Consider the following 56,446-nt stretch of genomic DNA (forward strand, 5'->3'; position numbering starts at 1 on the left):
ATCGCTTATATGTAGTGCTGGATGTCGAAACCACCGGTGGTAAGGCAGGCAGTGACAGGGTTATCGAAATTGGTGCGGTAAAAGTACAGGCCGGCGAGGTGCTAGATACCTTTAGCACCTTAATTAACCCGCAGCGCTATATTCCGTCGTTTATCACCCGCCTAACTGGCATTAACAGCGCAATGGTTGCCAACGCGCCAACTTTTGCTGATATTGCCGCTAAGTTAAGTGAATTCCTGCAAGCTGCAGTATTTGTCGCTCATAATAGCAAGTTCGATTACGGCTTTATCCGCGCCGAGTTCACCCGGCTGGATATACCGTTCGCCATGCCGCAGCTATGCACCGTAGTTAATATGCGCCGCTACTACCCAGGGCTGGAGTCCTATAGTTTAGGCAAGCTCTGCCAGCACTTCGACATTAAACTCAGCAACCACCACCGCGCCCTGGATGATGCCACCGCCACAGTTGAGTTGCTGAAGATGATTAATGCCCGACGACAACTGAGCTAGTGCCAAAGCGTGTGCAAGAATCAGGGCAAACAATGCTAATATCGACGGCAAATGGGTTGTGCGACATGGTATTGTCGAACTAACTGACCGCAGCACAATTAGCAACAGAGCAAAAGGAGAGCGTGTGGACCCGGATTTCTGGCAGGAAAAGTGGCAAAAAAGAGAAATAGCCTTTCATCAGGCAGCGGCTAACCCATTACTGGTAAGCTGTTTCGATCAGCTGGCGATAGCGCCTGAAGCCCGGGTTTTTCTGCCACTCTGTGGTAAAAGTGTGGACAGTCACTGGCTATTAGCGCGCGGTTATCGGGTAGTTGGCGCGGAATTAAGTGAAGTTGCGGTAACAGAGCTGTTTGCTGAGCTGGGGCTGACACCGACCGTTAGTACTGTGGGTAAATTACAGCATTACAGTGCTGATAAGCTTGAGGTATTTGTCGGTGATATTTTTGATTTGTCGCAAGTTAGCTTGGGCCCGGTTGCCGCCATATATGACCGGGCAGCGTTGGTAGCACTGCCAGACTCTATGCGCAAACGCTACGCAGAGCACCTGGTAACTATCAGCCAGGGCGCGCCGCAACTGGTTATTTGCTTTGAATATGATCAGGCGATGCTGGCCGGGCCGCCTTTTTCGGTTGATAGCGCAGAAATCGATACACTGTACAGCGCTGTTTATCATCTTAACTGTCTGGCAGAACTTGAGGTACCGGGCGGCTTAAAGAAAAAGTGTCAGGCCACTGAACGCGCCTGGCTTTTAAGCAAGCAATAACCTTTTCTGCAACTTTCTTTCATTTGGACGTCCAGATGTATAGATTGACATGTTGTCAGGGCTATGCTTTGATAAAAGGCTATTTATTCCGGAGGATTGGCGATGAAACGAGAAACCATAGCACTACATCATGGCTACCAGCCCGATAATCAGCATTCGGTGGCAGTACCTATTCACCAAACCAGTTCGTTTAGCTTTGACAGTGCCCAGCACGCGGCAGACTTGTTTGATTTAAAAGTGACCGGCAATATTTATTCCCGCATTATGAACCCTACTTGCGAGGTACTGGAGCAGCGCATAGCGGCTCTGGAAGGCGGTATTGGTGCACTGGCAGTGGCATCCGGCATGGCGGCTATTACCTATGCCATTCAAACTATTGCAGAAACCGGCGATAATATTATTTCAATTAATGAGCTTTATGGTGGCACTTACAACTTATTCGCTCATACATTTCCTCGCCAGGGCATTGAGGTGCGCTTTGCCAATAAAGACGACTACCATGCTATAGAACAGCTGATTGATGCGCGCACCAGAGCCGTATACTGCGAAAGCATTGGTAACCCCTCTGGCAGTCTTGTTGATATTGAAAAACTGGCGGAACTGGCACACCGCCATGGTTTGCCTTTAATTGTTGATAACACTGTTGCTACGCCATTTTTGTGGCGGCCTATTGAACATGGGGCCGACATAGTGGTGCATTCGGCGACCAAATACATTGGCGGCCATGGTACTACTATAGGTGGCCTGATTGTCGACTCCGGTAAGTTTCCCTGGGCACAGCATGCCAAACGTTTTCCGTTATTAAACGAGCCGGATATTTCTTACCATGGTGTTAGTTACACCCGCGATGTTGGCGATGCTGCCTTTATTGCCCGCGCCCGGGTAGTGCCGCTGCGCAATATGGGAGCGGCGTTAAGTGCGCAGGCTGCCTGGAACTTATTGCAGGGTCTGGAAACACTGGCTTTGCGTATTGAGCGCGTTAATCAAAACACTCTGGCGGTGGCCAGCTGGCTTGAGCAGCAACCCCAAATTGGCTGGGTGAAATATGCTGCTTTGCCGCAGCATAAAGACCATGCTTTAGCCCAAAAATACATGCAGGGGCAGGCATCGGGTATTCTTAGTTTTGGCATTAATGGCGGTCGGGAAGCAGCAGCCCGCTTTTACGATGCATTGCAGCTTATCCTGCGGCTGGTCAATATTGGTGATGCTAAAAGTTGTGCTGCTATTCCTGCTGCAACAACCCATCGCCAGCTAAACGATACAGAATTGGCTGCGGCAGGGGTATCGGCCGATATGGTGCGTTTATCCATTGGCATTGAGCATATTGATGACTTACTGGCTGATTTACAGCAAGCGTTAATTGCTGTATCTGCCTGATAACGCCAGTTGAAGTGGTAACTTGTTTTGCCACTGCCCTTGAGTTGTTAATGCCAGGCCCATGTAACCGCGACGCCCTTAATTTAACGCCCTACCTGCGCCAGCGAGTAGAGTAGGTTGAACGGCAAAAGCAACAACTCGGGGCTGGCTATCTCAACCCTATTCTGAATTAAAACCTGCAGCTAATTTACCCATTACTATTCCCTTTAGAAAATAACCCCTCGTTAGAGTTGCGGGTTGCGCAACTTGCTATTACTATAGACGGATATCCGACAAACAGTCGCATAAGGAGGTGACTATTGCTGGTGACGTTAAAGCCGGGCACGGAGGCCAGCACCCAAGCGGCGTTGGCTGAGCTGTCAGCAATAGCCAGAGACGAAGTGTCAGATGTTATTCAGGTGCTGGAAATGGCCGAATCACTGCAGGAAGCCAAGCAAGCTTTAGTGGACGACATGCTGATTGATGGCAGCTGTTTCAGTGTATCTATTCGGGAGAATTTTCAGTTTGTTGTCGCTGGTGTGCTCGGACAAAGTGCTGACGATGAAGTACTGATGATAGAGGTAAAGCTGTACCTGTAGTTTTTAGCAAATTCAGCGTACAAAATTGAGTAAAGAAGTAAGCCAAGAGGTTATTAACCTGGGAAGATATACAATGAAAAACACAACTGAATTAATGACCACCGAAGAGCTGCGTTCAGCTGGCCTTATTGGTGCGCCTAAAGCTGCCGGTGCCCATGTTAAACGATTTTTGCAGCGCAAAGGTCTTACAGCAGCCGATGCTGCGCGGGATTTAAATGTGGCTAAGTCTACTGTTACCCGGTTAATTAACGGCGAAAGTGAACTGAGTATTGAGCTGGCTACCAAAATGAAGCGGGTTTACAACGCACCGGTTGAGCTGTTCTTTCGTATAGATGCCCAATATAAAGCCTATTTAGTAGCGCAAAATCTAAGCAAGTCTGTAGCCTGAGTTTAGCAGTGTACTGAGTAAATAGGTTGCAACCGCAGCTTAAGCTTAGCCACAAACTTTGCCAAACTGCGCCGGTTTTACATGCTTTTGAAGTAAGGACGACCTCACCGCGCTATTTACATAGAGAGCTCTATCGGGGACGGCCCCAACATCAGATAGGTAGGTCTATATACGGGTTACTGTTACTTATCGCTGGCGGCTGCCTGCTCTGCGGCAAGTCCAGGCCGACCCACAGGTAATGGCCAAGTATGATCAATGCTATTCCCAGCAGCATAATTAGTTTAAGCCAGAGTAATCTGGGTGGTTTCATTGTGCTGTTGTCAGCAGCCTGCGGTTCAGGGGGGGATGTCATCAGTATTTACCGGTAAATGCTGCCTGTCAGCAGATTAATAGTAAAACTGTAGAGCATTCATTAAACACACTTTTGATCTGCAACAAACATCTGGATAGTTTACGTGCAGGGAAACAACGAGAGCCTAAATAAGCAGGTTGTAAGTTACTAAAACATCATTAAATTATAATTTATAAACAATAACTTAACCTGGCATGGTTGTTTCAGGAAATTTTCAGTGCTTTTTTGAATATCCTGATACTCTTTGCTAAGGTAAATCAATCTGAAGGCTGGCGTGAAGCCGTAATGAAAATACCTGTAGCGTTGCTGATCATTGGTCTGTTGTGTTTTGATGCCATGGCTGCAAGCTATCAGTTGGCAGCCGATGAATTGCATGTGCGGCGCTTGACGGTGCGTGATGGTCTGCCATCTGCGTATATAAATAAGGTACTACAACGTCAGGATGGTTTTATCTGGCTTGGCAGTAAAGGCGGTTTAAGCCGCTTTGATGGCGCAAACTTCAGTAATTTTCAGATTAGCACCGATAGCGGCATGATTAGCAACGATGTAATTAGCTTGCTGGAAGATCAGCAGCAACGGCTGTGGGTTGGTACCGCCCGCGGCCTGTTCTTATTTAATGACGACACAAAGCAATTCCGGCATATACCGCTCAGCGAGCGACCTCCTACTATCTTAAGTTTATTTCAGGACCCGTTGCAGCAGCTTTGGGTGGGCACTGATCAGGGGGCGTTTAAGTTGTCAGCAGATGGCCAGGATATCGTGCAATATGCGCCTGAGCTGGAAGTGAAAGTGATGTTTGGCCATCAGGGCCATTTGTGGCTGGGCAGCAAGCAGGGCCTGTTTAAGGTTGATGAGACGGCTGCTGCTGTTAGCGAAATGTCACTGCGGGGTAATCCTGAGATTGATATTCGTGATCAGCGGATATTTGATGCAATAGTAATTGAAAATAAGTTTTATCTGGCTACTGACCGCGACGGCTTACTGTTGTTTGACCCTGACACTCGTCAGGTTGTCCGGCAGTGGTTGCAGGCTGACCAACTGAGTAGCAACAGTCTGTGGTCGTTAGTTAAACAAGCTGACCAGCTATGGCTGGGCTATTTTTATGATGGCATCAGCAGCTTATCGCTTGAAGATGGCAAGATTGCCCATTATCGATACCATCCGCAGATCCAGTATAGTCTGCCGCACGATAACATCAGCCAGTTATATGTTGATCAGCAGCAACAGCTTTGGATAGCGACCACCAATGGCCTGGCAGTTACCAATCTGGCTGATCAGGCTATCCGCCATCTTGGCGAATACCAGCAAATTACTAATAAGCATATCTGGTCGCTGGCTCTGGATGAGGATCAACTGTGGTTTGGCAGTGAGGATGGGCTTAATCGCTATGATTTGCAGCAACATCAGCTAACAGTGTACCCCAGTGGTGATGCTACCGGGCAATTGCCGCGCACGGTAATTTGGGGCATGCAGCCGCTGGCAGATGAGTTGCTGCTGGCTACTAATCTTGGTTTGCTGGCTTTTGCGCCCACGACGGGTAAGGTGCGCAGCTGGCCAGTGCCACCCTGGCAGCAGCCTGGCAGAGTAACTGAAGTGTACAGTCTGCGGCTGCATCAGCAGCTACTGTTGTTAGGGTATTATCGCGGCCATTTTGCGGTTTACGATGTAGTTGGCGAACAGTATATATCGCACACTCAGATTACAGCTGCCGGCTATATTACTGACATGTTGCCACAACCCCAAGGCTATTTGCTGGCAACGGATAACGGTTTGTTTCAGCTTATCGACCAACAGCTAACGCCGCTTGCAGAGTTAATACCCGCACTGGCAACCCAAACATTGCACATTACCAGCTTATTGCAGGTGGGTAAGCAGGTGTGGGCCAGTACTCAGGACCATGGTTTGTTAATTCTGGAATTGCAGCAGGGGCAGTGGCAGTTGAATCGGCAACTGCGGCAGGAGGATGGTCTGGCAGAAAATCAATTACGGGCCTTAGCCCTGGCATCCGACGGCCAGGTTTGGTTAACCGGAATGAAAACGCTGAGCCAGATAAACCCTGCCACCCTGACTGTCAGACGTTTATCCCGTTACTTACACTGGTTGGATATGGAGTTTCATGCTAATGCCAGTCTGAGACAAGCGGGCAGTATTCAGGCTTTTGGCGGTAATCAGGGGTTAGTGTTTTTTAAAGATGACGCGCTGCCCGAGCATACCGATTTTCCCGCATTGCATTTAACCGAAGTGCAGCTGATGACTGAGCAGGTTAATGTTAACAAAGCACGGCTGACGGTGCCGCCAGATGCCAGCTATTACGCGTTTCAGTTTGCTGCGCTGGATTATTTCAGTCCCGAGCGTATCAAGTATCAATATCAGCTGCAGCCAATACTAAACAACTGGCAGCCCATGCTGAATAATCAGCTCAGCCTGAGCGGTTTACCTTATGGTGATTACCAGCTAAAAGTGCGGTCGAGTAATGCCGAGGGTATGTGGAATGAGCAAAGTACAGATATCACGCTACTGCTGACCGCGCCATGGTATCTGAGTACCACAGCCAAATGGCTGTATGCATTTGGCAGTTTGCTGCTATTGTTGCTGGTGCTGGCCTGGTTACTGGCACGCTTCAGCAATCTGAAGAAGGTTGCAAACCATGATGCCTTAACCGGCTTGCCCAATCGACGCTATTTCAAACACGAATTACAGCAGCGGTTGCAGCAATGTCGCAACGGCCAACAGCAACTGGCGCTACTGTTCTTCGATCTGAACCATTTTAAGCAACTAAACGATAATTGCGGCCATGAGGCGGGTGACCAGTTGCTGATTCAGGTAGCGGCAAGATTAACTCAGGCCATTCGCAATACAGACTTTGCCGCACGCCTGGCTGGTGATGAGTTTGTGGTTATTTTATCGCATATCCAACATCAGCAAGAGCTGGAAAACACGGTTCAGCGCATTAGCAGCAGCCTGTGTCAACAATACCAATTGGGACAACTGACTGATCTTAGCCTTAGTTGCAGTATTGGTATCACTGTGTTTAATAGTCAGAATCAGGTTAATGCCGATTTGCTGTTGCAGCAGGCAGACCAGGCTATGTATCGCAGTAAACAGCAACAGCTTGCCTGGTGCTACCATCAGGCCTGAGCTGAATTATTGCCACTATGCCCTGGTGGTCAGGGCAGTAGCGGCTTTCCAGGTAACTTTGGTTTAAGCAACAATACTTTTATTTTAGCAAAGGGCGTTAATACCAGCGCATTTCCGGCCAGCACCAGCGCAAAACCGGCGAAGGTATAACCGGTCCAGACAAAATCTTCAAACAAGGTGCTTAGCACTACCGCCACCAACGGGAACAATACTATTACGTAGCTGGCTTTTTCCGGGCCCATTCGTTTCAGTAGCGCAAAGTAGCTGGCAAAGGCGATAACCGAGCCAAATACTGCTAAATATAGCAAAGACAGTATAAAAGATGGCGATGTGCTAAAGCTAAAAGGCTTACCGCTTAACCAGACCAGCAGCGCCAGAGCAATACTGCCATACAGCATACCCCAGGCGTTTACCTGCATAATCGGCAGGCCGGCCCGCGAGTTGCGCACACTGACCATATTGCCCAGGGAGGCACTTAGCGCACTGCCCAGTACCAGCAATAAACCCAGCAGGCTGGCGTTAGTCAGGTCAAGCCCGTCTAAGTCGGGGTAAAACAATACCACAATGCCGGCAATGCCCATCAAAGCACCAAAGTAGATACGCTTGGCAACCGGTTTGCCGAAAAACAGCCGGGTGTTAATAATGTTCATCAGCAGCATAGTGGTAAAGGCAATGGCGGCCATTGCCGAGGTCAGATGCTGTTGCGCCTGATAAATCAGCAGATAATTCAGAGCAAAATTAAGAATCGCCAGTAAGGCGATAAAACCGTGATCGGTCGGACTAAAGCGCATTGGTAAGCGGCGCCACCAGCAAAACAACCACATCAATACTGCCGACAAAGCAAAGCGATAAAACAGCGATGCCTCTATCGCAACGTCACCAAGCTGAAACTCGATAGCAATCCAGGTGGAGCCCCAGATCAGCACAGTAACAAGATAAAGCAGGGTGTTTTGCATAGCAGCATCGGTAACCTAATTTGGATGGCAGATGATACGGCGAACCCACTATTTCAGCCAGTGGCAAATGCTAACATTTGCTGTTTTTGCGACTAATGTCACAATCGCGGGACCGGCTGCGGCGGCTGCGCCTGTTACACTAAAATCGCCGTTTAAGCACCTTGCTGCTTTAGCAACGATCAGCCAGAATAGCGCCAGCTTGCAGTAGAGGTTGCTATGGTTAATCTGGCCCTGATGGGTGCGTTTATTCCGACATTTTTATTTGTCTCGGTTACCCCGGGCATGTGTATGACCCTGGCAATGACGTTAGGCATGAGCCAGGGTGTACGTCGCACCTTCTGGATGATGTGGGGCGAAATGCTGGGAGTGGCACTGGTTGCAATGCTGGCGGTGTTGGGTGTGGCGGCGATAATGCTGCAGTTTCCCAGCGTGTTTCAATGGTTTAAAATTTTAGGTGCCGGTTATCTGGCATTTATTGGCCTGCAAATGTGGCGCGCTAAAGGCAAGCTGGCCATCCCGGCGGCGGGCTTGTTGCCGCAGTTACTGCCAAGGCGTACCCTGTTTAGCCAGGGCTTTATTACCGCGGTATCTAACCCGAAAGGCTGGGCCTTTCATATGGCGCTGTTACCGCCTTTTATCGACAGCCAGCTGGCCTTCTGGCCGCAGTTAGTTATCTTAATCAGCATTATTTTACTTTTAGAGTTTTTGTCGATGCTGCTGTATGCCAGCGGCGGCAAAGCGCTGGCATTATTTTTAACCCGCTCTAACCGGGTGCAGTATTTAAACCGCATCGGCGCCAGCCTGATGTTTGGCGTAGCGCTATGGATGGTGCTGGGGTAAAACCACTACTTCACCAGCGCCTCGGGCTCTGAAAAGGCCCGATACACCCGCTCTGGCGTGGCTTCGAAAGGAGCAAGGGAATTTTTTATGGCAATATTTTGCATTTGATATAAGTGCAATTATACTTGCACTTATACGCTTGGGTGGAGGTGGTTATGGCACAAATTACTATTTATCTTGATGACGAGCTAATCCAGCAGGTAAAGCAATCTGCGGCACAAGCGAAGGTATCGCAAAGCCAGTGGATCGCTGACCTTATCCGCCAGAATTTTCATAATGACTGGCCATTAGCTGTGCGAGAAATGGCTGGCAGCTGGCAGGTATTTCCGCAGCAGGCGGAAATCCGTGTCGAACAGGGTAAAGACATCCCGCGAGAGCCGCTATGAAATATGCGCTTGATACCAACACCCTGATTTATTTTTTTAAAGGTATGGGTAGTGTGGAGCAAAAGCTGTTAGCAAAAATACCAGGTGATATTTTATTACCAGCGGTGGTGTTGTACGAGCTGGAAACAGGTATTGCTAAATCGCAGGCTCCGGCTAAAAGGCGTGATCAGCTCAATGAGCTATTGAAGGTTATTCAGGTTATTCCATTTGATGCCAAAGCCGTACGTATTGCCGCAGATGTCCGGGCCGATCTGGAGCAACAAGGCCTTATGATTGGCCCATTGGATAACCTTATAGCGGCCAGTGCTAAAGCAGCTGGGGCCATACTGGTAACCCGTAATGTCAGTGAGTTTTCCAGAATTGCTGGGTTGAACGTAGAAAATTGGTTTGAATAAGAGCTATATACCCACCGGCATTTCAATTGCGCATGCAATAAAGACAAGAATGGGGACTGATTACTTCGGATTATTCCCGCCTTATTTCGGTTTGCTCCTAACTTAGGTAATGCTTATTTCTGGCATTGTTACAACCAGCCAGAATAGCGCTATAACTGCAAAAAAAGGGCTTGACCCTGACGTGGCGTAATAGCGCAGGCTGGTGCTCGCGGGTTTAGCTTAACAATATAAGGCAGGTATCAGGGTGGCAACACACAACACTTTCTCGGTTAGTCAGGTAAGTCAGATGGCTGGTGTCAGTATCCGTACTTTACATCATTACGACAATATCGGTTTGCTGTCACCAATACGACGGCAAGATAACGGTTATCGTGAATACACGGAGCAGCATCTTGCCAGATTGCATCAGATTTTGGTGTACAAGCAACTGGAATTCAGTCTGGATAAAATAAGAGACGTGATGTGCAGTCAGCATTTTGATGCCTACAGCGCACTGGCAGAGCAGCGCGATGTACTGTTACGCAAACTCGACAAAACTCAGTTAATTATCAACCATATCGAGGTGGCTATGAGCATTGCGCAAGGTGAAAAAAATCTGGACATACTGTTTACTGGGTTACCAGCGGAAAAAACGGCACGCTGGAAAAGCCAGTTTGCCGAAATGGCGTCAGACCAAAGTGACTACAAAGATGTAATGCAGTCGTTGGGTAATTTAACGCAGCAGGAGTCTGAACAATTTCAGCAGGTGCTGGAGCATTGGCTGCAGGAGTACTTGCAGGTTCTGTCGCTACCGGTTCATGCGGAAGACGTACAGCAATTGGTGTTAGAGCATTTAAAACTGCAAAATCGGTTTTTGCGTCAAATGTGTAAAGGTGAAGAATTTTCGGGTATTGGTTATCAGGGCTATCTGACGTTGGCCGATGCTATAATTCAAGAACCGTTAGCTTATGAATTGTTTGCGCACTATGCACCGTCACTGCCGGAGCATCTGCATGAAGCAATGATGTATTTTGCCGAGCATAAGTTTAAAGGTAATATTGATAAGTACCGGCAAGTGGCTGTTGGCTCTTTATCTTCTGAGTAATACCTCAGGGCCGGTCGGCGTTCTAGCCTCGGTGAGTAGCATCGGGGCTTTTCGCTTTCTGGCGACGTAAATTTTATTGTTCAACGATACTGCGCCAGCTCTTCCTGAATTTGCATAAACTCCTGGCGGGTGTCGGGTTGCAGTTCGCTTAGTGATCTGGCGATATTTACCTGCATGGTTACCTGAGCCACTTCGCTGATCTCGGCCGCTACAACTTTGTTTTGCTGTTTGCTAAACCAGCTAAGCACTTTGGCCAAATGCCAGATACTGGTGCTGCCGCTGTGCAGCGGAGCGGGAAAGCTTTGGCTATGGTTGAGCATAAGCTTTCGCATATTTTGCCGGCTAAAGCCGAGTAAGTCGGCAATATATGTTAAGCCAACCAAATCCGGAGTAGCTTCAATAAGGGCGGCGCGTGGAATGGCAGCTTTAACATCTTTAATGGCTGAGGTTATTGCAGCGAAAGCACTGTTGGCTTCACGGCTAAATTGCAGTGCAATGCGGCCTGGTTGGCCAATACCAATAAGGGCATCGTCGCAGCCAGATTGCGCCAGTGCCGCAACATAATTTTCGGCATTATGGTCACCATCAGGCAGGTTGAACTTTAAGGTAAACTCATATAATTTCATCGGCTTACTCCTTAAAGTTATGGTTTCGTTGAGCGGTGCAGTTATCAACCACCCGCTTAACTTGCCGGGCATGGTTGGCTGGGCTTTTTGGTGTACTCCAGATACTGGCAATACAAAATTCACCGCAGCGGCAGCTATTATCGTTATAGGGGCAATACATTCTCCCCCAGGCATGGCTGCCGCCTACTTCAATAACCCAGCCGTGCTGCTCGGCATATTGCAAAGCATCTTCAATGTCTTTTTAGGATGCTTTTTCCTTGGCATGCAATGAAATCCTTGTCGATCCTAGTTGTAAATATTAAGGTTGTCAAATGACAACTTTAATGGGTCGAAAGTGAATTAGGCGCTACATAGCCGCTGTAGCTTAGAGGTATCAATTTTCTGCCTGGCATGCCATAGATCATAAGCATCCTGCATGCCCATCCAGACTCGCTCGGAACTGCCGATTACTGCTGAGAGACGAATAGCCATTTCCGGTGAAATATCAGACTTACCGCTGATCAGCCTTTGCACAGTCGAAGGGGCCACATTCAGTGCTAATGCCAGTTTGCGGGCACTGACCCCCAGAGCCTCCATGGTTTCTTTAATCAGTTCGCCTGGATGAGGCGGGTTATACATGGTAACCATTAGTGGTAATCCTCATAATTTACGATGTACACATCGCCATCAGTAAGCTCAAAAGTAATCCGCCAGTTGCCAGTGACGGCTATCGACCATTGGCCTTTGCGATCCCCGGTTAACGGATGCAGAGAAAAACCAGGCAGATCTATATCGTTAATTTCTTTGGCCAAATCTAGTACGCTAAGGCGGGTACTGATTTTCTTTGCTTGTTTTGGGTCGATGCCGACCGTAGATCCGGTTTCAAAGTACTTTTTTAACCCTTTGTGCTTAAAGCTTTTAATCATAGAGTCTATAGTATTATTTGGTGTTGCGTTATACGCAGCATAGCAGTGTGGTGCGTGTAACGCAACAGTGCAGCAGCGTTCAGTAAAGATAGTTCTGGCATTGGCGTTTATCAGCTATGCCAATCGCAGCACCGTATCAATCCCCAACTGTTCAATAAAATACTGATCATGGCTGACGACCACAAAACCTGCCGGGTATTGCGATAGCGCTGTTGCCAGCAGTTGTTTGGCGTCCAGATCCAGGTGGTTGTCAGGTTCGTCCATATGGTAACGGCTAGAGTCGTGTTACCAGCCTTTACCCGGTGCTTTAGTGTTCCCCAGGCCACCACTTAATACCAGTTGCAACGCCTCGGCAGGTTTCATCTCAATGTTTCTGGTACAGCTTCGGGGAATGATAATGGTATAACCGCCAACGTTATAAGCCATGGGAATAAATACTGCCAATTGCTCTTCCTGCATCAATGACGACATGCGGTCATGCGGTTGGCCGCCGTGCTTAGTGACAATGCCAATTAATTCAATTTCAGACGAAGGTAACTTAACCATAACTACCGAGCCATCGGTAAAGTTTTTACCAGACATCAGGTCGATAATGTCCTGCAGCATGCCATATACCTGTTTGGTACCCGGAAGCTTCATTAACACCTTGCCTGGCAATTGCCAAAACCAGTTAAAGTTCGGCCATTTTGAACTGTAACCTACTGCAATACATACCAGAATAAAGGCCAGAATTGCCATGCCGGGTAAATACCATCTCTCTGGCAGCACCAACTGCAATACGGGTGTTAGCACAGTTTCAACCGTATGCAGCAGCCAGCGCAGCAACTCAAGGGTGATAACCAGTGGCAGAATAATAGCCAGGCCTTTTAATAAGCTTTTAACAATAATCTTCATGGGGGATCTTTATATATGGGGCAAACAAACGGAAGAGCTCAAGCATAACAGTTATGCAAGGTAATGCACTAGCTACTTGCGAAAGCTGGCTTTGTATTTTTAACGTGCGCAGCATGGCAATGACCACGCTTTCTGTCTACCTTTAACTGTGGCTAGTTAACGGGAAAGCAAAGCGATGGCAAACTCTATTCAGCCAGGTGTTTATCGACAGAACTCAACCATTATTGGTAAGCCGGTAACGGCGGCTACCACAGCCACAGTAGCGTTTGTCGGTAATGCTGCGTGGGGGCCGGTAGCCGAGCCTGTGTTAATTAGCAGCTTTGCTGAATACCAACAGCAGTTTCAGCACCCGGAGCAACAACCTGGCCAGTCTGATACTGATGCCCCGGATGAGATGACCCGGGCCGTAATGGCTTATTATGGCAATGGTGGTAGAAGTGCTTATATCTGCCGGGTAACAGATGATGACTATCCGTCGTTTTTTCAGAATGTACTAAGCAGCTGCCATGATGTCAGCCTGTTGGTGCTGCCTGGTCATTATTGGGGGGCCATGGCCAGCAACGCTGCTTTTAGCAGCGCTCTGGCATTTTGTCAGCAGGTGCGTCGTTGTATGTTATTGCTGGATATTGCACCTGACCAGCAGCTTAACAACGCGGCCAGTGTTACCGCATTAAATTTGCCAGTCTCAAGTTATGCCGCGCTGTATTATCCCTGGTTAATAATGGCAAATCCGCTATACCACGCCACCACTAACCCGCTGGTAGCCAAAACGCTGACAATAGCACCTTCGGCGGTCGCGGCGGCGGTGTATGCCCGAACCGACACTAGCCACGGTGTCTGGAAAGCGCCAGCTGGAGTATCTGCAAAAGTTTTGGGGGTAACGGGTTTACAGTTTACGGTTGAGAACACCAGCCAGCAGCAGTTAAATCCACTGGGGGTAAACTGTATCCGCAGCTTGCCCAGAGTGGGCACTGTGTTATGGGGTGCTCGTACCCTGGCAGCCCAGACTGATCCTGAGTGGCGCTACATCTCAGTGCGCCGCACTGCCATATTTCTGGAGCAAAGTATATGCCAAAGCCTGCAGTGGACGGCTTCTGAGCCCAATGCCCAGCCGCTCTGGCAAGCGGTGCGTCGTAATGTCAGTAACTTTTTAAGTACGCTGTATCGCGCTGGCGCTATGCAGGGGGCCTCGCCAAAAGAGGCGTTTTTTGTGCGCTGTGACTGGGGTGATACTATGACGCAGCACGATATTGACCAACAGCAGCTGGTAATTCTGCTGGGCTTTGCTCCGGTTAAACCGGCAGAGTTTGTGTTGATACGTATCGTTTATAAACTCAGCCCGCCCTGACACCCTGGCAGCACTTCTTTACATTACCAACTGGCAGCGTCGCCATTCGCCGGAGCGGCGCTCAACTCTGCGTGCCGCTTATGCTAAACTGGCACAAATTTTCTGCGTAGTTAACCCATTTTTCAGGAGTATTTGTGGCTGCTTTAAGTACTTTATATCCGCAACCATTATGGCAATGGTTTGAACAAATTTGTGCCATTCCTCACCCATCAAAACACGAACAGGCGTTAAGTCAGCATATTCAGCAGTGGGCCCGCAGGCAGGGTTTAAATGTAGTTGAGGACAAGGTAGGCAATCTTATTATCAAGAAACCGGCCACGCCGGGTATGGAAAACCGTAAACCTGTGGTTATTCAGGCGCATTTAGATATGGTGCCGCAGAAAAATGCCGACAAAGTACACGACTTCAGCAAAGATCCTATCGAGGCCTATGTTGATGGTGACTGGGTAACAGCCAATGGCACTACCCTGGGTGCCGATAATGGCATTGGCATGGCCTCAGCGCTGGCGATTTTAGGCAGCCCGGATGTTAAACATGGTCCGTTAGAGGTGCTGTTAACCATTGACGAAGAAGCCGGTATGACCGGCGCCTTTGGCCTGGAACCTGGCGTGTTGGAAGCTGAAATACTCATTAATACCGATTCTGAGCAGGAAGGTGAAATTTATATGGGGTGTGCCGGCGGGGTAGATGCTGAATTCAGCGTACCTGTCAGCTGGCAGGATGCACCGGCAGGCAGCGAAGCCGTTACCCTCAGTTTAAGCGGCTTAAAAGGCGGCCATTCCGGGGTCAATATTCATTTAGGCCGGGGTAATGCCAACAAATTGCTGGCCCGCTTTTTAGTGGCTGAAGCGCGTGAGCTGGAACTGCAGCTAAGCGACTTATCTGGTGGTTCGCTCCGCAATGCCATTCCACGGGAAGCTTCTGTAAGCTTGTGTTTGCCGGCGGCGAAGCTGGATTTGCTGCAGCAGAAAATCACTATTTTTGAGCAGCTAGTACAGCAGGAACTGGCCGCAGTAGAGCCCGCAATTAAATTCAGCCTGCGCCAAACCAGCCTGCCACAGCGGGTGATGACTCTCGCCAGCCAGCTAGCACTGTTAAACCTGTTACACGCCTGTCCTAATGGCGTAATGCGCATGAGCGATGATATTCCCGGAGTTACCGAAACGTCGCTCAATATGGGGGTAATTCACACTGCAGCTGATCAGGTGCAGGTGCTGTGTTTAATTCGTTCGCTGATTGATTCAGGCCGGGAGCAGGTTGAAACCATGTTGGCTTCGCTGGCAGAACTGGCCGGGGCTGAAGTGAGTTTCAGTGGGGCTTATCCGGGCTGGAAGCCTGAGCCTGAATCGGCAGTGATGAAAATCGTAAACGATACCTACCAGGATATTTACCACAAACAACCGGTAATTATGGTGATCCACGCTGGTTTGGAATGCGGCTTATTTAAAAAGCCTTACCCGGATATGGACATGGTTTCGATTGGCCCGACTATTCGTTACCCACATGGCCCGGACGAAATGGTCAATATTGAAACGGTTGGTCAGTACTGGCAATTGCTGTTGGCCGTGCTGGAACGGATCCCCGTGAAAGCCTGAGGAATAATGCAGCAGGAACGTTCTGGCCATTTACCTGACGGTAAATGGCCAGACTCAGCAAAGGTTAAGTTTATTACGAACATACTGAGCTCATTCTGTTTAACCAGGGAGTGATTAATGTCAGCACCAGCCGACAACACGCACAATACAGATATAACAGATGATCCTTTAGCTACTCACCACACCCCCGCCAATATATCTGATCGCATAGCTTTTCGTCTGACCAGGATGCTGCGCTTTTGCGCTGATACTTTTTTTGCCAAACGTTATGGCCACCGGGCCGTCATCCTGGAGACTGTCGCAGGTGTGCCGGGCATGGTAGCAGGAATGCTGCGCCATATGCGCAGTTTGCGGCGCATGGAACAAGACAATGGCTGGATCCGTACCTTGCTGGATGAAGCAGAAAATGAGCGGATGCACCTGATGACTTTTATTGAAATTGCCAAACCAAACTGGTTTGAGCGGTTTCTGATCCTGCTGGCCCAGGGGCTGTTTTTTACCGGTTTCCTGTTGCTGTATATTATTTCGGCAAAAACCGCTCACCGCCTGGTAGGCTATTTTGAAGAAGAAGCAGTGTACAGCTATAGCTGTTACCTGCAGGAAGTAGACAATGGCGCTATCGATAATATACCCGCGCCAAAGGTTGCGATTGATTACTGGAACTTAGCAGCTGATGCCCGTTTACGTGAGGTTATTATTGCGGTACGGGCTGATGAAGCAAATCATCGCGACGTGAATCACGATTTTGCTAACCAGCTGGCGACTGAGCAGAGCTAGGGCAGAGGTTTTAGCGACAATTTGCTTAACTTATTGCGCAGCTGGTTCATAAAGGCGATATCCGGGTCGTTCTTTTCGGTAAAATAATTGGCATCGGTTTCCCTCCACCAACTGGTATCTCTGAATCTGTGGCACTCGCTGTGGCCCAGCACATACTCTATCGGATACTTTTTTGCTAAATAAGTAATCAGTCTGGTATTGGCGTCTAACTGTGCTTCAGTCATTGGTAAGGTGTCGCCATCAGCAATATTTTCAATACCGATAGCGGTGTAATTCAGGCCGATGGTATGGCGTGCCATGGTCGTTTCGGGCATCAGCTGATAAATGGTGCCATCTCTGTCTATTACAAACTGGCTGGAGACATTTAAATCGCCGCCAGCTCTGATGCCAGCGCGGGCTGCCGGCAATTGTGGCGGGTTAAAGGCGGCAAAGGTTTGCGCAAAAGTCGGGATCACTGTCCAGTGCACCACCACCATCCGCGGTTCTATGGTGGGTTCATCCTGCAGCATACCGTAGCGCTGCTGCATATATTGCAGGGTCAGTGCTTTACGCGTCTCATCAAAAATAATCGGCTTTTGAATAATCACCACATCGTCGGGCGTCGGCTCGGTGGCATACAAAGGCGAGCTTAGTCCCAGCAGACATAACAGTAGTTTTTTCATAAGAACTCCTTATTGCCAGCGCTGTAAATATTACCGTTTTTTGTAAAACGTACTGGTGATTATGACCTGATCTTGATGCTGCTGGTTAACCAGAACAGCCTAATGATGCCTGATTATGGCGCCGCAGACCAGGGGGGTATCAATTATGCATAGATGAGGATGAGCTTGCAGAAGAGAGCAGGTTTAAGCAAAGCGTTTCCCTGAGCGGCCGTTATATAAGGAGTAAAAATGAACACATGGGCTACTACACCTTTTGAACCGTGGGCTGGTTTGGCTGGCGGCATATTAATAGGCACGGCAGTGGTGCTGTTACAGCTAACTATTGGCCGTATTGCCGGCATTTCCGGGATAACCGCCGGGGCATTCACTAAACGTCGCTTCGGCCAGCATTGGCGACTCGCCTTTTTAGCCGGCTTGCTGCTGGCCTCGCCACTTTACCTGCTGTTCGCAGGTCCGTTTCCGGTGCAAACGCAGGTTAGTTCTTTATGGATGAGGGTTGCAGGTTTAATGGTGGGGTTTGGTACCCGTCTGGGTAGCGGCTGTACTTCTGGCCATGGCGTAGCAGGAATAGCACGTTTCTCACCCCGGTCACTGGTCGCCACTTTGGTATTTTTCGGTGCGGCAGTAATAACGACCAATACGATCCGCTATTTCTAATAACAGGCAAGGGAGTTTGCTTATGAAAAAAATTACTATTTCTTTGTTCTGCGGCGTGATATTCGGCCTGGGTTTAATTGTGTCCGGGATGAGTAATCCTGCCCGGGTTTTAAACTTCCTCGACTGGGGCCAGCGCTGGGATGCAACGCTGGCCCTGGTAATGGGCGGCGCTATCGCCGTGGCAATACCTGGTTTTTATTGGGTGCGCAAACGTAGCAGCCCCCTTTTAACTGACAAATTCGATACTCCATCAAACAAAACGATTGACCCGAAATTGGTTATTGGCGCCAGCATTTTTGGTATTGGCTGGGGGGTTGCTGGTTTTTGCCCCGGGCCTGGCATTGTTGCTGTGACCACGCTCCAGCCGGATGTGTTGCTGTTTGTCGTGGCAATGATTATTGGCATGTTGGCGCAGCATTGGCTTAGCGCTAAAGCTAAGGCCACAGACGGCTGACAACAGGACTACCGAACTAACGCAGAATTGATAGCGAACTGGCTTACAAGGGAGATGAAATTATGGAACTTCGACGTATTGAAACACCGGGCATTGCCCACTACGCCTGGCTGCTGGCAGATGGAGATCAAGCCATGCTGGTTGACCCCAGCCGGCATGTGCAGCAATACCTGGATACCGCCCGGACATGGCAACCCGGATTACTCACATTGTAGAGACCCACCGCCATGAAGATTTTGTAATGGGGACGGCATGGTTAGCAAAGCGCAGCGGCGCCAGAATTTACAATGGCAAGCATGAGACCTTTGGTCATGGTGATTGCAGGCTTGAAGACGGCGATACGTTTTATGTCGGCAAGCTGTTGGTTCGTGCATTCCATACGCCTGGTCATACACCTGAGAGTATGTGCTACGCCGTTTATAAAGATGACGATGCAAAGGCCGCCTGGGCGATATTCAGCGGAGATACCTTATTTTTTGGTGACACCGGCCGTTCGGATTTGCCGGATGAACATAAATCTGTAGAAAATGCCGGCCGTATTTATGATTCAGTGCATAACAAGCTGGCTGGCCTGGGTGATACCGCACTGATACTTCCTGCTCATGGCCCGGGCTCGGTCTGCGGTAGTGGCATGGCCGAGCGCTCCTGGTCAACGCTTGGCGATGAGAAAACCTATAATGACGTATTTACGCTGTCGCGCGAACAGTTTGCCCGGAAGAAAGGAGGCGAGCGCCTGCCCCGGCCTCCTTATTTCCGGCATATGGAGCAGGTTAATTTGCAGGGTGGTTTAGCCCCTGCATTAAGAAATGGTGACGTGGCTTTACTTAAAGCAGAAGATTTTGCCAAAGAGTCTGAAAACGAACGCATTTACGATACCCGTTTGCCCGAGGCGTTTGCCGGCGGCCATATCCCAGACAGTTACAGTATCTGGCATGGCGGCTTACCGGTATTTGGTGGATGGATGGGCAATGCCGATAGCCCTATCTATTTGGTGACAGATCGCGATGACGATATAGATCCCGCGGTACGTTATTTAAGTATTATTGGTCTGGATAAGGTGCGTGCTGCTCTGGCCGGTGGCTTTGAAGCGTGGCGGGACGCCGGACAGGAATTGCAGCATAGTGGCGCGATCACCCCCGGGGCATTAAAAGAAATGGCTAATATGCCGCAAGTACTGGATGTGCGCGAGATTGACGAATTCGACAGTGGTCACATCCGGGGGGCGGTGCATTGTTATGTGGGTGTGTTGTCTGAGCGGCTCAGTGAGCTGGCTCTGGATAACCAACGGCCAGTGGTAGTGACCTGTGGAGTCGGGCACAGAGCCGGTTTGGGCGTCAGTATTTTGCTAAGAGCGGGCTTTTCGGATGTCAGAAATCTGTTAGGTGGCATGAAAGCCTGGCAAGCGCTCGGGTTTCCCGTTGAGTAAAATCGGCAAGAGGGAATAGTCCGCTGAGGGCTAACATGAGAGCGAAGCTTGAAATGGTGGCCCCAGCTGGGTGAAACGAGCGTAGTAACAAAGCATTGCTTTGGGCGAGTTGAACGCGTAGCAACTTTAGTTGCAAGAGGGAATAGTCCGCTGAGGGTCAACATGGGGGCGAAGCTTGAAATGGTGGCCCCAGCTGGACTCGAACCAGCGACCGATCGATTATGAGTCGAGCGCTCTAACCAACTGAGCTATGGGGCCAAGTTAAACTTTCTACTGAGGTGTCAGGGTACATCCTGTAGCCTCGTTCCGGCTCGACCATCCACGGTCTCGCCTTCGTGTCTTTCGGCGTGACGTTAAGTCACCCCTCATCGCCTTATGGCGACCACCCCTCAGCCAACTGAGCTATGGGGCCATTCACAGTTTCCTATTGATACCTAAATAGGAAGCGGCGTGCAGTATAAGAAGTTTTACTGGCTTTGTCATCTTGCTTATCAGTATGCAGCGGTTCAACTGCTTAATTTTTGGCCGTTAAAACAAAAAGGCGCCGTTTGGCGCCTTTATCTGTATAGCTGATGCAGCCGGTACTTACTCGTCCAGGAAGCTTTTTAATACTTCTGAGCGGGACGGGTGACGCAACTTGCGCAGGGCCTTGGCTTCAATTTGGCGGATCCGCTCACGGGTTACGTCAAATTGTTTGCCTACCTCTTCCAGGGTGTGGTCGGTATTCATATCAATACCAAACCGCATCCGCAGTACTTTGGCTTCGCGGGCAGTTAAGCCGGCCAGTACTTCGTTAGTGGCGTTTTTCAGGCTTTCCATGGTGGCCGAGTCGAGTGGTGATTCACCGCCGGCATCTTCAATAAAGTCGCCTAAGTGCGAATCTTCATCATCGCCAATCGGGGTTTCCATGGAGATAGGCTCTTTTGCTATTTTTAACACTTTACGAATTTTGTCTTCCGGCATTTGCATCCGCTCTGACAATTCTTCCGGTGTTGGCTCGCGCCCCATTTCCTGCAGCATCTGGCGGGAAATCCGGTTCAGCTTGTTGATGGTTTCAATCATATGCACCGGGATCCGGATGGTGCGGGCCTGGTCAGCAATAGACCGGGTAATCGCCTGACGGATCCACCAGGTGGCATAGGTTGAAAACTTATAACCACGACGGTATTCAAATTTATCAACGGCTTTCATCAAGCCGATGTTGCCTTCCTGAATTAAATCAAGGAATTGTAAGCCGCGGTTGGTGTACTTTTTGGCGATAGAAATAACCAGACGTAAGTTGGCCTCGACCATTTCTTTCTTGGCGCGACGGGCTTTGGCTTCGCCTATCGACATCCGGCGGTTAATGTCTTTAATCTTAAAGATGCTTAAGCCGGTTTCTTCTTCAACTTTTTTCAGTTTTTCCACGCTACGAACTAAATCTTCGCGCATTTCCTCTAAGCGAACTGAATAGCCTTTGCCTGCTTTAATTTCAGCATCGATCCAGGCGCTGGAGGTTTCATGGCCGGTAAAGGCTTTAACGAATGTTTTCTTCGGCATTTTGGCGTATTCAACGCAATGCTTCATTAACAGCCGTTCTTGCACCCGCACCCGGTCCATCATTTCGCGCATGTTTTTAACCAGGCGGTCGAATTGCTTAGGCACCAGACGGAAGCAACGGAATACTTCGCTTAATTTCTCAATTTCTGCTTTGGTGGTGGCGTGTTCGCGGCCATTTTGTTCGATGGAGTTGCGGGTAACGTCATACTGGCTTCGCAACTCACCAAACTTGATCCGGGCTTCTTCCGGATCCGGGCCAGTGTCGGCTTCAGCATCGTCGTCACTGTCGTCGTCATCGTTGTCGTCGCTGTCATCATCCTGTTTATCTGCCGGCACATCAGAGCCAATATGGCTGGCAATGACTGGCGCTTCATCAATCTCGTTCGGGTCGATAAAGGCAGAAACAATGTCGCTTAAGCGAATTTCTTCAGCTTCAAATTTGTCCCATTGCTCCAACAGGTAGGTAATCGCTTCCGGATATTCAGCTACCGAGGTTTGCACCTGGTTAATACCGTCTTCAATCCGTTTCGCAATGTCAATTTCACCCTCGCGGGTTAACAGCTCGACGGTACCCATCTCCCGCATGTACATCCGTACCGGGTCTGTAGTGCGGCCAAGCTCTTTGTCGACACTGACCAGCGCCTGGGCGGCTTCTTCCGCGGCATCTTCATCTGTAGATGCATCGGCCATTATCAAATCATCGGCATCAGGGGCGTTTTCAAACACCTGAATACCCATATCATTGATCATTCGAATAATATCTTCGATTTGATCAGAGTCGATAATGTCTTGTGGAAGGTGATCGTTAACTTCGGCAAAAGTAAGATACCCTTGCTCTTTACCTTTAATGATCAGGAGTTTTAACTGCGACTGAGGACTTTGCTCCATAGAGACTTATCTTCCACCAATGTTGATTAATATAAAAATGCGAACTAGCGATTATAACAAACCGAAGCTTTTCTAGCCAGTCGGAGTTAGCTTGCTGGTCGCGGTTTTTTGCTTTTCAGTGCTTTTAGCAACAGCACATATTCATGTTGTTCGGCCTGGGACAGCTGTTTTAGTTTATCTTTTCGTTCCAGGGCTTCCAGCCGTTGTTGCAGGTATTGGTCTTCAATAGAGTGGAACGTATCCAGAAATTCGGCTGACAACTGCTCTGGTTCAATCTGATGTTGCCAGGCTGCCAGTTTCAAAAGGATGGCATGCTCTGGCAGATCCCGCCAGTATTCCAGCAGTTGTGCTGTGGTAAGCCCGGGCTTATCCAGTAAATGCTGCTGTACAGCCAGCAACAGATTAATGCCTGGGATCTCAGCACTGGCTAATTCGGGTGCGTATGGCATCACATTAACCAGTTCTGGTGTTTGCAGTAGCAAAGCAATAGCCCGGCGCATTGGCGTCATTTTAATGCTGGCTGGCGCTGGCCTTGCTTGCGACCGGTTAGTTACCGGTTTTAGCCGCTCACTAGGGCGGCCCAGTAAATTATCCAGTTTTTGCTGCAGGGTTTCCTGATAAAAGCTACTGGGGATCTGTTTGATTAGCTCACTGCCTTTGGCCATTAATGCCGATTTGCCACCGTCACTATTGGCATCAAACTCCTGCAATAAGTGCTCAAATAAATACTGGCTTAGCGGTAGCGCTTGCTCTAAGCGCGCCATAAAGGCAGCTTTGCCTTCTTTTTGTACTAGTGAATCCGGGTCTTCGCCGTCAGGTAAAAATACAAAATTAAGTTCTACTCCGTCTTTTAACTGCGGCAGGGCGTTTTGTAAAGCCCGCCAGGCGGCATCGCGGCCAGCACGGTCGCCATCATAACAGCAAATTACTTTCGGGCTGTAGCGGAACAGGGTATGCATTTGATCAGAGGTAGTAGCAGTACCTAGGCACGCCACGGCAAAGCGAATATCATGCTCGGCCAGTGCTACTACATCCATATACCCTTCAACCACCAGCAGTTGTTTCAGATGACCAGGTTGCTGGCGCACCTGATACAGGCCGTAAAGTTCGCGACCTTTGTGAAATAGCCGGGTTTCCGGCGAGTTCAGGTATTTTGGCTGGCCATCATTTAAAATACGGCCACCAAAGGCGATAACCCGGCCACGTTTATCGTGAATAGGAAACATCAGCCGGTCGCGGAAAAAGTCATACTCGCGGCCGTTATCGTTACGGTTAACCAGCTTCAGCTCAATTAACTGCTCCCGTACCGCTTTGGGTTTGCCATTGCTAAGTTGCTTTAACACACCGTCCCAACCATCCGGGGCATAACCCAGCTGAAAGTCGCTGATGGTTTGCGGTGACAGGCCCCGTTTTTGCAAATATTGCTGCACATTTGGGCCATTGGCATGTTGCTGCAGTTGCTGCTGGTAAAAATCAGCAGCTTGTTGCATCAGGCTGTAATCGTCGGCCTGGGCAGCCGGGCGGGCCGGGCCTTTACCTTGCTCGCGGGGCACGTCCATATGCAGCTGTTTGGCCAGCTCTTCAATGGCTTCGACAAATTCCAGTTGCTCAAATTCCATCATAAAGCTGATGGCGTTGCCGTGTGCGCCACAACCAAAACAGTGATAAAACTGTTTATCCGGGCTGACAGTAAACGACGGGCTTTTTTCGTTATGGAACGGGCAACAGGCAGAGTAGTTTTTACTACCTGCTTTTTTAAGCGGTACACGTTGGTCGATCAGTTCGACGATATCTGTTCTGGCGAGCAGATCATCAATAAACTGACGGGGTATTTGTCCTGCCACTGATGTCCTTTATATGATTTCCAGAAAAAGACAAACCGTGCTCAAAGAACACGGTGTGCAGATATCGGCCTGACGCCTGAGTGCGAACCTGCTTGCTGGAACCGCTATTGTGCGGTTGAGCAGGTTTACGCCGGTTGACTGTAACTTAGTACAGGCGGATCCGACGTGCATTCTCGCGAGAAAGCTTTTTAGCGTGGCGTTTTACCGCTGCTGCTTTCTTGCGCTTACGAACCCAGGTAGGCTTCTCGTAAAATTCTTTTGCGCGTACATCAGCTAATACGCCAGCTTTTTCACAAGAGCGCTTAAAACGACGTAATGCAACGTCAAAGGGTTCGTTTTCTTTTACTTTAACAACAGGCATTAAATTCTCACCTCGGTCAAACTTGGTTATCAGTAACCAATTACGATTAAAAATGGTGCGGCATTTTACGCAAAAACCCCCACCAATGTAAAGCGAATAAGTGATCTTAAATCAGATCTTCTGGCTCTGACAGGGGGAAGTCGTTACAATGCGCGCGTTAAAGGCCGGCAAGTGTACCTGAAGTTCCCGGCCAGATCCTACTATTTGCTGATTATTTAACACGATTTTTAGGAAAGCGATGCGCGTATTAGGTATAGAAACATCTTGTGATGAAACCGCAATTGCTGTCTATGATGGCGAAAAAGGCTTATTAAGCCATGTTTTGTACAGCCAAATTCCGCTGCATGCCGATTACGGTGGCGTGGTGCCTGAGCTGGCATCGCGCGATCATGTTAAAAAAACCCTGCCGTTAATAAAGCAAGCGCTGCAGCAGGCTGGCCTTAATGCCAGCGATATCGACGGCGTTGCCTATACCGCCGGGCCCGGTTTAGCCGGTGCGTTGTTAGTGGGGGCCACGATAGGCCGCAGTCTGGCTTATGCCTGGCAAAAACCGGCTTTGGCAGTGCACCATATGGAAGGCCACCTACTGGCACCGATGCTGGAAGATAACCCGCCACCCTTTCCGTTTTTAGCGCTGCTGGTATCTGGTGGTCATACCCAGCTGGTGGGGGTAGAGGGAATTGGCCGTTATCAGTTGCTGGGCGAATCGATAGATGATGCGGCCGGTGAGGCTTTTGATAAAACCGCAAAACTGATGGGTCTGGATTACCCCGGTGGCCCGCTGCTGGCTAAGCTGGCGTTAAAGGGGGACAGTAAAAAATATAAGTTTCCGCGGCCGATGACCGACCGGCCCGGGCTCGACTTCAGTTTTAGCGGCCTGAAAACCTCTGCTGCCAATGTTATTGCCAAAGAAGGCAACAGTGAGCAGGTGCAGGCTGACATTGCTGCGTCATTTCAGCAGGCAGTGGTTGATACCTTAGTAATTAAATGCGAGCGGGCACTGGAGCAAACCGGTTATCAGCGTTTGGTTATTGCCGGCGGGGTAAGCGCTAATATTTCGCTGCGCGAGCAACTGGCGGTGCTGTTAAAGCAGCGCGGTGGCGAGGTGTATTATCCGCGCAAAGAGTTTTGTACAGATAATGGCGCAATGATTGCCTATGCCGGCTATCAGCGGTTACAAGCCGGTCAGCAACAAGACCTGACCATCGGGGTAACGCCGCGCTGGCCAATGCAGGATTTAGCGCCGGTCTGAATAGAGAAAGAGCTATTAAAATAGGGGGGGTGGCTTCGGTTGCAACTCCCGCTTTGGCTCGCCACAGCAACTCGCTCGCGCTGGCGCACTCACTCAGACACTCTGTGGCGCCCAAATCGGGATTCCAACCTTGCTTTAATAGATTTGTGTAGGGCTACTTAAAATCACTCTCGAATGCGTTTGGACTTATCCCATACTTTGCTTTCTTTGCCCTGATACAGCCGGACAATATTCTGGCGGTGGCGGGCGATAATCAGAATGCTTAGCATCAGTACCGGCACGGTATATAAAGGTTTAATCCACCAGGTAAACAACGGCGCCAGCGCTACGGTAATAATAGCGGCTAACGATGAGTAACCACTTAACGCCACTAACAGCACCCAGCTGGCAATCAGCAAGCCGGCTAAATCCAGGCCAATTGGCATCATGGCACCAAAGGCGGTAGCAACCGCTTTGCCACCTTTAAAACCAAAAAATACCGGGTATATATGACCTAGACAGGCACAGATGGCGATAGCACCCAGCCAGAGGGGCTCGATTTGCAGAAAATACGAGCCCCAAACCGGAATAGTGCCTTTTAAAATATCGAACAGTAATACCAGTACGGCCGGGAAAGCACCGCCAAGGCGCAGCACATTGGTGGCGCCGGGGTTACCCGAGCCATGAAAACGCGGGTCGGGCAGGCGAAATAACTGACAAACCAGTACTGCTGATGACACCGAGCCTAATAAATAGGCGGCGAACATCATAATAACAATCAGCAGGGTCATTTCGACGGTTCCTCAGCACCAGTTTTTGCGATAAGATTGCGGCTCGCTATACGGCAGCAGAATAAAGGCTTGGTGGCTTTTTACCTATCCGACCAGCCTACCTGAAACGAAAAATAACGCAATCCGGATTTAACTGAATGGACATAGTTTTTATAAAACAGCTACAAGTCGATACCGTTATTGGGGTATACGACTGGGAGAAATCCATTCAGCAGCGGTTGTTGCTTGATTTGGCCCTTACCGCAGACCAACGCGTTGCTGCAGCCAGAGATGATATCAGCCTTACTCTGGATTACGCCGTAATTGCAGAAAAAGTAACAGCGCTGATTACTGCCCAGCCGATAGAACTGATTGAAACCGTTGCTGAAAAGGTGGCTACTATGTTGTTGACTGAATTTGCTACCAGCAAAGTGGAGGTGACAGTCAGCAAGCCCGGTGCGGTCGCGCAGGCGCAAACGGTCGGGGTACATATTGTCCGCAGTGCGCCAGTGGCACCCGCTGCAACAGACTCGCAGGGACCCGCCTGATGGCCCGTATTTTTATCAGTATTGGCAGTAATACTGAGCGTGATCACTATATCAGGGCCGGTGTATTGTCGTTGCAGCAGTATTTTGGTGAAGTGCAACTCTCTTCAGTATATGAAAGCGAAGCCGTCGGCTTTAATGGTGATGCTTTTTATAATCTGGTAGCCGCCACTGACACCGAATTAACTATTGCTGATTGTGTACAAGTGCTAAAACAAATTGAAGACAGCAACGGCCGCATTCGTGGTGCTGAGAAATTCTGTGGCCGCACTCTCGATTTAGATTTGCTGACCTACGATCAAGTGGTGTGTCAGCAACCTGTTATCCTGCCGCGTGGTGAAATTACCGAAAATGCCTTTGTATTATGGCCAATGGCTGAACTGGCGCCGCACGCCATTCATCCGTTAACCAAACTAAGCTATGCCGAGATGTGGCAGGCTTACCCCAAAACAAAACAAAAAATCTGGCCAGTGCCTTTTCCATGGAGTGAATAACGTTGAGTACAGTGGAAGTTATTATTTTAGCGATAATTCAGGGTATTACAGAGTTTTTACCTATTTCGTCTTCTGCGCACCTTATTTTGCCGTCAGCCATTTTTGGCTGGCAGGATCAGGGTATTGCATTTGATGTGGCAGTGCATGTTGGCACCTTACTGGCCGTGATGCTGTACTTCCGGCAGGATATAGGCCGTTTAACCGTGGGCTGGTTGCAAAGCCTTGGCGGCAGGCACAGCACCGACAGCAAACTGGCCTGGTGGGTTATTCTGGCGACGATACCCGCCGGTTTGGCGGGTCTGCTGGCGGCAGATTATATTGAAACTTACTTACGTTCACCCTGGGTGCTGGCTGCAACCACCATCATATTCGGTCTGGCGCTATGGTGGGCCGATGCTACCGCAAAACAACAACAAAGTATGGAGCAGCTAAGCTGGCAGCAGTCACTGTTTATCGGGGTTGCGCAGGCTATCTCTTTGATCCCCGGCACCTCACGTTCCGGCATTACCATGACTGCGGCTATGTTACTTGGGTTGGATAAAGTCAGCGCCGCCCGTTTCTCGTTTTTATTGTCGATTCCAATTATCGTGTTAAGTGGCGGCTATCAGGCCAGCAAATTGCTGGCGGAGCCTGAGCGCTTTGACATCGCCGGTATTTTGCTGGGGATGGGTCTGGCCTTTATCAGTGCCATAATTTGTATTCACTTCTTTTTGAAAATTATCAGCCGGATGGGCATGCTGCCCTTTGTTATTTACCGGCTGTTGTTAGGGATAGGGCTGATAATTTTCCTAAGCTGGTATCCCGTTTAAGGTACTACCCGCTGTGAGCATCCTGCCAGGCCCGTTTTGCTGTGCTGATAGCAGCTAAACGGGCCTTTTGTAATTCAGCGCCAATGGCTTCGCCCTGCAGGCCCTTGGCGACTATTTCCCGGACATTAACCGCCAGTGCAGCTGTCGCCAGTTGTTGCAGGTAATCCGCTTGTGGATACTGTGCTTGTTCAAAGCCGGTGCGGCCGCGCAAGTCTGCTGTGCAGCATAACAACATATCATCTAACCGCTGTGGTTTGCGCCACAGATCAATACCATTAAACAGTTTTAATACGGTTGCCGGTTTTAATTCACGGGCTTTATGCACCAGCTGATGATACTCGCAGACTAACAGTGCCAATTCTTTGCAATCGTTGGGTACCCGCAGCCGCTGACACAGCTGGTTAATTAACGCCAGGCCAGTATATTCGTGGCCATGATGCGACGGTAATAGTTCAGCTTTGGTTACCCCTTTACCTAAGTCATGCACCAGCGCAGCAAAGCGGATGTCCAGTCTTTCAGACAGCGCGGCTGCCTGCTTAAGCACCAGCAGGGTATGAATGCCGGTATCAATTTCCGGATGCCATTTTTCTGGTTGCGGTACGCCCCACAGCGCAGCCAGTTCGGGCATTAAAGCTTTGAGCGCACCGCAGTCATATAACAGCTTAAAATAAGCAGTGGGGCTTTGGCTGCTAAGTGCTTTGGCGGTTTCCTGCCACACCCGCTCCGGGCTTAAGGTATTAAGCTCGCCGCTATCACTTAGCTTAGCCATCAACGCCAGGGTTTCATCTGCCACGCTAAAACCTAAATGGGCATAACGGGCATAAAAGCGGGCAACCCGCAGTACCCTGAGCGGATCTTCAGCAAAGGCGTCTGAGACATGGCGCAAAATTTTCTGCTGTATATCCGCCCGGCCGTTATAAGGGTCGATGAAGTTGCCATTGCTGTCCTTAGCGATAGCATTAATGGTTAAATCACGCCGTTGTAAATCCTGCTCCAGCGTAACATCCGGTGCGGCATAGACGCTAAAGCCGGTATAGCCTTTACCATTTTTGCGCTCGGTACGGGCCAGTGCATGTTCTTCTTTGGTTTTTGGGTGCAGGAATACCGGAAAGTCTTTACCCACCTGCTGATAGCCTGCGGCCAGCATTTGCTCTGGGGTAGCACCTGTTACTACCCAGTCCCGTTCATGAAATGGATAGCCTAACAGCTCGTCCCTTACGGCACCGCCCACAAGATATATCTGCACATGCTTTCCTGATTGCTTATTTTTTGCCATTATAGCGCCGTCAGTCTAATTTGCAGCGCTATTAACGCAGGATGCTTTGATGTATACCGGTTTTTTCGGTTTAACCAGCCCCCCTTTTTCCATTGCCCCGAATCCGGACTTTATGTATCTGGGCGCGCGGCATACCGAGGCATTGGCGCATTTACGCTATGGTTTGGGCGATGCAGGAGGCTTTGTGCTGCTTACCGGCGAAGTGGGTACCGGCAAAACCACGGTGTCCCGCTCGTTGTTGCAAGAGCTGGATACTGATACTGATGTGGCTTTTATTCTTAACCCGACCTTATCTGAGTTGGAGCTGCTGGCCGCCATTTGTGATGAACTGAAAATTCGCTATAAAAAAGCCGATGCCAGTTTAAAGTTGCTGGGCGATAAAATTACCCAACGCTTACAAAAGAATCATCAGGCGGGTAAAAAAACCATTTTAATTATTGATGAAGCGCAGCACCTGCAACCGGCAGTACTGGAGCAGCTCAGGCTGTTAACTAATCTGGAAACCAATACCAAGAAGTTACTGCAGGTAATTTTAATTGGCCAGCCAGAACTGCAGCAGCTGCTGCAGCGCAATGACCTGCGCCAGTTAGCACAGCGGATCACTGCCCGTTATCATCTGCTACCGCTGGATTTAAACGAAGTGCAGCACTATTTAAAATATCGCCTGCAGGTAGCGGGCTGCAGCCGGCCAGTGTTCAGCAGTAAAGCGGTTACTGCGCTGTATCAGCATAGCGGCGGCATCCCCAGATTACTGAATTTACTGGCTGACCGCGCCATGCTGGCCGCCTACAGCCAGCAAAAGCCAATGGTAGAAGTGGCTCAGGTACAACGCGCGGCTACTGAAGTGTTGCCACTGAACCAGCAAGCTGCCAGTGGTGTCGGCCGTCTTGCCGTACCCGGTTGGTTTTGGCCGTTGCTGGCAGGCACCGGTATTGTCGTTGGGTTTTTGCTGGCAATGGTACTACTGCCAATAATCAGAGGTTAACAGTGTCAATTTTAATGGATGCATTGAAACAACAGGTAGAGCCAAACGCTGGCATAGTGGCTGCACCTGCGGCTAAAGGTTGGCGCAATCTGGCGTTATTGCTGGGGTTTATGCTGGCGCTGGTGCTGGGCTTTGTGTTGGCCAGTTGGTGGCAAAGCGTCGCTGTGCCAAAGGCCAGCACGTTGCCAACGGCCAGTGTACAGCCTGCACCTGAACTTGCTGATAGCAGCACTATTGTCGCGGCACTGGTCAGCGCCGAACCAGAACCCGAATCTGTAGCAAAAATTACCTTACAGCGACCTGTACAGGAACAGTTGCAACCGCAACCCAGGGTTGTCAGCGTTACCGCGCCGGCAGCAGAACAAGCATCTCATCAAGTTACAGCACAACCTGCTGCGACAACACAGCCCGAGGTTGAGGTGTCCGATGAGTTGCGTCAGCGTTTTGCCTCTGCGATGGCTGCCAGCGAGATTGACAGGCGCCAGCCACAGCCAGCACTGCGCGCAATGGGTGCCCCGGCCAAAGATATCAGTGAGCTGCCACCAACATTGCAACGGCAAATTCCGCCACTGCGCTTTGAAGCCCATGTGTATGCGACCCAAAGCTCACAGCGCTGGATTAAGGTTAATGGTAAAAGCTTACAGGAAGGGCAGTGGGTAACTGCGGATATCCGGTTAAAGGAAATAACTCCTCAATTCGTGTTGCTGGAAATGGGCTCTGAACTGTTCAGCATGCCGGCGCTAACCGACTACAACTGATTAGTCGTCCTTACTAAACCGGTTATAAATAGTTACGGACATCCAGGCCATATTTCTTAAGATCGACACAGCCTTCGATATGTTCTTCCTGTTGGCGTGATAAATCCATAACCTTCGGGGTGATATGGTGTTGGTGGACACTGTGGTAAAACAATTTCACCTTGGGCAGAGTGGGTTTTTTCGGGTTATTTTCCAGCACCAGCGCTAACTTGCCAGTAGTAAGTTTAACCACGGTACCCGGTGGGTAGACGCCAATACATTTAATAAACAACTGCAGCAACTCTGGGTCCAGTTGCATTGGCGTAAGGCTTAACAGGTGGCGTGATGCTGCTAATGGGCTTTGATTACTGTTAGCCGGGTTAGTCAGCTTTTCATACTGGTTAACGATCCCCAGCATCTGGCTGCCTTTAGCGATTTGGTTACCTTTAATTGGGGGCGAACCACTGCCGTCGAGTAAGGCACAGTGCTGACTTATCCACAGCGATACCTGACCAGCTAAATCTTTATTGCGTTGCAATGCCGCCAGACTGGCACTAATGGCGGCGGCATCGGGCTGGTTCAGTAGTTCCGGCTTCAGTGCTTTGCCGACATCATGCAGTAAGGCAGCGGTGATCAGAGTTTTACACCGATCGCTGGGTAAATTAATAAATTTAGCAAAAGCAGCGATGTAAACTGCGCAGTTTACGCTGTGCTGTAACAGACTGTCGCTTTGCTCTGCAATGCGGGTTAAACACAGTAAAACATCCTGGTTACGACTGACCGAGTCAGATAAACCAGCGCTAACTTCATGTACCAACATTAAATCGATGGGTTGCTGGCTGCGGGTGGCTTCTAACACCAACTGCTGCACCCGCTGGCTTTGTAACAGGGCTTTTTCGGCCCGTGGCCATTCGTCAGCGAATAAATGGCGTGCCGTAGTGTCGGGTTCGGCGGTAACAGTTGTGGTTTTTTCAGGTGCCGGCGCCTCGCTGGTGTCTTCGCCACTTAAAAATCTGGCGGGATCAACCAGAACGGTCAGCACCCCTTTGGCTTGCAATTGGCCAATAGCCTGCTGACTGCGAACCCAGCCGGCATGCTTAACGATAATACCACCGCGTTGCTCTAATACTTCAACAACATAGCTGCCTGGTTGCAGCTCAGTGACTGAGACCTTTTGATATGCCATCCAATTGCCAGCTTAAACCTATGCCAAGAAAAAAGTATTGTAATTATACGCTAAACTACTTAACCGGACGTTAACGCTTCGATTAAAAGTCCTTATTATGCGGTTAAGTGCGCAGATTAAACGATGTATATATTGTGTACTAAAGCATAGCAAAAGCTGGTAGCTTTGTTGTTTTAGTTTGTTATTGACCGGCGGCAGGCCTGAAAGGTTATTTTTGACAATTATCGGTATATAATCAGCCGATGAGTTCCTGAGCCTGACAGCCTTTACCATGACATTACCTTTAAAACCAAAAAGCCTGGATCGGATTGATCTTAATATTCTTGATTCGCTGCAAAAAGAAGGGCGGATTGCTAATGTCGATCTGGCAAAAAAAGTGAATTTAAGCGCCAGCCCTTGCATCGACAGGGTGAAACGACTGGAAAAGAGTGGGTATATTGAGGGTTATGGTGCCCGCTTAAACGCCGCTATGTTGGGGTTTGGTACTACTGTATTTATTGAGATAACGCTGGATAACACCACCAGTGCAGTGTTTGATCGCTTTAAGGACGAGGTATTAAAAGTACCCCATGTGGTGGAGTGCCATATGGTCGCCGGTGGTTTTGACTACCTGTTAAAATTGCGGCTGCCAAATATGGATGCATACCGGATTATTCTGGAGCAAATTGTTGATTTACCGGGGGTAGTTAAAAATCACACTTACGTAGTGATAGAGCAGGTAAAACGCGATACCGGGCTGCCGCTGAAAGCCAACGACAGCCTGGGCTGATTTACATCCAGCGCTCGCTTTCACGGCGTTTCGGCCACAAGGCCGGTAGCACTAAGCCAAAAATAAGGCCGATTAACAAGATGGCTGAGCCGATAACCATCGGATTTTGCCAGATACTGGTTTGGGTTGCTTCCAGTTGTGTTTTAAGCTGCTCATATGAGCGGTTTGCCTGGGCTAACTGCTCCTGCGCGTTTTCCCGTTCTGCAATAGCGGTGTTAAGCTTGTCACTTAAGTCATCACGCTGCTGCCCCAATTGCTGTAGCTGATCGCGCTGACTGTTAAATTTCTCAGTCAGGGTTTCCAGCTGCGTTACCAGACCAGGAGTGTAACTAACATATTCTTTTGGTAACCAGCCGGTTTTATTGCCTTCATATCTAATTTGCGCATAACCACTGTCGCTGTCTTCGCTAAGAAAAGTCACGTCCTGACCTGCGTTAATAGTGCCAACTATCCGGTATTGATTACCCGGTCCGGAATGCAGATAAACAAAGAGGGCATCACTGATAAATGCTGGTTTCTCTGCAGCAGATTGCTGAGCCAGCACTGGCCAGCCAAGGGTTATTAATATGAACGGCAGGAAAAATATCCGGGAAACAGAGCTGCGAAATAATCTAAACATAGGTATCCTAATTCATTCTAAGCAAGGGTTACGCTTGTGCAGTGGTTAACACGATACTCCGGATGATAGGGAGTTGTCAGCAAATTGACAAGTGTAAAAGTTGGCTGGGCGGGCCGCACCTTAACACAGAGGATAGCCTAATATGAGTATGGAGCTGGAATTAAAGTATTTATTGGCCTCGCCTGACAGCAATCAGTTGCCAGAGCTGTTAGCTACCTTAGGCTCAGTTACTGACAAGGGGCCGGCGGCCTTATTGAATGCTTACTATGACACACCAGACAATTGGTTTCGCCGTCATAATATGGGGCTGAGAACCCGCCAGAAAAATGGCCGCTTTGAACAAACTCTTAAACTGGCCGGACAGCAACATGGTGCGCTGCAGGCGCGGCCGGAATTTAACGTGCCGGCGGCAGATATCGTCCCGGTATTAGCGGATTTTCCTGGGGATGTCTGGCCTGCCAATACTGATATTGCCAATTTACAACAACAACTCACTGAGATCTTTCGCACCGATTTTATCCGTCAGAGCTGGCAGCTTACCTGCGAAGGCACCCTGCTGGATGTAGTATATGACAGTGGCGAAGTGATAGCGGGCGATAAAACTGAGTTAATTGCCGAACTCGAGCTGGAGCTGCTTAGTGGCAGTGTTAATCCGCTATTTGGTGTGGCCGGGTATTTAATTGGTAAACTGCCGCTGCGCACGGGCTGGCTTAGTAAAGCGGCGCGTGGATACTTATTGGCAGAAAAGCAACAACTGCAGATGCCGCTGGCTGAACAACAGGGGGTGATTGCCAACCTGAAAGCACTGCAGTGTGCAGAAGCCTTATATTACCGGGCTGCTGGGAATACAGCTAATCAGCTGGCGCAGTTGCCAGTACTGGAGCAGGCCGGTCATTACCTGCAGGCGCTGAGTGCTGAGCTCGCTGCACTGCAATATGGCGGATACAGTGAACAAAGCGTAGCCTTGGCCCGGCAGCTAGAGCAAGGGGTTGTGGTGTTTGCACATCCTGCTTACAACCAGTTGCTGCTCGACCTGACGGTATTATTGTTGCAGCAAAGTAACCCGTTAACAATAAGTGGCGCAGTAACTGATGCAACTGCCAGGCAGGAACGGTCATGAGCGACACTGATAACTACTGGCAGGATACCTACCAGCAACTTGGTGGCGCTGAGCTGACTGCCGGGCAGCAACAGCAACTCGTTAGCTTGCTAAAAGCCAGTTTATTTTTAGGTCGCACATTAATTCAGCAGCCGGAGCTGGTAAGCCTGTTGCTGGATAAAAACGCGGTGGCGCAACAAATTAGCCAGCAGTGGGGTGATCCGCTTACTGCGGTTGAGTCAACAGATGAGGCAACGGTATTCAGCTGTTTACGGCGCTACCGCAACCGGGCGCTGGTGTTGCTGCTGACAGCCGATATTTATCAGCTGCAGACTACTGAGCAGGGGCTTACCAGGGTGTCCAGTCTGGCAGATTGCCTGATTAACAGTGCCTACCGCTGGGCGTATCAGCTGCAACAGCAACAAAACGGTACGCCATTTGATGAGCATGAAGAACCCATGCCAATGCTCATTCTGGGAATGGGTAAATTGGGCGGTAAAGAGCTTAACTTCTCATCTGATATTGATCTGATTTTCACCTACCCCGGCCATGGGGAAACCCTCGGTGGTCGTCGCTCACTGGAGCATCAGCAATTTTTCACCAAAGTCGGTCAGAAACTTATTGCCGCCTTACATCAGGCAACGGCCGATGGTTTTGTTTATCGGGTAGACATGCGGTTACGGCCGTTTGGCGACAGTGGCCCCCTGGTACTGAGCTTTGCTGCGCTGGAAGATTATTATCAGGAGCAGGGGCGCGACTGGGAACGCTATGCGTTGTTAAAGGCCAGAGTATTAAACCCCGACCAGCGTCATGCAGAGGAACTGCAAAAATTATTAAAACCTTTTATTTACCGGCGTTATATCGATTTTTCAGCCATTGAGTCGCTGCGGCGAATGAAACAGTTGATAGAGCAGGAAAACCGGCGGCGTAACCGGGTAGATAATATTAAGCTGGGCGCAGGTGGTATTCGCGAAGTGGAGTTTGTGGTGCAGACATTGCAGTTAATCCGCGGCGGGCGCATACCACAATTACAGCAACAAAGCCTGTTAACAGCGCTGGAGGGGTTGGTGCAGCATGAGATGTTGACAGCCAGCCAGGCCGCAGAATTAAAAAACGATTACTTATTATTACGCCGGGTTGAGCAAGCGCTGCAGGGGATTGATGATAAACAAACCCAAACGCTGCCAGCGGATAACACCGGACGCAGACAATTGCTGGCGTGTCTGAATATTGCTGACTGGCCAAGCCTGCTGCAACAGGTAACTGATGCGATGAGCAGGGTGCATCAGCAATTTAAGCTGGTAATTGATCATGAAGACAGCCCGGAGCAGGAAGAATTAGGTGTCGGGCGTTTACTTTGGGGCAGCCAGTTACCAGCTGTGGAGCTGGCCGAACAACTGGACTGGCTGGACACCGAGGCTGCTATTGCCATGATTGAGCATATACAGGCGTTCCGCCAGGATTGTCAGAAGCGCAGTGTCGGGCCGCGCGGCCATGACTTTTTAAGTAAGCTGATGCCGATTTTGCTGCATTTATTGCAAACTGAACAGGCTGACAGTTTAGTGCTAAGCCGGGTATTGGGCGTGTTCCGGCAAATTATGACCAGAACCGCCTACCTGGAACTGCTGTTTGAAAACCCCGCAGCACTGCAACAATTGGTGCTGCTGTGTACCCAGAGTGGCTGGCTGGCCGAGCAACTGGCGCGCTATCCAATGCTGCTTGACGAGCTGATTGACCCGGAGCAGCTCTATCGGGTGGCCGATAAGGCCGATTATCAGGACCGGTTGCGCCAGTACTTATTGCGGGTGCCGGAACATGACTTAGAGCTGCTGATGGAAACGTTGCGCCAGTATAAACAGGCACAACAACTGCGGATAGCGGCGGCTGATATCAGCGGTGCCTTACCATTAATGCAGGTCAGTGACCATTTAACCTGGTTAGCAGAAGTGGTGATGGAGCAAGTGGTTGCCCTGGCCTGGCAACAAATGACTGCGCGTTATGGCCTGCCAGAGGGGGCAACTGACACTGATCGCGGTTTCGCCGTTATTGCCTATGGCAAAATGGGGGGGCTGGAGCTGGGTTATGGCTCTGATCTTGATCTGGTGTTTTTACACCACTGCGACAGCCTGGCCAGTACCAGTGGCGATAAGGCAATAGATTCGCGCCAGTTTTATCTGAAATTAGCACAGCGGGTGCTGCACCTGGCAACCACCCGCACTAACAGTGGCGTATTGTACGATATAGATACCCGGCTTCGTCCTTCCGGTAATTCCGGCCTGCTGGCCATTCATATTGATACCTATTTTCAGTATTTGCGGGACGAGGCCTGGACCTGGGAGCATCAGGCGCTGGTAAGAGCCAGATTAATTATTGGCTCTGAACGAATGGCTGCATGCTTCAGTAAAATCCGGGCAGACATTATTGAGCTGGAACGTGATCCTGCGCAATTACGCCATGATGTAACAGCGATGCGCCAGAAGTTGCGCAGCCATCATGGTAATGCTGACGATGATGTCAAACATAGTATTGGTGGCATTGTTGATCTTGAGTTTATTAGTCAGTATCTGGTGCTGGCGCATGGTAAAGCCTATCCGGCACTGTATCGGTTCAGTGATAATATCCGGATCCTTGACGCCGCGGCTGCAGTGGGTTTACTGGTGGCGCAACAGGTAACTGAGCTGCAGCAAGCTTATCAGTTACTGCGTGGCTGGGGCCATCGGCTGACGCTGGCGCCGGCCAGAGTGCCCACCGAAAGCCGGCTGGTCGCTGCCCGGGCAACGGTAGAGGACGTTTGGCAGCAATTATTTGCGACTGATTAGCCGGCTTTAGGGCTAACAATTGGCCGGCAATGCTGCTGCAGGTAGGGGGTAAGCCGGTTGGTAATAACCGCCGCGCGTTCGTTCGGGCAAAAATAGGTTAATACCGGTTCAGCAAAATCAGGTGCTATTGCTTTACCAATGGTATGCACTGTACCAAGTAAGGTAGTGTCGGTTTGAAAATATTGCTTAATTACGTAATCCCGTGGAAGGGTCCAGTATAATTCAATGCCTTCGCTTCGCGCATAGTCGCTGAGGGTGGTTTTTAAGCTCTCACCAGCCCGGAACCGCCGGTCAGTCACCAGCCCTTGCCAGTTCGCCGGGGCTGGCAGTACTTCACGGCCGCGCTGCGCCAGGTTACGGCTTAACTGGCCGCTGGTGTCGGGCAAAGTAATATGAAATTCACTCTGATCCCTGCTGCCAGCCTGATTGCCGCGGATTTTACTGTAAAACTCACTGAAACCCCGCGCCGCGGTATTAACGGTTTCTTTTTGAAATATCATATCTGCTTTGGTCAGCAGCAAGTAACCAGCGGCCAGCAGTATCCCCAGAATAACTAAAGTGCGAACCCAGTACCACATGATTATTGTCTCCCGTTAGCGCTGGCCGGTGTTTCAGGCTTATACAGCGACGGATCATCCGGCTGCGGCCGGGTTTTAAAGCGGCGGTGCAGCCACATATATTGTTCAGGATGTTTCAGTACCGCTTGCTCAACCCACTGATTAACCCGGGTTACATCGGCTTTATCATCGCCACTGGGGAAATGGTCAAATGCGGGCAACACCTCAACCTGATAGCCCTGATAGCCAGGTAAGCGATAAGTATAGACCGGGATCACCACGCAGTTCGCGGCATTGGCAAATAACAGGGTACCGGTAGTGGTCGCAGTTTCTGCTACGGCAAAAAATGGCACAAATTCGGCGCGGTTGCGGCCATAGTCTTGATCTGGCAAGTAAAAACACACCTCTTGCTGATCAAGTGCCTGGATTAATCCTTTCACATCGCGTTTGCCTACCATATATTTATTGGCACGATTGCGGCCATGGTATTGCAGGTAATCCATTAACGGGTTGTTATGTGGCCGGTAAAAACCAACACTCGGATGGGTTAAGCCAAATACCCGGCAGGCCGCTTCCAGGTGCAGAAAATGGCCTGCCAGCAACAACACACCTTTACCCTGGGCCAGCGCTGCCTCAATATGTTCGTAGCCGCTGAAATGAGCCAGTTTTCGTATCCGCCAATTTGGCCACCACCAGCCAATAATGGTTTCAAACAACGCTTTACCTGATTCGGCAAAGTTTGCTTTTAGCAGCCTTTGTTGCTCTTCGGCAGGCATTTGCGGAAAACACAGGGCAATATTGCGGGCTGCCACTTTGCGCCGTGAGCCCAGCAGTTGATAGAGCAAGGCGCCAAAAGCACTGCCCAGCAGCATTAATACCCGGTACGGCAACCAGCTGATTAGCCACATCAGGCCCACACCTAACCACAGTAACCAATATTGGGGAAGCAAAAAGCGCCAGCTAAAACGGGGAGCATTAACCACTATGGCTGTCTCGGTAGTAAATTATGCGGCTATTGTAACGAAAAAAACCGGCCAGAAAAGGCCAAACTGGTAAGAGGTTCACCGCAAACGCGGTGAACCTTAAGCGAAGTTACTCTGTTAACCCTTGATTAATCGCCAGTAAGTCCTGCTCGGACAAATTACCCGCCGCCTGTTTCAGCGACAAAATAGCGATAACATAGTTGTAACGGGCACCTGATAAATTGCGCCGGGCTTCAAACAGGTTGCGGGTACTTTGCAGTACGTCAACAATAGTGCGGGTACCTACTTCAAAGCCTGCTTCGGTAGCATTTAACGCACTTTCGGCAGACACAACCGCTTGCTCCAGCGCCCGAATGGTGGCGATATTGGCGTTAATATCATTAAATGATACCCGGACCTGGCGCACTGCAGTACGGTAGCTTTGCTCTAAATCCTGGCTGGCTGCCACATAGTTAGCGCGGGCTACTTCTGTTGCTGCAACCGTGCCACCACCGCTGTACAGTGGCACCCGTAAATTCAAACCAATACTATCGCTGTCAAAACGTGGAGGATTACTGCGTTGGCTGTTGCCACTAAAGGTTCGTTTCGTTTCAAAATCGTCAGTACCGTAGCTGGCATCAAGACTCAGCGTCGGGTAATGACCAGCTTTGGCGTTGTCGATATCGTTCTTGGCAATATCTAATGCCAGTTTATTAGCTTTAATATTAAGATTTGTTTCTTCAGCAATGCTAACCCAGCCATCGGCTGTGGCTGGTGACGGTTGCACCGTATCAAACTTATCGGTATCTAAACTGGCCAGTTCACTATGATACTGGCCGGTAATTTCACGTAACGTTTCGCGGGCGGTTTCCAGATTATTCTGGGCAGCTATTTCCCGTGCCACGGCACTGTCATACTGGGCCTGGGCTTCGTGCACGTCGGTTATGGCGGTTAAACCTACCGCAAAACGCTGTTTGGTTTGCTCGAGCTGGCGCTCAATTGCCGTTTTCTCTGAACCGGCAAAACCTAAATCATCTACTGCTTTTAGGACATTGAAATAGCTTTGCGATACCCTGACAATCAGGGCCTGAGCTTCGGCGTCCAGGATAGTCTGGCTTTGCATAGCCTGTTTTTCAGCAGTATTGAGGTTTTTCCAGTTGGTCCAGTCGAATATCGATTGGCTTAGTCCGATCTGAGCATTCCAGCCGGTAGTTTCACTTTGCACGGTAACCAATTCATCGCCAATAAAAGACTGGCCTTCACCATTTCGCCGGCTATACCCGGCGGTCAGGTTGATTTGCGGCAGTAAACGGGCTTTGGAAATATCAATCCGTTCTCTGGCAGCATTGCGGATTGCTTCTGCCCGCAACAACTGCGGATCTTTCTGGGAAGCAAGCTGATAGACAGTAGCCAAGTCTTCCGCAAACACAGTGGCGCTGAATACAGTGAGCGAAGACAATATTAAAGTACTTAAAAGCGTTTTTTTCATAATCACCAAGTCCTGGCTTAAAGGAAATTGCCCAAATGATAACCTGTTACGGTAAACTAAGTCAGAATTAAACCGTAAACTTATGGTCAAGAGTGTAACAAAATGTGAGGGCAGTCATGTCTGAAAGCAATAATGATGATTATCCATCATTTACGGCACAAGATGTAAAGATAAGCGATAAAAGCACGGTTTTTCAAGGCTTTTTCCGGGTGGAACGCTGCCGGTTGCGTCACAAACTCTACGCTGGCGGCTGGAGCAGCACTATGGTGCGGGAGATATTTGAACGGGGCCACGCTGTTGCGGTATTACCTTATAACCCGGCAACTGATGAACTGGTATTAATTGAACAGTTCCGGGCCGGCGCCATGGTTGATAACCGCAGCCCCTGGTTGCTGGAAATTATTGCCGGTATGATAGACAAAAATCAGAATGCCGAGCAAACCGCCAGACGTGAGGCGCTGGAAGAAGCCGGGCTTGAGCTTGGCGAACTGTGGCCTATGCTTAGTTACTTTTCCAGCCCGGGTGGCAGTACTGAGCGGGTGCAGTTGTTTCTTGGCCAGTTAACCGGGCCGGTTCAGCCAGGTATTTATGGCCTGGCGGCGGAGCATGAAGATATAAAAGTACAGTTGTTACCTCGTGCTGACGCCCTGCAACTTTTGGCAGAGGGTAAAATTGACAATGCTGCCACGGTAATTGCACTGCAGTGGCTAAGTTTACATTTAACCGAGGTGCGTAGCGCCTGGAGTACTAATGCTGTTGACTAAACCGCGGCAATATCAGCCGCAGTTACCCGATTTTCTCAGTTTGTGTGAGCGTAATTATGCCCGCCTGAACCGTTTGTTGCCAGCCAGTTTTGCGCCTGGTTTGCAGTGGTTTATTGCCATTAATCCGCAGCAGCACTATCAGTTAAGCGTGCTGGAATGTGGTCCTTTTACTACCCGGTTACAAATTGAACTTGTTATGACAAGCCAGCCTGCGGCTGCCAGTAATTTTACCAGCCCCAGTTTTGATGTGCAGCTATACCATGATGCTCAGTTGGCTGAAGTAGTGCGGGTGGCCAGGCACCGCAAGTTTGCAGCGCGCTATCCCTATCCTAACCCCCAGATGATGCAGCCGGATGAAAAGCGGCAGATAAACCTGTTGCTCGCAGACTGGCTGAAGTTATGTGTTGACCAGGGATATAGTGTGGCCGCAGCGGACCTGAACTAATGGCAGTGTTGCAGTTAGCCGCCAAAGCGCGATATCAAATAATACAGTTAAGCGATTGTCACCTGCTGGCTGACATCGATGGTATTTATCAGGGGGTAAAGCCCGGTCGCTATCTGGAACGGGCAATCGAGACCATTGCCAGCAGTGACTACCCGCCGGATGCGGTTATTCTCAGTGGTGATTTAAGTCAGGATCACAGTGCGGCATCTTATCAGCTGCTGGCCCGGCTGCTGGCGCCATTATGCTGCCCGGTACTGGTGCTACCCGGCAATCATGACGACTACAGTCAGCTGCATTGGTTAACCGGCCAGGCGCCGCTGGTAGCTGCGACAAGTTTGCAACTGGCTTGCTGGCAATTGCTGCTGCTTGATACCAAAGGTGATACGCCGGCAGGTTTCTTTGCAGCCGGCAGGCGCAGCGAGCTGGCAGGGCGTTTTGCTGCAAGCAGCGCCAGCCACTTCTGGCTGTTCAGCCATCATCACCCATTACCCCTTGGCAGTGCTATTGATAAACATGGCTGGCAGGATGCCGCACCTTTCTGGCAGTTACTGGCAACTGAATCCCGGGTGCGGGGCCTGGCACATGGCCACTGTCATCATGCCTACAGCAAACAGCATCAGGCTATTCAGCTGGTGGGGTGTCCGGCCAGTTCCGTGCAATTTTGCCAGCAAGACAGCTGGCACACCCTGGACCAGGGCCCGATGTATTGCCAGTGGCAATTTACGGCTGATGGTCAGGTAGACTGGCAATTTATTAGCGTCAGCCCTTGACAGGCATAACAGGAGAGCACGCTTGACCCTTTATTATTTACATGGCTTTGCCAGCTCGTCGCAGTCAGTGAAAGCGGTGCAGGCCAGCCGGTTTTTTGCTACGTATTATCCATCGCAGCCCTTTGTCGCACTGGATTTAGCTTATACCCCGGATGAGGCGATGGCGCATTTAACGGCGGCCATGCACAAGGCACCGCCTACGGCTATTATCGGCAGTTCGCTCGGCGGTTTCCTGGCAACGGTGATGGCCGAGCGCTATCAATGCCGGGCCTGCTTGATTAACCCGGCGGTAGCACCGCATCAGGTGCTGGCAGATTATCTGGGACACTATCATCATCCGGTACTGCAGCAAGATTTTACTGTACAGCATTGTCATATGGCACAGCTGGAACAACTGATGCCAGCGCAGTTGCAACAGCCTGCCAACTATTTAGTACTGTTGCAAAGCGGCGACGAAGTGTTAGATTACCGCAAAGCCGTTAGCTATTATCGGGGCGCCCGGCAACAGGTGATTAATGGTGGTGACCACAGCTTTATCGGTTTTGCCGATTATCTGCCGGCCATTGCCGCATTTTGCCAGTTAGTGCCGCCTGCGATCGCGGGCTCCCAGTGACCAGACAGTGACAAAAACTATGACAGAACAACTGTATAACGCCGAATCAATTGAAGTTTTAACCGGGCTTGAACCCGTGCAACGCCGTCCGGGCATGTATACCGATACCACCCGCCCCAACCACCTTGCGCAGGAAGTGATCGACAATAGTGTTGATGAAGCACTGGCGGGCCATGCCGACTTAGTGCAGGTTATTTTGCATGATGATCAGTCACTGGAAGTGATCGACAACGGCCGCGGTATGCCGGTTGATATTCACCCGGAGGAAGGGGTGTCCGGGGTTGAACTTATTATGTGCCGCTTGCACGCCGGCGGTAAGTTCTCTAATAAAAACTATCAGTTTTCCGGTGGTTTGCACGGGGTGGGTATTTCTGTTGTTAACGCGCTGTCGAGCCGGGTTGATGTCAGTATCCGCCGCGATGGCAACGTATATGATATTGCCTTTGAGCATGGCAATAAAGTAACAGAACTGGCCATTACCGGCACGGTTGGTAAACGTAACACCGGTACCCGCCTTCGCTTCTGGCCAACCCCGAGCTATTTTGATTCACCAAAATTTTCAGTCAGCCGGCTGCTGCATGTGCTAAAAGCCAAAGCAGTATTGTGTCCGGGGTTAACGGTAAAGTTTGACGACAAAATTAACCAGCAGCAGTACAGCTGGTGTTATCAGGCGGGGATCCGGGATTACCTGGCTGAGGCTGTGCAAAATTATGTTGCCTTGCCGGAGCAACCTTTTGTCGGTAATTTCAGCGGCTCACAGGAAGCGGTGGAATGGGCTCTGTTATGGTTACCAGAAGGGGGTGAGCTGGTCACCGAAAGTTATGTGAACTTAATTCCTACCGCTCAGGGAGGGACTCATGTTAATGGTTTGCGCCAGGGCTTACTGGAGGCGTTGCGCGAATTTTGTGAGTTTCGCACCTTACTACCCCGAGGTATTAAGTTGTCGCCGGAAGATGTCTGGGACCGCTGCAGTTATGTGCTGAGCGTTAAAATGCAGGATCCGCAATTTGCCGGCCAGACTAAAGAGCGGTTGTCATCGCGTCAGTGTGCTGCCTTTGTCTCGGGGATTGTTAAAGATGCCTTTAGCCTGTGGTTAAATGAGCATACCGACATTGCGCTGGCTCTGGCCGATTTCTGTATTAATAATGCCCAGAAACGCTTAAAAGCAGCGAAAAAGATTATCCGCAAAAAAGTGACGTCGGGCCCTGCATTACCCGGCAAGTTAACTGATTGTTCGGCGCAGGACTTAAATCAGACTGAATTGTTTCTGGTCGAGGGTGACTCGGCCGGTGGCAGTGCCAAACAGGCACGGGACCGGGAATTTCAGGCAGTAATGCCGCTGCGTGGCAAAATTTTGAATACCTGGGAAGTAGAGTCAGGCCAGATCCTGGCATCTCAGGAAGTGCACGATATCTCAGTAGCAATTGGTATCGACCCGGATAGCCAGGATTTAACCGGGCTGCGTTATGGCAAAATTTGTATTCTGGCCGATGCTGACTCAGACGGCCTGCATATCGCAACCTTACTTTGCGCATTATTTATGCGCCATTTCAGCACCCTGGTTGCAGCTGGCCATGTCTATGTAGCGATGCCGCCTTTGTACCGGATAGATATTGGTAAGGATGTATATTACGCGCTGGATGAAGATGAAAAAAACGGTGTGCTGGATCGGATAGAAGCGGAGAAGAAGCGCGGTAAGGTTAACGTGCAGCGTTTTAAAGGACTGGGTGAAATGAATCCATTACAACTGCGTGAAACGACGATGGACCCTAACACCCGGCGTCTGGTGCAATTAACCATTGATGATCTGGCTCAGACCATGGAGTTAATGGATATGTTGCTGGCGAAAAAGCGGGCTACCGACCGGCGCGACTGGCTGGAGTTAAAGGGAGATCGGGCGCTGATTGCCTGATACTTCAGGCTTACTTGCCAAGGTAACTGAGTAAAGGATGTGAAACTGTTTTGATTAAATTCTGCCGCTACTTTTTGCTGCTGTTATGTTTGAGTATGGCTGTTCTGATCCGGGCCGAGCCAATTCCTGACTGGTTGCTGGAGCTGGACAGCCTGAAACATCGTCAGCCCGAGCAAAGTCTGGCAATGCTTACTGCGCGCCAGGCTGAGTTTGCCAGTCAGCCAGATGTCGTTAAGGCTTATTGGTTGCGGCAACAAGCGGCATTGTTCAGCGCAGTTGGTCGTCATCAACAGCAGCTGCAGGCCGCGCGTCAGGCACTGGAGTTGCTGCAGAATACTGAGTCGGCACTTAAGGTCGAGGTGTGGTTTGAGCTTGGGTACGCCCTGGAAATGCAGGTGCAGCTAGCTGAAGCACTGGAACATTATCAGCAGGGAACCGCTTTGGCTACCCTGCTGGATAACGAAAAACTTATCTTACGCGGCCAGATTAATCAGGCTGCGATTATGAGTGAACAAGACAATGATCAGCAGGCCCTGACCTTACTAAAAGAGGTGTATCAGCGTGCTGAGCTGCTGCAGGACCCGGAAATACTGGCAGAAGTATACGCCCAGCTTGGCTTAATGTATTCCTCTCTGGCTTTTGAAGATGATGCACTGGAATTTCTGCAGCGGGCTCTGGTGTTGTATCAGCAATTAGGCTGGGTCAAAAATGAAATAGCGGTATTGTTTAATCTGGCCCGGACCTTTAGTTATCAGGAAAAATATCAGCAGGCGCTGGATCATTATAATCAGATGTTGCAACGCAGTCTGGCCGCCAATGACAACTTCAATTTATATCATGCCTACCTTGGGCTGGCGATCACCAGCGCAGAAATGAGCCGCACTGCGGCGGCGCTGGGTTATATTGAGAAAGCCGAGCAATATTTAGCAAATTTACAGTCCAGTTATCATTTGCAATCGCATCATTATGAGAAAGCGTTAATTTACCGTGACTTAGAGCAGACATCGCTAGCCATGCAACAAGTGATACTGGCTGAACAAGCGGCCAGGCAGCCGGCTGAGCAAGCAGGCCATGTCGGTTTGGCGATTAAACTGTTGCGAGCCGAGTTATTGGCCCAGCAAGATCAGTATCAGAAAGCCTACTTTGCGCTGCATGATTTTATTGACGGTTTTCAGCAGCTGCGTAATAAAGAGAATGAACTGGCGCTGGAGCATATGCGGCTGGAGTTTGACAGTGAACGGCAACAGGTTCGCACCAGCTTACTGGAAGCAGAAAACGAATTAAAAGCACTGCGGTTGCAGGAAGTAGAGCGTAAGCGACAAATCCAGTTGTTGTGGCTGGCTATTCTGGGTTGCACCAGCCTGATTTTACTTGGCATAGTGTTATGGCAATTTACCCGGCGTGCCGGTAAAACCAGCCACAACAAAACCGACGTGCTGCTGTAACACACTAGCCAAATATTAAATTGTGTAAAAATTGGTTTTAATAACGACTTATATAACGAATTAGCTTACTAACAACAGGAACCGGCATGACAGAAACGGTGTTATCCCAGGACGGCATAGAGCAGTTACCGCTGCGCCGCTTTACTGAAGAAGCCTACTTAAATTATTCAATGTACGTCATTATGGACCGGGCTTTGCCGCATATTGGCGATGGCTTAAAACCAGTGCAACGGCGAATTATCTACGCCATGTCAGAGCTGGGCTTGTCACATCTGGCCAAATATAAAAAGTCAGCCCGTACCGTCGGTGATGTGCTGGGTAAGTTTCACCCGCACGGCGACAGTGCCTGTTATGAGGCTATGGTGCTGATGGCACAGCCGTTTTCGTATCGCTACCCGCTGGTTGACGGCCAGGGTAACTGGGGTGCCCCGGATGATCCGAAATCCTTTGCGGCCATGCGTTACACCGAAGCCAAATTATCCCGTTTCAGCGAAGTGCTGTTATCTGAGCTTGGCTCAGGTACCACCGACTGGTCACCGAACTTTGATGGCACTCTGGAAGAGCCAAAAGTATTGCCAGCCCGTTTACCCCACATCCTGCTAAATGGTATTACCGGTATTGCGGTTGGGATGGCGACGGATATTCCGCCACATAATGTGCGGGAGGTTGCTAATGCCTGCGCCGCGTTACTGGACAACCCGCAAAGCTCAGTTACTGATTTAATGCAATACGTACAAGGGCCGGATTATCCGACAGACGCTGAGATTATCAGCCCGGCCAGTGATATTGCGGCGATTTATCAGAGCGGCCGCGGCAGTATTAAAATGCGGGCGGTATACCAGCTGGAAGACGGCGACATTGTACTGACGGCACTGCCACACCAAACCTCGGGTGCAAAAATTCTGGAGCAAATTGCCGGCCAGATGCAGGCGAAAAAGCTGCCTATGGTAAGTGACTTACGTGATGAGTCAGATCATGAAAACCCTACCCGGATTGTTATCGTGCCGCGCTCAAACCGGGTCGATATTGAGCAGCTGATGCAGCATTTGTTTGCCACTACCGATTTGGAGCGCAGTTACCGGGTTAACTTAAATATTCTGGGGTTGGACCAGCGGCCGCGGGTTAAAAACCTGCTGGAAATTCTCAGCGAATGGCTAAGCTTCCGCCGTGATACGGTGCGCCGCCGCTTGCAATATCGCTTAGATAAAGTACTCGACCGCTTGCATGTATTGGAAGGTTTATTAATTGCCTTTTTAAATATCGATGATGTTATCCGGATTATCCGCACTTTTGATCAGCCCAAGCCTGAGCTGATTGCATTTTTCGGGATTAGCGAGCGCCAGGCCGAAGCTATTTTAGAGCTGAAACTACGCCATTTAGCCAAGCTGGAAGAAATGAAGATCCGTGGTGAGCAGGACGAGCTGGCCAAAGAGCGTGACAAACTGCAAAGCATTTTAGGCTCAGAGAAAAAACTGACCAAACTTATCCGGGATGAACTACTGGCCGATGCTGAAAAATATGGTGACGATCGCCGCAGCCCGCTGGTGACCCGCGGCGAGGCTAAGGCACTAAGCGAAAAAGAGTTATTGCCAAGTGAGCCGGTGACGGTGGTGCTGTCTGAAAAAGGCTGGGTACGCTGTGCCAAGGGCCATGATGTCGATGGCAACGCTTTAAGCTATAAAGCCGGTGATGCCTTTAAAGCGATGGCCAGTGGCCGCTCTAATCAGCAGGCGGTGTTTATTGATTCCAGTGGCCGCAGCTATGCCACTGAAGCGCATGAACTGCCATCGGCCCGCGGTCAGGGCGAGCCGTTAAGTGGCCGCTTTACCATTGTTGCCGGTGAAACGGTCGACCATGTACTGCTGGGCGATGACAAGCGCGCACTGTTGTTAGCCAGCGACGCTGGCTATGGTTTTGTAGCCGAATACAGTGATTTACTCAGCCGTAATAAAGCGGGTAAAGCGGTACTCAGCCTGCCGGTCGGTGCTAAAGTATTGCCGCCGCTGGTGGTAAAACAACCCGAAACAGATTTACTGTTGTGTATCTCGAATGAAGGCCGGATGCTGGTGTTTCCGGTCAGTGAGTTACCGAAACTCAGTAAGGGTAAGGGCAATAAGCTGATGTCTATTCCATCTGCCCGGGCTGCCAGCCGTGAAGAGTATGTGTGTCAGTTGGCGGTAGTGCCGGCTGATGGCGGCGTTACTCTGGTAGCCGGTAAACGCAAACTTAGCTTAAAAACAGCTGATTTAGAGCATTATATGGGTGAACGCGGCCGGCGGGGTAATAAACTGCCACGTGGTTTACAGCGGATTGACGAAGTGCAGTTGCAACAGGGAAATGCAGCCAGCCCGCTAACTGACGAAACCGCCAGTGATCAAACCAGCAATGACAACTAAAGCCGCTATACTGTGCCCCTTTTATTCAGAAGGGGCCTTAGGGTGATAGCTGTCGTTCGTTTAATATTGCTGACGTTATTTTTTATTCTCAGTACCCTGGCAGGGTTAATTGTTTGTTTGTTCAGGCCTTTTCATCCTGACAACGTCGCACTTTTCAGCCACTGGTATGGCAAGGTTTCCTGGATACTGGGTATTGAAGTTGAAGTGCGGCGCGACCCGGCGATAGTTGTCGGTGAGCCCTACGTTTTTATCGCCAACCATCAGAACAACCTAGATTTATTTACGCTCAGTGGCACTGTGTTGCCTCGCACGGTTACGGTTGGCAAGAAAAGCCTGAAATATATTCCGTTTTTTGGCCAGTTATATTGGTTAAGCGGTAATATCATGATTGATCGTAACGATAAAAATAAGGCATTAACTACTATGCTGGCTGCAGCCGAGCGCATTTCGCAGCATAAAATTTCAGTATGGATGTTTCCCGAGGGTACCCGTAGTTATGGCCGCGGCCTGCTGCCTTTTAAAATGGGAGCCTTTCATATTGCCCTGGAAGCAAATGTGCCGCTGGTACCGGTAACAATGAGCAGCACCCATGGTCAGTTCAAACTTAACCGCTGGAATAACGGCAAGGTTATCGTCCAGTTTGCCGCGCCAGAGCCGTTTAGCAAACAAGATAACCTGCGCCAGTTTGCCAAAAATATCCGCTTACAGATGGCTGAACAAATTCAGCGGCTTGATGAAGAGCTCGGCAACGACTACACTGCGCGAAACAGCAAATTAAAAGAGTAATTGCATGGAAAACTGGCAGGAATTTACTGAAGATACCATAGGCGCATTGCTGGAAGATGGCAGCGATCCGGATGCACTTTATACCGTAGAGCATCACTTCTACGATAAAGACTTTAACAAGCTGGAAAAGCTGGCCGTTGAGTTATTTAAACTGGGTTACGAAGTAACCGATGCCGAAGAAGTCGAGTTTGAAGACGGCAGCAATGCCTGGGTGTTTGACGCCATTCGCGAGCAATCGCTGGAAGTTGAACCTATCGTTGCCGATGCGATTAAGCTGGAAGAACTGGCCCACAAACACGGCGTGGAATACGATGGCTGGGGCACGTACTTTGAAGGCGACGAAGAAGATTTTGAGCTGGATGATGACGAAGAGTAACAACTATTATCTATAGCGCTGCATGATGGTATCTAACGTGCCATCTTGTTTGCTTAGTTGCAGCGTGCGATTAAGATTGTCGATGACGGCTTCAGGCACCTGCATATTGCAGGCCATCCAGAGTTCGAAGGCTTTATCACTGGTAGCAACCGGATAGATAGCAAGGTCTTTTTGCGAGGCAATAAAAGGGCCGCCAATTGAACCGGCCAGCCATAAATCAATGCGCTTTAACTGCAGCATTGCCAGGTTTACCGGGATCTCAGCAATACGCTCAATTTTCAGGCCCTGTTCAACCCCATAGTCGGTAAAAGCGTCGGCGGTTTGGCCGCCGATCCTTAACTTGCTTGCCTCAGCTAAGTGATTAAATTTGGGCTGGTTGGGGTCTGTCGAAAATAACTGAACATATTCTTTGCTTAACGGGCCAACCCATCGATATAGTTCTTCGCGTTCAGTTGTTCTGACGGCTGAAAAAAAACAGGCGTTAGATTGCGTTTGGGTAAACAGCTGGGCGCGACCCCAGGGCATAATTTCAAAACGTCCGCGGTAGCTTAGTTTATCCAGCACCTGTTGGATAAGCTCGGTATTTAGCCCCGAAACTTCACCATCCCGGGTAAAGTTCCAAGGGGCATATTCTTCGGTATACAAACGCAAGAAAATTGAATCGTCAGGCTTTGCATAAGCAGGCAGCTGCCACAAAATAGCCAGCATAAAAATTAAAGCCTGACGCATACCAATACCATCATTCAAAAACTACTTATGTTACTTAGTGTAGGTTAGAAATACGTTACAGCAACCAGTCTTGGTAGCAGATGGTTAGCCTCCGCCGCCAAGCCGGTCGCGTAGTTTATCTTTTAATTTGTCAGCGGCCTGCTCTTTTACGCCGGCCAGTTTGGCATTAAGCATTTGCTCAATATTGCCCTCTAGCGCTTTGGCTTCGCTGTCCTGTGTATTCAGCGTAGTTAGCCAGTCGCTCTGGCCTGCCAACTGTTGTTGCAGTTCGTTGTCGAGTTTGCTGCGTAAATCTGTTTGTAGCGCTGCAATTTTCGCTTTAGCTTCACCCAGCACGGCGTCAGCCAGCAGTTTATCCAGTGGTGAGCGAATGCTAACTTCAGGCGCGCTGATTAAGCCGCTGGCAGTTAAGTTTAGGGAGATTTCTGCCTGCTGGTTCAGCAGGGCAGCCAGTTGCTGAATATATTTGTTAGGGCTGGCGCTAAACTCAGCCTGGCGCAACACCACCTGTGCCTGCTGCTTAACCTGGTTGTCGACCAGATTAAGCTTACCGGTGGTGCTCAGGCTGGCACTGGCCAGCTGTAGCAGGGTGTCGCCACGGCCAATATCCATACTGTCGACATTAATGCCCTGGAGCTGCCAGTTTAGATTAGTAACCATTTGCTCCAGCACGGCAAAGTCGCCATCCAGTTTCAGCAATGACAGCTGCGGTAAGCCGGTTACCTCGGCATTAAAACGGGTTGCAGCGTTTATAATCTCATGCTGGGCAGTAATATCCTGCAGCTCAATTAACGCTTCACCCCCACATATCAGCCAGTTGACCCGGGCATTTTTAATCCAGAAATCCGGATAAGGCTGGCTGGGAAGCGGCAAAATGCGGTTTGGCAGGCTGAGTTTCGCTTGGTTATTCTGCTCCTTGCCCGGTAAACTTTCCGGAATATAAGGCTGTGCCAGCCGGTATACGGCCTCCAGTTGGCCAATCCGCTCACCCCAGAAATCGCCGAGTAAGATTTGGCTGATTGGCGCCAGGCCACCATCGCTGATGTTGGCCAAATCCTGCAGTTTTTGCCAGTCACTGCTGCTGGCATCACGCAGGGCGCCAACTGCCTGCTGCAGCTGTTGCCGACTCTGGCTTAACTGTTGCTGCACGGCTGTGAGTTTATCCCGTTCGGCCCGCAGGGTATCCTGCAGCTTTTTAAGCTCGGCTGCTTTAGCGGCTAAGTCGGCCGGGTTGGCAATTTGGCTGTCGGTTAATGCCTTAATATCTGCCTGAATTTGTTCCAGCCTGGCTTTGTCTGGCAGTTGTGATGGTAAATCCTGCAGCACTTGTTGCTGGTTCTTAGCCAGCTGCTGTAACTCTTCGCCACGGGCCACGGTTTGTAAATCGGCCCGGGCCAGTAGTTCTTCGGCATTGGGTAAATCGAGGCGCAGTAATTGCTGTAAATCAACTTTGTCTGCCGGGTCAGCATGTGGCCCGCGAAACACCTTGCCCGGACTGCTGCGCTCGGTACCATAGGCCAGGCCATCGACGGCTAAATCATTAATAACATAGTAACCCAGTAAAGCGGGCCACAGTTCCAGGGCAGCGCGGGCGTTACTAAAACTGATGGTGTTGTGACTGGGTTTAGCGTTGTCGGTAATTTGCAATTCACTAACGTTAAGGGTCAGCGGCGCCAGGCTTACCGATACGTCGCTGATATTTACTTCGGCGCCTACGGCTTTTTCCAGGCTGTATACCATGCCAAGCCGGATGGCGGTGCCAAGAAACAGATAAACCAGAGCCAGGATGGCAGCCAGCATTGCAAGAAAAATTAACCAACCGGATTTACGGATCATCTCACGCTCCTTAATTTAATTTTTCATACAGTTGCACCAGCTTGCTGGCTTTTAACATCTGCACTACTTTCCACTGTTGCAGTTTGCTCATTACCCGGCCGCGGTATTGTTTCACCAACACTGTGCCAAGCCAGGCCACCGGCAACAGTAACAGCATACCCAGCACAAAGGCCCCTAATACCAGAGTATGGTGCAAATGAAACAGTTGCAGCGTTTCACTTTGCGCCAGCAGCTGCAGCAAGCCGGGGCTTTGAGCATACTGCCAGGTAACGGCTTCCAGCGCGTCACCGAAAATAAACATCAGACCGCTACACAGGCCCCATACCAGCAGAAAAGTAGCCAGGTTAATGGTAAACAGACATACCAGCAAAATAATGAACAGGGTGAGTAAGCCAAAAGGTAGTAAACCCGCCAGCAGACCCAGGCCAATGGCCCAGCCAATTTGCCAGGGTGAGGCTTCAGAGTTCAGTACTTTAAGAATTCGGGCAAGCAGGGTTAGCATAGGACATCCTTCATAGTCACAATGTTTGCTACTTTATAAGGTAACAGGCGCACCGGCGTTTGTCAGCCGCCGGTGCTTGAAACAGTGACAATAAAAGGAATTAAAGCAGGGTTTTACTGCAATTGGTGGTTAAGCCGACGTTGGCTAAGTTGCTGCCAGATAATGCGCAGGATTAAACCCGCCAACAGCAACGCGGCAGCCAGTTCCAACCAGCCTGGCAGCACAGAATGCTGGTGTTGCATGGCGCCCTGTACAGAGATATCAAAATAGGCCAGCCCCTTATCCAATAACCAGCCAAACAATACTGACATAACAATAACCCCGAACAAATAAGCGGCCAGCGCCCGTTTGCCCAATTCTTTATAAACAACACTGATAGTGGCAATATTAGTCGCAGGGCCTGCCTGCATAAATACCAGGGCTGCGCCCGGCGAGATACCTACCAGCATCATCGCGGCGGCAATCGGGGTGGAGGCGGTGGCACACACGTACATTGGCACTGAAATCAGCACCATTAATAGCATGGTCCAGATACTGCTGCCATATTGGCTCAGGAAATCCATCGGTACCAGGGTTTGCACCAGGGCAGCGAAAAATAACCCTACCATCAGCCACAGATAAAAATCACTTAATAGCTTGCCGGTACTATACTGCATGCCATCTTTAGCTTGTTGCCATAGCGTCAATTTTGCCTGTACCGTGTTTTTTGAACCGCAGCATGAAGCTTTAACCGGTTCGCTGACAACTGCCTCGCTGACCGCAGGCACTGCTTTGGAGGCACAACAACTTTTTAGCGGCGCGCCGGCCGGGCCTGACTGTTCGGTGGCTTTGCCTACCAGTAAACCTGAGGTAATAGCGCTTAAAATAGCAGCAACTGGCCGGACAATAGCCATCACCGGCCCCAGTAGCACATAGGACACGGAAATAGAGTCGACTCCGGTTTCCGGGGTGGCGCTTAGAAAGGCGACAGTAGCGCCTTTGCCTGCGCCACCGCGACGTAACTGCATGGCAGCCGGGATAACCCCGCAGCTGCAAAGTGGTAACGGTGCACCTAACAGCGCCCCTTTGATTACCGGTTTTATCCCTTCGCCGCCCAGTTGTTTCTGCAGCCAGTCCATCGGGATCCAGGCTTTCATCACTGCGGCGACCACTAAACCAACCAGCAGCCAGGGCGCTGACAGCACAAACAGCTGCCAGAAATTATCGATAAAGCTCAGCATCAGTTATGCTCCTTATTATGTTGCTCAGCAGCATGTTGCTCTGGTTTAACGGCGCTGCCTTGCTCCAGCGCGGCCAGAATAGAGCACTCGGTGGCGCTAATGTTGCCACCACAGCAGGCATCATCGAGTTGCTGCAGCGCCTGCCGGAACTGCTGCAGTTCAGTCAGTTGTCTGTCAATTTCCCGGATCTTTTGCTGCACTTTGTTTTTGACATCACTGCACTGCCACTGGCTTTTATTATCTTCAATTTGCAGTAACTCGCTAATTTGCTGCAAACTAAAACCGACACTTTTTGCCCGCAGGATAAACGCCAGTCGCTGACTATCCGCTTCAAGGTACAACCGGTAGCCTGCTGCAGAGCGGGCGCTGGGATTTAGCAGCTGCTGTTTCTCGTAGAAGCGGATGGTATCAACACTGACACCGTGCCGTTTAACCAGCTCACCAATTTTCATTTTATTACTCCTGAAATCTGCTAACACTTTGCTATTCGCTTAGTATAAACCCTTGAGCTTACTCCAGAGTCAAGCAGCCGCTAAAATAAGCAGGCGCCAACCCTCAAAGTGTGTCAGTACCCAGCAATAGCTGAATGCTAATACCTGTCACGACAGCGGTGCCCAGTACCACCAGAACAAAGGCAATCATCAGCGGCCACTGAAATAGCCGTTTTAGAATAATCATTTCTGGCAGGCTGGCGCCGGCACCACCAATGGTCAGCGCCATGACAGTACCCAAACTGACTCCTTTCGCAACCAGGGTGGCGGCCAGCGGTAACATGGTACTGGCCCGCACATATAATAAGATGCCGCTAAGTGCTGCACCAGGGATCAGCCACCATGGGTTAGTGCTGCTTAAGCCCGCCAGCAATGATGCTGGCACATAGCCATGAATAACGGCCCCGACTGCAACGCCCAATGCAATATGGGGTAAAAAGCTGCGGGTTTCTTTAATTGCCTGCTGCAGTAATGCTTTTAGTGACACTCTGCTTACCGCCTGCACTGCCGGTGCAGTATTAGCATTGCCACAGCAGCTGTTTGCGGCGGCTGGTAAAGTTACAAAACGCTGAAAATTAAATGCTTGCAGAAACATGCTGCTGGTAATTGCCACCCCTAGTACTGCCACGCTATATATCAGTAACAGCTTTAAGCCGAAAATAACCCACAGCATGGCGATTAAATACGGATTTAACAGCGGTGAAGTAAACAGGAACGTCATTACCGGACCAAAAGCGGCGTTGGCTCGTAACAAGCCAACCATCATCGGCAGGGTTGAACAGCTACAGAAGGGGGTTATAGCACCCAGGCCCGCCGCCAGCATATAGCCACTTTTACCAGATAACAGCGCCTTGACCCGTGCCTTTGGAATTTTTAACTGCAGCCAGCTGACCAGCATACTGATTAGCACGAATAACAGCAGCAGTTCACTGAACACGATGACGAAGAACTGCAGGCTGGCATAAAGCGCATTTTGATTAAGGTTGGTTAAATCCGGCATTTTCAAACTCCTAATTTTTATTATTCCGCAAATATCGAAATAATAGTTAATAAAAAAGCCCGCTTGGGCACT

The 56,446-nt window shown here is 50.0% G+C and carries 59 protein-coding genes and 1 tRNA gene (1 of these 60 cut by a window edge); 36 read left to right on the plus strand and 24 right to left on the minus strand.

The features are described 5' to 3' along the window. From H141_RS0104765 to H141_RS0104795, 6 genes are all read left to right on the plus strand, one after another. A protein-coding gene (locus tag H141_RS0104765; protein ID WP_019675103.1) for an exonuclease domain-containing protein crosses the window boundary here: on the plus strand, window positions 1-509 show its 3' end. The gene continues 1,783 nt to the left of window position 1, outside the view; the window shows 509 of its 2,292 coding nt (coding positions 1,784-2,292); its start codon lies off the left edge, out of view; it ends in the stop codon at window positions 507-509. Window positions 510-633: 124 nt separating this feature from the next. Further along, window positions 634-1,272, plus strand: a complete 639-nt coding sequence (gene tmpT / locus H141_RS0104770) for a thiopurine S-methyltransferase (protein WP_019675104.1) — start codon at window positions 634-636, stop codon at window positions 1,270-1,272. A 102-nt stretch (window positions 1,273-1,374) separates the two neighbouring features. Beyond that, entirely contained in the window at window positions 1,375-2,649 is a 1,275-nt protein-coding gene (locus H141_RS0104775) for an O-acetylhomoserine aminocarboxypropyltransferase/cysteine synthase family protein (protein ID WP_019675105.1), read from the plus strand. 299 nt (window positions 2,650-2,948) lie between these two features. After that, window positions 2,949-3,227 carry a hypothetical protein gene (locus tag H141_RS0104780; protein WP_019675106.1) on the plus strand — a complete coding sequence of 93 codons (279 nt, stop codon included), beginning with the start codon at window positions 2,949-2,951 and terminating at the stop codon, window positions 3,225-3,227. Window positions 3,228-3,300: 73 nt separating this feature from the next. Continuing rightward, the gene (locus H141_RS0104785; protein WP_019675107.1) at window positions 3,301-3,615 is read left to right on the plus strand and encodes a helix-turn-helix transcriptional regulator; all 315 of its coding nucleotides are present in this window, start codon (window positions 3,301-3,303) and stop codon (window positions 3,613-3,615) included. Window positions 3,616-4,252: 637 nt separating this feature from the next. Continuing rightward, window positions 4,253-7,105, plus strand: coding sequence for a ligand-binding sensor domain-containing diguanylate cyclase (locus tag H141_RS0104795; RefSeq protein ID WP_157610748.1), 2,853 nt, complete (start codon window positions 4,253-4,255; stop codon window positions 7,103-7,105). Window positions 7,106-7,134: 29 nt separating this feature from the next. On the opposite strand, the gene H141_RS0104800 is transcribed toward H141_RS0104795, so the two are convergent. Then, a complete protein-coding gene (locus tag H141_RS0104800; RefSeq protein WP_019675110.1) occupies window positions 7,135-8,061 on the minus strand; it encodes a DMT family transporter in 927 nt (308 codons plus the stop codon). A gap of 216 nt (window positions 8,062-8,277) precedes the next feature. On the opposite strand from H141_RS0104800, the gene H141_RS0104810 reads away from it, so the two are divergent. The 4 genes from H141_RS0104810 to H141_RS0104825 all read left to right on the plus strand — a co-directional run bounded on the left by H141_RS0104810 (window position 8,278) and on the right by H141_RS0104825 (window position 10,766). Then, a complete protein-coding gene (locus H141_RS0104810; protein WP_019675112.1) occupies window positions 8,278-8,901 on the plus strand; it encodes a LysE family translocator in 624 nt (207 codons plus the stop codon). A gap of 155 nt (window positions 8,902-9,056) precedes the next feature. Next, the gene (locus tag H141_RS0104815; protein ID WP_019675113.1) at window positions 9,057-9,287 is read left to right on the plus strand and encodes a ribbon-helix-helix domain-containing protein; all 231 of its coding nucleotides are present in this window, start codon (window positions 9,057-9,059) and stop codon (window positions 9,285-9,287) included. Further along, a complete protein-coding gene (locus tag H141_RS0104820) occupies window positions 9,284-9,682 on the plus strand; it encodes a type II toxin-antitoxin system VapC family toxin (protein ID WP_019675114.1) in 399 nt (132 codons plus the stop codon). Before H141_RS0104815 ends, H141_RS0104820 begins: the two co-directional genes overlap by 4 nt. 244 nt (window positions 9,683-9,926) lie before the next feature. Continuing rightward, window positions 9,927-10,766: a MerR family transcriptional regulator gene (locus H141_RS0104825; RefSeq protein ID WP_157610750.1), complete on the plus strand. Its 840-nt coding sequence runs from the start codon at window positions 9,927-9,929 to the stop codon at window positions 10,764-10,766. A gap of 80 nt (window positions 10,767-10,846) precedes the next feature. Here the strand turns inward: H141_RS0104825 and H141_RS0104830 are convergent, their stop codons facing one another. Continuing rightward, entirely contained in the window at window positions 10,847-11,392 is a 546-nt protein-coding gene (locus H141_RS0104830) for a helix-turn-helix transcriptional regulator (protein ID WP_019675116.1), read from the minus strand. Window positions 11,393-11,420: 28 nt separating this feature from the next. On the opposite strand from H141_RS0104830, the gene H141_RS21720 reads away from it, so the two are divergent. After that, on the plus strand, window positions 11,421-11,663 hold the full coding sequence (locus H141_RS21720; protein WP_157610752.1) for a hypothetical protein: 243 nt from the start codon (window positions 11,421-11,423) through the stop codon (window positions 11,661-11,663). Between the two features lie 68 nt (window positions 11,664-11,731). Here H141_RS21720 and H141_RS0104840 read toward each other — a convergent pair whose 3' ends face one another. From H141_RS0104840 to H141_RS0104855, 4 genes are all read right to left on the minus strand, one after another. Then, window positions 11,732-12,019 (minus strand): HigA family addiction module antitoxin, encoded by a 288-nt coding sequence (locus tag H141_RS0104840; protein ID WP_019675118.1) that lies wholly within the window; start codon window positions 12,017-12,019, stop codon window positions 11,732-11,734. Then, entirely contained in the window at window positions 12,019-12,297 is a 279-nt protein-coding gene (locus tag H141_RS0104845) for a type II toxin-antitoxin system RelE/ParE family toxin (protein WP_019675119.1), read from the minus strand. The genes H141_RS0104840 and H141_RS0104845 overlap by 1 nt, the downstream gene beginning before the upstream one ends. A 114-nt stretch (window positions 12,298-12,411) precedes the next feature. Then, entirely contained in the window at window positions 12,412-12,561 is a 150-nt protein-coding gene (locus tag H141_RS21390) for a P-loop NTPase family protein (protein ID WP_019675120.1), read from the minus strand. 21 nt (window positions 12,562-12,582) lie between these two features. Then, entirely contained in the window at window positions 12,583-13,191 is a 609-nt protein-coding gene (locus tag H141_RS0104855; RefSeq protein WP_019675121.1) for a DUF502 domain-containing protein, read from the minus strand. 175 nt (window positions 13,192-13,366) lie between these two features. Here H141_RS0104855 and H141_RS19860 point away from each other — a divergent pair, with 175 nt between their 5' ends. The 3 genes from H141_RS19860 (at window position 13,367) to H141_RS0104870 (ending at window position 16,911) form a co-directional block, all read left to right on the plus strand. Beyond that, on the plus strand, window positions 13,367-14,539 hold the full coding sequence (locus tag H141_RS19860; RefSeq protein ID WP_019675122.1) for a phage tail sheath family protein: 1,173 nt from the start codon (window positions 13,367-13,369) through the stop codon (window positions 14,537-14,539). Between the two features lie 134 nt (window positions 14,540-14,673). After that, complete coding sequence (locus H141_RS0104865) at window positions 14,674-16,134, plus strand: aminoacyl-histidine dipeptidase (protein ID WP_019675123.1); 1,461 nt, start codon at window positions 14,674-14,676, stop codon at window positions 16,132-16,134. A 117-nt stretch (window positions 16,135-16,251) separates the two neighbouring features. Continuing rightward, the gene (locus H141_RS0104870) at window positions 16,252-16,911 is read left to right on the plus strand and encodes an alternative oxidase (RefSeq protein ID WP_019675124.1); all 660 of its coding nucleotides are present in this window, start codon (window positions 16,252-16,254) and stop codon (window positions 16,909-16,911) included. Here H141_RS0104870 and H141_RS0104875 read toward each other — a convergent pair. Continuing rightward, window positions 16,908-17,573, minus strand: a complete 666-nt coding sequence (locus H141_RS0104875; protein ID WP_019675125.1) for a peptidoglycan recognition protein family protein — start codon at window positions 17,571-17,573, stop codon at window positions 16,908-16,910. The genes H141_RS0104870 and H141_RS0104875 overlap by 4 nt on opposite strands. Window positions 17,574-17,801: 228 nt before the next feature. On the opposite strand from H141_RS0104875, the gene H141_RS0104880 reads away from it, so the two are divergent. The 4 genes from H141_RS0104880 (at window position 17,802) to H141_RS20745 (ending at window position 20,110) form a co-directional block, all read left to right on the plus strand. Beyond that, window positions 17,802-18,230, plus strand: coding sequence for a YeeE/YedE family protein (locus H141_RS0104880; protein WP_019675126.1), 429 nt, complete (start codon window positions 17,802-17,804; stop codon window positions 18,228-18,230). A gap of 22 nt (window positions 18,231-18,252) precedes the next feature. Then, window positions 18,253-18,684, plus strand: a complete 432-nt coding sequence (locus H141_RS0104885; protein WP_019675127.1) for a YeeE/YedE family protein — start codon at window positions 18,253-18,255, stop codon at window positions 18,682-18,684. A gap of 62 nt (window positions 18,685-18,746) precedes the next feature. After that, window positions 18,747-18,899, plus strand: coding sequence for a hypothetical protein (locus tag H141_RS21725; protein WP_205620339.1), 153 nt, complete (start codon window positions 18,747-18,749; stop codon window positions 18,897-18,899). Further along, window positions 18,872-20,110: an MBL fold metallo-hydrolase gene (locus H141_RS20745; RefSeq protein WP_051090370.1), complete on the plus strand. Its 1,239-nt coding sequence runs from the start codon at window positions 18,872-18,874 to the stop codon at window positions 20,108-20,110. Before H141_RS21725 ends, H141_RS20745 begins: the two co-directional genes overlap by 28 nt. Window positions 20,111-20,291: 181 nt before the next feature. On the opposite strand, the gene H141_RS0104895 is transcribed toward H141_RS20745, so the two are convergent. The 4 genes from H141_RS0104895 to rpsU all read right to left on the minus strand — a co-directional run bounded on the left by H141_RS0104895 (window position 20,292) and on the right by rpsU (window position 24,742). Next, window positions 20,292-20,368: transfer RNA gene (locus H141_RS0104895), tRNA-Ile, on the minus strand. Window positions 20,369-20,695: 327 nt separating this feature from the next. Then, window positions 20,696-22,537, minus strand: a complete 1,842-nt coding sequence (rpoD, locus tag H141_RS0104905) for an RNA polymerase sigma factor RpoD (RefSeq protein ID WP_019675129.1) — start codon at window positions 22,535-22,537, stop codon at window positions 20,696-20,698. A gap of 86 nt (window positions 22,538-22,623) precedes the next feature. Continuing rightward, window positions 22,624-24,381, minus strand: a complete 1,758-nt coding sequence (gene dnaG, locus H141_RS0104910; RefSeq protein ID WP_019675130.1) for a DNA primase — start codon at window positions 24,379-24,381, stop codon at window positions 22,624-22,626. Window positions 24,382-24,526: 145 nt separating this feature from the next. Continuing rightward, the gene (gene rpsU, locus H141_RS0104915) at window positions 24,527-24,742 is read right to left on the minus strand and encodes a 30S ribosomal protein S21 (RefSeq protein ID WP_019675131.1); all 216 of its coding nucleotides are present in this window, start codon (window positions 24,740-24,742) and stop codon (window positions 24,527-24,529) included. Between the two features lie 238 nt (window positions 24,743-24,980). On the opposite strand from rpsU, the gene tsaD reads away from it, so the two are divergent. Then, on the plus strand, window positions 24,981-25,994 hold the full coding sequence (tsaD, locus tag H141_RS0104920; RefSeq protein WP_019675132.1) for a tRNA (adenosine(37)-N6)-threonylcarbamoyltransferase complex transferase subunit TsaD: 1,014 nt from the start codon (window positions 24,981-24,983) through the stop codon (window positions 25,992-25,994). 164 nt (window positions 25,995-26,158) lie between these two features. Here tsaD and plsY read toward each other — a convergent pair whose 3' ends face one another. Then, entirely contained in the window at window positions 26,159-26,764 is a 606-nt protein-coding gene (gene plsY, locus H141_RS0104925; protein WP_019675133.1) for a glycerol-3-phosphate 1-O-acyltransferase PlsY, read from the minus strand. Between the two features lie 137 nt (window positions 26,765-26,901). Between plsY and folB the strand changes: the two genes are divergently transcribed. Genes folB through H141_RS0104940 form a run of 3 tightly spaced genes read left to right on the plus strand, consistent with a single transcriptional unit; the run spans window position 26,902 to window position 28,591 of the window. Continuing rightward, window positions 26,902-27,291, plus strand: coding sequence for a dihydroneopterin aldolase (folB, locus tag H141_RS0104930; protein ID WP_019675134.1), 390 nt, complete (start codon window positions 26,902-26,904; stop codon window positions 27,289-27,291). Further along, window positions 27,291-27,782, plus strand: coding sequence for a 2-amino-4-hydroxy-6-hydroxymethyldihydropteridine diphosphokinase (gene folK, locus H141_RS0104935; protein ID WP_019675135.1), 492 nt, complete (start codon window positions 27,291-27,293; stop codon window positions 27,780-27,782). The genes folB and folK overlap by 1 nt, the downstream gene beginning before the upstream one ends. Window positions 27,783-27,784: 2 nt before the next feature. Next, a complete protein-coding gene (locus tag H141_RS0104940; RefSeq protein ID WP_026349236.1) occupies window positions 27,785-28,591 on the plus strand; it encodes an undecaprenyl-diphosphate phosphatase in 807 nt (268 codons plus the stop codon). A 4-nt stretch (window positions 28,592-28,595) separates the two neighbouring features. On the opposite strand, the gene H141_RS0104945 is transcribed toward H141_RS0104940, so the two are convergent. Beyond that, window positions 28,596-29,837, minus strand: coding sequence for a multifunctional CCA addition/repair protein (locus tag H141_RS0104945; protein ID WP_026349237.1), 1,242 nt, complete (start codon window positions 29,835-29,837; stop codon window positions 28,596-28,598). Window positions 29,838-29,916: 79 nt separating this feature from the next. Here H141_RS0104945 and H141_RS0104950 point away from each other — a divergent pair, with 79 nt between their 5' ends. Both H141_RS0104950 and H141_RS0104955 read left to right on the plus strand, forming a co-directional pair. Beyond that, on the plus strand, window positions 29,917-30,852 hold the full coding sequence (locus H141_RS0104950; RefSeq protein ID WP_019675138.1) for an ExeA family protein: 936 nt from the start codon (window positions 29,917-29,919) through the stop codon (window positions 30,850-30,852). 2 nt (window positions 30,853-30,854) lie between these two features. Then, window positions 30,855-31,610, plus strand: coding sequence for a general secretion pathway protein GspB (locus H141_RS0104955; protein ID WP_026349238.1), 756 nt, complete (start codon window positions 30,855-30,857; stop codon window positions 31,608-31,610). A gap of 22 nt (window positions 31,611-31,632) precedes the next feature. Here H141_RS0104955 and H141_RS0104960 read toward each other — a convergent pair whose 3' ends face one another. Continuing rightward, window positions 31,633-32,775 (minus strand): HD-GYP domain-containing protein, encoded by a 1,143-nt coding sequence (locus H141_RS0104960; RefSeq protein WP_019675140.1) that lies wholly within the window; start codon window positions 32,773-32,775, stop codon window positions 31,633-31,635. Window positions 32,776-33,046: 271 nt separating this feature from the next. Here H141_RS0104960 and H141_RS0104965 point away from each other — a divergent pair, with 271 nt between their 5' ends. Then, complete coding sequence (locus tag H141_RS0104965; RefSeq protein WP_019675141.1) at window positions 33,047-33,544, plus strand: Lrp/AsnC ligand binding domain-containing protein; 498 nt, start codon at window positions 33,047-33,049, stop codon at window positions 33,542-33,544. Between the two features lies 1 nt (window position 33,545). Here the strand turns inward: H141_RS0104965 and H141_RS0104970 are convergent, their stop codons facing one another. Further along, window positions 33,546-34,163, minus strand: a complete 618-nt coding sequence (locus H141_RS0104970) for a TIGR04211 family SH3 domain-containing protein (protein WP_019675142.1) — start codon at window positions 34,161-34,163, stop codon at window positions 33,546-33,548. A 142-nt stretch (window positions 34,164-34,305) separates the two neighbouring features. On the opposite strand from H141_RS0104970, the gene H141_RS20890 reads away from it, so the two are divergent. Beyond that, complete coding sequence (locus H141_RS20890; protein ID WP_019675143.1) at window positions 34,306-35,283, plus strand: CYTH domain-containing protein; 978 nt, start codon at window positions 34,306-34,308, stop codon at window positions 35,281-35,283. Beyond that, on the plus strand, window positions 35,280-38,081 hold the full coding sequence (gene glnE / locus H141_RS19875; RefSeq protein WP_019675144.1) for a bifunctional [glutamate--ammonia ligase]-adenylyl-L-tyrosine phosphorylase/[glutamate--ammonia-ligase] adenylyltransferase: 2,802 nt from the start codon (window positions 35,280-35,282) through the stop codon (window positions 38,079-38,081). Before H141_RS20890 ends, glnE begins: the two co-directional genes overlap by 4 nt. Here the strand turns inward: glnE and H141_RS0104985 are convergent. From H141_RS0104985 to tolC, 3 genes are all read right to left on the minus strand, one after another. Next, window positions 38,078-38,659: a TcpQ domain-containing protein gene (locus H141_RS0104985; protein WP_019675145.1), complete on the minus strand. Its 582-nt coding sequence runs from the start codon at window positions 38,657-38,659 to the stop codon at window positions 38,078-38,080. The genes glnE and H141_RS0104985 overlap by 4 nt on opposite strands. 2 nt (window positions 38,660-38,661) lie before the next feature. Continuing rightward, window positions 38,662-39,621, minus strand: a complete 960-nt coding sequence (lpxL, locus tag H141_RS0104990) for an LpxL/LpxP family Kdo(2)-lipid IV(A) lauroyl/palmitoleoyl acyltransferase (RefSeq protein ID WP_019675146.1) — start codon at window positions 39,619-39,621, stop codon at window positions 38,662-38,664. 109 nt (window positions 39,622-39,730) lie between these two features. Continuing rightward, the gene (tolC, locus tag H141_RS0104995) at window positions 39,731-41,089 is read right to left on the minus strand and encodes an outer membrane channel protein TolC (RefSeq protein ID WP_019675147.1); all 1,359 of its coding nucleotides are present in this window, start codon (window positions 41,087-41,089) and stop codon (window positions 39,731-39,733) included. A 116-nt stretch (window positions 41,090-41,205) separates the two neighbouring features. Here tolC and H141_RS0105000 point away from each other — a divergent pair, with 116 nt between their 5' ends. From H141_RS0105000 to rraB, 9 genes are all read left to right on the plus strand, one after another. Continuing rightward, window positions 41,206-41,853 (plus strand): NUDIX domain-containing protein, encoded by a 648-nt coding sequence (locus H141_RS0105000; protein ID WP_019675148.1) that lies wholly within the window; start codon window positions 41,206-41,208, stop codon window positions 41,851-41,853. Then, window positions 41,840-42,298, plus strand: coding sequence for a DUF1249 domain-containing protein (locus H141_RS0105005; protein WP_019675149.1), 459 nt, complete (start codon window positions 41,840-41,842; stop codon window positions 42,296-42,298). The genes H141_RS0105000 and H141_RS0105005 overlap by 14 nt, the downstream gene beginning before the upstream one ends. Beyond that, complete coding sequence (locus tag H141_RS0105010; protein ID WP_019675150.1) at window positions 42,298-43,068, plus strand: metallophosphoesterase; 771 nt, start codon at window positions 42,298-42,300, stop codon at window positions 43,066-43,068. The genes H141_RS0105005 and H141_RS0105010 overlap by 1 nt, the downstream gene beginning before the upstream one ends. A gap of 22 nt (window positions 43,069-43,090) precedes the next feature. Continuing rightward, window positions 43,091-43,681, plus strand: coding sequence for a YqiA/YcfP family alpha/beta fold hydrolase (locus H141_RS0105015; RefSeq protein ID WP_019675151.1), 591 nt, complete (start codon window positions 43,091-43,093; stop codon window positions 43,679-43,681). Window positions 43,682-43,700: 19 nt separating this feature from the next. Then, window positions 43,701-45,593 (plus strand): DNA topoisomerase IV subunit B, encoded by a 1,893-nt coding sequence (gene parE / locus H141_RS0105020; RefSeq protein ID WP_019675152.1) that lies wholly within the window; start codon window positions 43,701-43,703, stop codon window positions 45,591-45,593. 95 nt (window positions 45,594-45,688) lie between these two features. Further along, window positions 45,689-47,038, plus strand: a complete 1,350-nt coding sequence (locus H141_RS0105025) for a tetratricopeptide repeat protein (protein WP_157610754.1) — start codon at window positions 45,689-45,691, stop codon at window positions 47,036-47,038. Between the two features lie 86 nt (window positions 47,039-47,124). Beyond that, window positions 47,125-49,434, plus strand: a complete 2,310-nt coding sequence (gene parC / locus H141_RS0105030) for a DNA topoisomerase IV subunit A (RefSeq protein ID WP_019675154.1) — start codon at window positions 47,125-47,127, stop codon at window positions 49,432-49,434. Between the two features lie 42 nt (window positions 49,435-49,476). Beyond that, entirely contained in the window at window positions 49,477-50,220 is a 744-nt protein-coding gene (locus H141_RS0105035; RefSeq protein ID WP_019675155.1) for a 1-acylglycerol-3-phosphate O-acyltransferase, read from the plus strand. A 4-nt stretch (window positions 50,221-50,224) separates the two neighbouring features. Continuing rightward, window positions 50,225-50,596, plus strand: coding sequence for a ribonuclease E inhibitor RraB (gene rraB, locus H141_RS0105040; RefSeq protein ID WP_019675156.1), 372 nt, complete (start codon window positions 50,225-50,227; stop codon window positions 50,594-50,596). A 6-nt stretch (window positions 50,597-50,602) separates the two neighbouring features. On the opposite strand, the gene H141_RS0105045 is transcribed toward rraB, so the two are convergent. The 6 genes from H141_RS0105045 to H141_RS0105070 all read right to left on the minus strand — a co-directional run bounded on the left by H141_RS0105045 (window position 50,603) and on the right by H141_RS0105070 (window position 56,374). After that, window positions 50,603-51,325, minus strand: coding sequence for a substrate-binding periplasmic protein (locus H141_RS0105045; RefSeq protein WP_019675157.1), 723 nt, complete (start codon window positions 51,323-51,325; stop codon window positions 50,603-50,605). A gap of 84 nt (window positions 51,326-51,409) precedes the next feature. Next, on the minus strand, window positions 51,410-53,161 hold the full coding sequence (locus H141_RS0105050; RefSeq protein ID WP_019675158.1) for a TIGR03545 family protein: 1,752 nt from the start codon (window positions 53,159-53,161) through the stop codon (window positions 51,410-51,412). A gap of 10 nt (window positions 53,162-53,171) precedes the next feature. Further along, entirely contained in the window at window positions 53,172-53,663 is a 492-nt protein-coding gene (locus H141_RS0105055) for a TIGR03546 family protein (RefSeq protein WP_019675159.1), read from the minus strand. A 113-nt stretch (window positions 53,664-53,776) separates the two neighbouring features. Continuing rightward, window positions 53,777-54,883 (minus strand): SO_0444 family Cu/Zn efflux transporter, encoded by a 1,107-nt coding sequence (locus tag H141_RS0105060; RefSeq protein WP_019675160.1) that lies wholly within the window; start codon window positions 54,881-54,883, stop codon window positions 53,777-53,779. Further along, the gene (zntR, locus tag H141_RS0105065) at window positions 54,883-55,335 is read right to left on the minus strand and encodes a Zn(2+)-responsive transcriptional regulator (RefSeq protein ID WP_019675161.1); all 453 of its coding nucleotides are present in this window, start codon (window positions 55,333-55,335) and stop codon (window positions 54,883-54,885) included. Before zntR ends, H141_RS0105060 begins: the two co-directional genes overlap by 1 nt. 103 nt (window positions 55,336-55,438) lie before the next feature. After that, entirely contained in the window at window positions 55,439-56,374 is a 936-nt protein-coding gene (locus tag H141_RS0105070; protein WP_019675162.1) for a permease, read from the minus strand. Window positions 56,375-56,446: the final 72 nt, after the last annotated feature.

The sequence above is a fragment of the Arsukibacterium perlucidum DSM 18276 genome, assembly GCF_000382165.1.
In the GTDB taxonomy this organism is placed as follows: Bacteria; Pseudomonadota; Gammaproteobacteria; order Enterobacterales; family Alteromonadaceae; genus Alishewanella; species Alishewanella perlucidum.

Excerpts from the sequence above, each read along its gene's own strand:
- rpsU (WP_019675131.1), bottom strand. The coding sequence starts at position 24,742 with ATGCCTGTTGTTAAAGTAAAAGAAAACGAACCCTTTGACGTTGCATTA.
- H141_RS0105045 (WP_019675157.1), bottom strand. The coding sequence starts at position 51,325 with ATGCGTCAGGCTTTAATTTTTATGCTGGCTATTTTGTGGCAGCTGCCT.
- H141_RS21390 (WP_019675120.1), bottom strand. The coding sequence starts at position 12,561 with ATGGACGAACCTGACAACCACCTGGATCTGGACGCCAAACAACTGCTG.
- tolC (WP_019675147.1), bottom strand. The coding sequence starts at position 41,089 with ATGAAAAAAACGCTTTTAAGTACTTTAATATTGTCTTCGCTCACTGTA.
- H141_RS0105010 (WP_019675150.1), top strand. The coding sequence starts at position 42,298 with ATGGCAGTGTTGCAGTTAGCCGCCAAAGCGCGATATCAAATAATACAG.
- H141_RS20890 (WP_019675143.1), top strand. The coding sequence starts at position 34,306 with ATGAGTATGGAGCTGGAATTAAAGTATTTATTGGCCTCGCCTGACAGC.
- H141_RS0105055 (WP_019675159.1), bottom strand. The coding sequence starts at position 53,663 with ATGCTAACCCTGCTTGCCCGAATTCTTAAAGTACTGAACTCTGAAGCC.
- folB (WP_019675134.1), top strand. The coding sequence starts at position 26,902 with ATGGACATAGTTTTTATAAAACAGCTACAAGTCGATACCGTTATTGGG.
- rpoD (WP_019675129.1), bottom strand. The coding sequence starts at position 22,537 with ATGGAGCAAAGTCCTCAGTCGCAGTTAAAACTCCTGATCATTAAAGGT.
- zntR (WP_019675161.1), bottom strand. The coding sequence starts at position 55,335 with ATGAAAATTGGTGAGCTGGTTAAACGGCACGGTGTCAGTGTTGATACC.
- H141_RS19860 (WP_019675122.1), top strand. The coding sequence starts at position 13,367 with ATGGCAAACTCTATTCAGCCAGGTGTTTATCGACAGAACTCAACCATT.
- plsY (WP_019675133.1), bottom strand. The coding sequence starts at position 26,764 with ATGACCCTGCTGATTGTTATTATGATGTTCGCCGCCTATTTATTAGGC.
- H141_RS0105060 (WP_019675160.1), bottom strand. The coding sequence starts at position 54,883 with ATGCTGAGCTTTATCGATAATTTCTGGCAGCTGTTTGTGCTGTCAGCG.
- H141_RS21725 (WP_205620339.1), top strand. The coding sequence starts at position 18,747 with ATGGAACTTCGACGTATTGAAACACCGGGCATTGCCCACTACGCCTGG.
- folK (WP_019675135.1), top strand. The coding sequence starts at position 27,291 with ATGGCCCGTATTTTTATCAGTATTGGCAGTAATACTGAGCGTGATCAC.
- H141_RS0104795 (WP_157610748.1), top strand. The coding sequence starts at position 4,253 with ATGAAAATACCTGTAGCGTTGCTGATCATTGGTCTGTTGTGTTTTGAT.
- parC (WP_019675154.1), top strand. The coding sequence starts at position 47,125 with ATGACAGAAACGGTGTTATCCCAGGACGGCATAGAGCAGTTACCGCTG.
- H141_RS0104985 (WP_019675145.1), bottom strand. The coding sequence starts at position 38,659 with ATGTGGTACTGGGTTCGCACTTTAGTTATTCTGGGGATACTGCTGGCC.
- H141_RS0104810 (WP_019675112.1), top strand. The coding sequence starts at position 8,278 with ATGGTTAATCTGGCCCTGATGGGTGCGTTTATTCCGACATTTTTATTT.
- H141_RS0105000 (WP_019675148.1), top strand. The coding sequence starts at position 41,206 with ATGTCTGAAAGCAATAATGATGATTATCCATCATTTACGGCACAAGAT.
- H141_RS0104840 (WP_019675118.1), bottom strand. The coding sequence starts at position 12,019 with ATGGTTACCATGTATAACCCGCCTCATCCAGGCGAACTGATTAAAGAA.
- H141_RS0104775 (WP_019675105.1), top strand. The coding sequence starts at position 1,375 with ATGAAACGAGAAACCATAGCACTACATCATGGCTACCAGCCCGATAAT.
- H141_RS0105050 (WP_019675158.1), bottom strand. The coding sequence starts at position 53,161 with ATGATCCGTAAATCCGGTTGGTTAATTTTTCTTGCAATGCTGGCTGCC.
- rraB (WP_019675156.1), top strand. The coding sequence starts at position 50,225 with ATGGAAAACTGGCAGGAATTTACTGAAGATACCATAGGCGCATTGCTG.
- H141_RS0104870 (WP_019675124.1), top strand. The coding sequence starts at position 16,252 with ATGTCAGCACCAGCCGACAACACGCACAATACAGATATAACAGATGAT.
- H141_RS0104815 (WP_019675113.1), top strand. The coding sequence starts at position 9,057 with ATGGCACAAATTACTATTTATCTTGATGACGAGCTAATCCAGCAGGTA.
- H141_RS0104845 (WP_019675119.1), bottom strand. The coding sequence starts at position 12,297 with ATGATTAAAAGCTTTAAGCACAAAGGGTTAAAAAAGTACTTTGAAACC.
- H141_RS0104875 (WP_019675125.1), bottom strand. The coding sequence starts at position 17,573 with ATGAAAAAACTACTGTTATGTCTGCTGGGACTAAGCTCGCCTTTGTAT.
- H141_RS0105005 (WP_019675149.1), top strand. The coding sequence starts at position 41,840 with ATGCTGTTGACTAAACCGCGGCAATATCAGCCGCAGTTACCCGATTTT.
- H141_RS0104960 (WP_019675140.1), bottom strand. The coding sequence starts at position 32,775 with ATGGCATATCAAAAGGTCTCAGTCACTGAGCTGCAACCAGGCAGCTAT.
- H141_RS0104970 (WP_019675142.1), bottom strand. The coding sequence starts at position 34,163 with ATGTTTAGATTATTTCGCAGCTCTGTTTCCCGGATATTTTTCCTGCCG.
- H141_RS0105025 (WP_157610754.1), top strand. The coding sequence starts at position 45,689 with ATGGCTGTTCTGATCCGGGCCGAGCCAATTCCTGACTGGTTGCTGGAG.
- H141_RS0105070 (WP_019675162.1), bottom strand. The coding sequence starts at position 56,374 with ATGCCGGATTTAACCAACCTTAATCAAAATGCGCTTTATGCCAGCCTG.
- H141_RS20745 (WP_051090370.1), top strand. The coding sequence starts at position 18,872 with ATGGCAACCCGGATTACTCACATTGTAGAGACCCACCGCCATGAAGAT.
- H141_RS0104950 (WP_019675138.1), top strand. The coding sequence starts at position 29,917 with ATGTATACCGGTTTTTTCGGTTTAACCAGCCCCCCTTTTTCCATTGCC.
- H141_RS0104785 (WP_019675107.1), top strand. The coding sequence starts at position 3,301 with ATGAAAAACACAACTGAATTAATGACCACCGAAGAGCTGCGTTCAGCT.
- H141_RS0104880 (WP_019675126.1), top strand. The coding sequence starts at position 17,802 with ATGAACACATGGGCTACTACACCTTTTGAACCGTGGGCTGGTTTGGCT.
- parE (WP_019675152.1), top strand. The coding sequence starts at position 43,701 with ATGACAGAACAACTGTATAACGCCGAATCAATTGAAGTTTTAACCGGG.
- H141_RS0104800 (WP_019675110.1), bottom strand. The coding sequence starts at position 8,061 with ATGCAAAACACCCTGCTTTATCTTGTTACTGTGCTGATCTGGGGCTCC.
- H141_RS0104830 (WP_019675116.1), bottom strand. The coding sequence starts at position 11,392 with ATGAAATTATATGAGTTTACCTTAAAGTTCAACCTGCCTGATGGTGAC.
- H141_RS0104885 (WP_019675127.1), top strand. The coding sequence starts at position 18,253 with ATGAAAAAAATTACTATTTCTTTGTTCTGCGGCGTGATATTCGGCCTG.
- H141_RS0104855 (WP_019675121.1), bottom strand. The coding sequence starts at position 13,191 with ATGAAGATTATTGTTAAAAGCTTATTAAAAGGCCTGGCTATTATTCTG.
- tsaD (WP_019675132.1), top strand. The coding sequence starts at position 24,981 with ATGCGCGTATTAGGTATAGAAACATCTTGTGATGAAACCGCAATTGCT.
- glnE (WP_019675144.1), top strand. The coding sequence starts at position 35,280 with ATGAGCGACACTGATAACTACTGGCAGGATACCTACCAGCAACTTGGT.
- H141_RS0104820 (WP_019675114.1), top strand. The coding sequence starts at position 9,284 with ATGAAATATGCGCTTGATACCAACACCCTGATTTATTTTTTTAAAGGT.
- H141_RS0104965 (WP_019675141.1), top strand. The coding sequence starts at position 33,047 with ATGACATTACCTTTAAAACCAAAAAGCCTGGATCGGATTGATCTTAAT.